Source organism: Micromonospora sp. DT233 (genome assembly GCF_049841815.1).
Classification (GTDB): Bacteria; Actinomycetota; Actinomycetes; order Mycobacteriales; family Micromonosporaceae; genus Micromonospora.
Genome location: NZ_JBNCLB010000005.1, coordinates 395,511 through 442,175, shown reverse-complemented (window position 1 = coordinate 442,175; position 46,665 = coordinate 395,511). Strand labels below are relative to the sequence as shown.

The window sequence follows — 46,665 nt, the reverse complement described above, 5'->3', positions numbered from 1 at the left end:
ACGAAGCCTTCCTCACCCTCGCCTGCGCCATCATCTGCTGGCGCCGACTCCAACACTCAAAGAGTTAGGAGTTGTTAGAGTAGAGCAGCAGGTCAGCGTCACGTTGACGCGTGCTCCAGCGGGCTCTTCCGCCGACTGGGTGGACGGTGCAGGACGCACATATGATGCTGTCGGCAACTTCCCGAGCCAGTTCTTCGAACGGCAGTGGCCTCAACTTCAGTACCAGATCGAGCGTCACCTGGGCAAAGCTGACCTCGTGCCGGTCGACGTCTCCAGGTTCTCGGCGGAGCAGATCGCAAGGGTCGAACAGTTCATCGCGGACCGACGCCTCGGTCCGCGCGTATTCATCGTGGGGAAGTGATGGCCGGCATCATCGTGTTGAGGCCCGGGGTCGACTGGACGGCAACAGGAGGCCTGTTCGACTGGACGCTGGAGTTCCTGATCTCCCGCCTGTCCGACAAGCGGGAGGCAGACCGCCTTCAGGAAATCGTCGACAACAACCTCGGGTCGCTGTGGCTCCACGACCTGCCCGAACCGGTGCAACGGGAAGTCGTCAGCCACTGGCGTGGCGGCCTGGTCGCAGCCGGAGAGCAGCAACTACCCGACACCGACGAGAAGGCGGGTGTCATCCGCCACCTTCAGGAGCTGGTGGATGCCACGTACATGGCGGGCCTTTTCGGTCCCGCCGGGCCGGCACCGTCGACGCCGTAACGGTGGATGGCGCAGGCGACACCACCGTTACCCAAACGCCGATCGGCTCACCTTGAATGTCGGTCGGCGCGAGGTCGGAGCGCGTTGATGGCGACCTTCGATGAGTGGCTGGAGGCGTATGACATTGTCTACCGCACCCTGCCAGCAACATCGGACCTGCAATGCCCGAACTGTGCCCACCGGACGCTGCGCCTCGTCTTCACCGCGCCACCAGGATCTCGATACGGTTACGCCTCGTTCTGGTGTGACAGCTGCCTGGAGGGCATTCATCTATCCAGGGCGCCAATCCCGGAGGGGGTCGCCGCACGCTCCCTCGAAGCGCCGGCCGAAGAACGTGGACGTGGCCTCCCCAACTATCGGTTGATCACGTAGCCCCTATCGACAAGCAGGTTACCGATGAGGACAGTGGGATTCTTCCGGGAACTCGGCCCGGAACCGGTCGAGGTCTACGCCGACAGCATCCGTGCTCACCTGGCTCCGGAGCCACTACCCGACACCGATCGGGTGACCCGGTACCTGCACGACGGGCACGGCCTGATCGACGTGATGGGCGCGGAACCGGATGTCCTGGGCAGCGGTCAACGCCTTGTCGGTGGTGCCTCGATCATGACCGACGGTGAATGGATCTGGCGCGACGACCTGCGGTTCTACGTGGCCACCTACCACGTACGGCTTCCTGATGACTTCCTCGCCTCCATCCGGGCAAAGGGCTATCAAGTGCCTGATCTCCGGGTCGATGACCTTCGTGTGGCGGGCAAGGAAGCGATGCGCATTCTCGGCTACCACCGGCCCTCGGCCCCATCACGCCCCTGACTCTCACGGTTCTCATCGACTGCCGGCACGGCAGACACGGAAGGTGGGGGCGAACCCAGTTGGACGCTAGCGTTGCGACCGTGCGGGTCATGGCGGACTACGAGAGCTTCCCGACCTGGCTGACCGGCACCTCCGGGCCCGGCAACATCGACCCCCGCGAGCTGTCGATCTCGGACGACCTGGCGAGTGCCCTGCTGCGTTGGGCGCAGGCGTACGACGACACCCTGGATCCGGACGATCCGGCGGCGTCGGGGTTCACCAGCGCCAGCCAGGAGGCGGAGTTCTACGCCAGCGGCTACGAGTTGGCCCGGCGGCTCGCCACGGAGCTTTCGGGCCGCTGCCACGTCGAGTACTTCGACGAACGCACCGGCCAACTGACCCGCGTCGACCCGTAGGAGCGACGCCAGTTGCCTGCCCGAGCGGCCGCTGTTGCGTGGCGGGATGCGGAAATTCCGGCACCGTCCGGTGTCCGGCTGAGCGGCCCTGGGCGCGTGTCGCGCCGATAACCTGACCGGAGGCCGCCCGGCTGGCCTGGCTGTGGGCGTCGTACATCATCGGCACTTTGCGCCGCCCCGGCACCGACCGGCTCCGCTCTTTCCCCTGAATTAACCCGCTGTCGGAAACACGACAGCCAGTCGGCTGTGGCCTCAGTCCACTCGACACTACGTTCAGCGTTCCATGTGTAGTCCCCACACGGAGGTCGGTATGAGTGGACGACGTTGGGAAGCAGACATCTCCGCCGAACTCACTCGCCGCTGGGGCAAGTCGTCGCACGAGCTGGGCAACACCTCCGGCGACGGGAGCTGCCCCGACATCTGGGAACTGAGCAACGGTGACGTGGCGATGATCGGGCAGGACGCCACCGAGGAATACCTCAGCCGCCTCCCGCAGGGCGTGTCCATCGACCCCGGCGAACGGCTTGTCATCGTTCCCCGATCAACCATGATCGCTGCAAAGGCGGACATTCCCGATGCATGACCTTCTCGGCGGGGATCCCGGAGAGCGGCTCGACCTGGAGGAATACTGGGCGGACTTCGAGGACCGATTCTGGAAGACGGCAGCCCCGGGCTTCTGGAAGCTGGAACGGCAGCAGACCTTCAAGGAGCCCGGTGACGAGGGCTGGCAAGCCTTCGCCGACGGTCGCTGGGAGGACTCGCTGCGCATCTTGGACGCGCGTCGTGGCGAGTTCGCTGACTACTACCGACGGGTCGCCGAGAACGGCTTCGCCACCCGACGGGTACGCGTCGTCGACGAGCCCCTCACGCCCTACATGCAGTGGGAACTGCACGTGCTGCGGCTGCGCCACGAGTACGGCGGCCTGACCCGTGTGGTGGACTCGGCCAGGGTCGCCAGCGCCGAGGCGACGGGCGTCCTGCCGGAGATCTACACCCTCGGCACCCAGGTCATGTACGAGGCGATCTACGACGCCGACGGTGTGCTGGCTGCGGCCCGCCGCTGGCTCGACCCGGAATTGGTGGCACGCTGCCAGGCGTACATCGAGTCGCTCTACCGCGACGGCGAACCGCTCGACGAGTTCTTCGCCCGCGTGGTGGCACCCCTGGAGCCGCCACGGATCGGATGACGTGAGTGATGCTCTTCCACCGGAGCGAGGCCGACCATGATCCGCCGCCGCGACAGCTCCCCGCCGACGTGCGTGGTTTCGTCAACCGGGTCGAGGAACTCCTCGCCCTCGACCGGTTGACCGGTCACGATGGCCGCCAAGGAGATGGCGGCCGCGTAACCCTCTCGGTGATCAGTGGCACTGCCGGGGTCGGCAAGACCTCCCTCGCCCTGCGCTGGGCGCATCGGATCCGGCATCGGTTCCCCGAAGGGCAGCTCTACGCCAACCTGCGGGGATACGATCCCGGCGAACCGACTCGCCCGGAGGTGGTACTCGATCGGTTCCTGCGGGCCCTCGGGGTGCCACCCGCCAGCATTCCCGCCGACTTTGAGGATCGGGAAGCCCTGTACCGGTCCAGGCTGGCCGAGCGGCAGGTGCTGCTGGTCCTCGACAACGCGGCCACCGCCCGACAGGTGCGTCCACTGCTGCCCGGAACGGACACCTGCCTGACCATCGTCACCAGCCGGAGCATGCTGTCCGGCCTGGTCACCCGCGACGGCGGCCGACGGCTCACTGTCCCCATGCTGACCGAGGACGACGCGGTCGCACTCCTACGCAACGTCACCACCGATTACCGCCGCGACGACGACCCCGCCGAACTGGTCGAGCTGGCAGGGCTCTGCGCCCGGCTGCCGCTTGCCCTGCGGATCGCCGCCGAGCGGGCCGCGAGCCGGCCGTTCATGCCGCTCGGTGAACTCATCCGGGACTTGCGCGACGAATCGGCCCTGTGGGACGCGCTCACCGCCGAGGAGGACGAAGAGTCCGACGCGGTGCGGACGGTCTTTGCCTGGTCCTACCGAGGGTTGGGCGCGACCGAGGCCCGATTGTTCCGGCTGCTCGGGTTGCACCCCGGCCCCGACATCAGCGCGCAGGCCGCCGCCGCGCTGGCCGGGGCGCCAGCCGCTCGGGTGCGCCAACCACTCGATGCGCTCGTCACCGCGCACCTCGTGGAACAGCACGCACCTGGGCGTTACCACCTGCACGACCTGTTGCGCGCATACGCCATCGACCAGGCACGGCAATTCGAGGACGAGCAGGAACGCCGTGACGCGCTGCGTCGCGTACTGGATTGGTATCTGCACACTGCCGACGCCGCGCTGGCGCGGACACTACCGTTCAATCGGACCGTGCCTTTGGACCCGCCGACCGATGTCACACCGCTGACCTTCGTCGGCTCCACCGACGCGGACGCCTGGTTTGACGGCGAACGCGAGAACCTGATCGCCGTCACCCAGGCCGCCGCGGGCATCGAGGCCGACGCGCCACGCACAGCCTGGCAACTCGCCACGATCCTGCGCAGCGTCTTCATGCACCGCAACGCCTTCGATGGTTGGTTCACCACCGCTCGGGTCGGGCTGGCTGCGGCTCGCACGCTGGGCGATCGGCGCGGCGAGGCGGAGGCCCTGGAGAGCCTCGGCAAGGCCCACTTCCAGGCCCGTCAACTCGACGAGGCGGTCAGGTACCACCGGGCTGCGCTGGCGATTCGGCAGAGCATCGGGGACGAGCACGGCACGGCGGTGTCGGTGAACGCCCTCGGGCTGCTGGGGCTGCGCCATCGCCGCCTCACCGACGCGCTCACCCACTTCACCGACAGCCTGACGCGATTCGAGCGGATCGGGAACCAGCGGTGGCAGGCCCTGCTGCTCAGCAACCTCGCGGAGACCCGTTACGAACTCGGTGAGCTGGCCCTCGCCGCCGCGCTGCTGGATCGCGCACTCACCGTGCAACGGAAGATCGACGACCGGGGGCAGGAGGGCAACTCGCTGTTCTTCCTCAGCATGACGCTGCGAGAACTCGGTCGCATCGACGAGGCCGCGGATGCCATCGAGCGAGCGGTCACCGTCGCCGAGGACGCCGGGAGCCCGGTGTGGCTGGCGCACTGGCTGGTCGAGTACGCACGGGTGCTGCGCGCCCGGGGGCGCCCGGCCGAGGCATTGGAGGCGGTGCACCGGGCGGCCACGATCCAGCGCCGACTCGGCGATCGCAGCCGCGAGGCGATGGCGCTCGACGGCGCGGGCGAGGCGTACCGGGAACTGGGTCAACCTGACGAGGCGGTGGCCTTCCACCTGCGCGCGGCCGCCGCCCACCGGCAACTCGGAGACGCCTGGCAGTTGGCGGTGGCCCTGGATCACCTGGCTGCCGCCCTCGTCGACGCGGACCGGGCCGAGGAGGCGGACGTGCCCCGGCGGGAGGCGCTGGCCCTGCTCGCCACATTCGACGACGCCCGGGCCGCCGCCCTGCGTGACCGCCTCGAAGCTGCCGGAAGGGACTGATCCCGCCGAGCGGAACGGCCACGTCTTCCCTGCTCCACACGACACATACCTGCCAACCGGTGGCGAAGCGCAACGAGTACGCCGGTGCCGGCATTCCGCAACACTTGGTCGTCGACCAGGATCGATGGCGGACTCGACGCAGCCCGAGTGGGTGGCAGGCGCGGTGAGGCGGGGGGCAGAAGCCTGCTCCCCCGCCCTTCACTGCCGTGGATCGGGTGCCGGTAACGGGCTCAGGTGCTTGGGCGAGATCGCTGCGGCACGTCGTTGTAGCGGGCGGTCAGCACTTCGAGCATGTGCCCGTCGGGGCCCAGAAAATACAGTCGTCGGCCGGTTCCGTCGCGGTTGACCTCGCCGACCTCAAGAGGCCGCTTACCGGGCGGGTCGGCCGTGTACGGCGTACCTTCGCTGTCGAAGCGCGATTTGATGCGGTCGAAGAGCCCGTCGCTCACCAGGAAGGCGTAGTGCTGGGGCTGCACCTTGACCGGCGGAGCCGCGAAGTTGATGACAACCAGATCATCGAGTTGCACCGACTGGAAGAAGCCGTTCTCCCAGGGCTCGCGCAGGTCGAGCAGCTCCACGAAGTAGCGGGCGGCAGCGTCACGATCAGACACCGGAATGATCATGTGATGCAGTGATGCGGACATTGTCGTTCCTTGACGTTGTGCCACCTCCATCACCACAACGTCGTTGCGGCCAGACGCGATGACACCTCGCGGAGATGGTAAACCGAGGCGGACGGCATCTCAAGCAGCGTGCCGCCAGCCACCAACCGCAACAATCCGCGTCTGAGGCCGGACGCTACCGGTAGCTCCAGACCACCGGCCGGGCCTTGTAGATCGCCGCCCCGGCGAGGTAGCGGTTGCCGACGTAGGAACCGTTGAGCTGGTACAGCCAGACGTTGCCGTGGCCGTAGGTGCCGTCGCCGTTCTTGCCGACGACCCGGGTGGTGAAGACCAGCCCGCCGGAGTGGTTACCGACACTCTTGATCTTGTTCGTGTCGATGCTCCCCGGGGCCCGCCAGAACTGGTTGCGGTTGATGTCGTACTGGTAGACGTGCCTGGTGTTGCTCATCCACAAGCCGGCGGGGCTGCCGTAGATCGGTGACAGGTCGTGCACGTTCCCGGTGACCGACCGGCAGGCGGCGTTGGTGAGCCTGGGCGAGGTGGCCGTGCCGCTCACCTTGTAGCTGCAGAGCCGGGTGCCGCCGGCCGCCCAGAGGCGCTTGATGGTGCTGTCCCAGTAGACGGCGTGCGCCTTGGCGAACGACTTCGTGGCGGCCGGGCTGGTCCGGCCCTTGCCGTAGAGGGTGAGCTTGCCGGGGTCCGAGGAGGCGACCACGGCAGCGCCGGTGGGCAGCAGCTCGATGGCGTGCGGGTTGCCGCCCGGGACGAACTGGCGCCGCAGCTTGCGGGTGGAGTAGTCGACGATCCCGGCCCGGCCGCCGGAGGCGGCCACCAGGACCACGTACCGCGAGCCCTGCTTGCGGAACTTGACCTCGGAGAGGTTCTTCCAGCCGCTGCCGGCGGGCCGCTTCCACGACCACAGGGCCGAACCGGCCGTCCACCGGCTGGCGCCGGCGCTGAAGATCCTGACCCCGTACCGTTGGTCGACCACCGCGACCCGGTCGCTGGCCGCCTGCGCGCCGGTCGGCGCGACCAACACTCCCACCATGCCCACCGTCGCCGCGGCGAGGGTTGCGCCGATCGCGCGCCACCGCCGTCGCATCCTGTCTGCCGATCGCATCATCGCCATGAACCTCCCGTGTGGCGTGCCCCGTCGGGGCGTTGACGGGTGCGACCTGCGGAATGCCGGCCCGCACCGCGCCTGATGGTGCCCGAGCGTAGGCAGCTGGTCACGAGCCGGCAATTATCCTGCTAAATAGGTGACAGCGGGCCGGCCCGCACCCGCACGCCAGCCAGGGCCGGTGCCGGGCACGCACCCCGGCGCGACGGCTGCGTCATCGGCTGCGTCATCGGCTGCGGGCGGCGACCGGATCCTTCGAGCCCAAGGTCGCACCGTGGTCGGCCCAGATCTGCTCGACCGCAGCGCCGAGCCGACCGGTGTATACGGCACGCGCCGATCGGGAACTGGTCCCGATCGGCGCGGTCGGCGAAGTGCGGTCAGCGAACTGCGGTCGGCGGTCGGCGTGTGTCAGCCGAGGTGCCGGGCGAAGAACCGTAGCGCGCTGTCCAGCTCGAATGCCGGCAGTTCCACGTGCTTGCCGGGGTTGGCGTGCAGCGTCTTCTCGGCCGAGCCGAAGGCGTCGAAGAGCGCCAGGCCCTGGGCCCTCGGCACCCGCTCGTCGTCCCACTGCAGCAGGAACTCCACCGGGACCGTGATCCGCGCAGCGGCCTCGGCCGACGCCAGCGCCCCGCCCAGACCCAGCACCGCCGCGCGGACCCGGGGTTCGGCGGCGACGAAGGGAACGCCGAGCCCGCACCCCAACGACACGCCCCAGTACCCCACCGGGCCAGCGCCGACGTGCTCGAGTTGCTGGACCGCGTCCAGGACCGCCTGCCATTCCGGGACGGTCTGGCGGGCCACGAGCGCCTGGAAGGCGGCGAGCAGCGGAGCCAACTTCGCACCGGCGTCCACGCGCGCCTGGTTCTCGGTGACGATGCGGTGGTACTGCTCGACCTTCGGCCGGTCGCCGTGGCCCGGTACGTCGACCGCCGCCACCGCGAAACCGCACTCGGCTACGAAGCGGCGCGCCCGGAAAACGACGCCGGGGGCCGTCTTGTGTTGACCGCCGCCGTGGCCGATGAGGATGAGCGGACGAGCCCCGGCGGCACCTTCCGGCGTCCAGAGCACGCCGGGAATCTCGCCGAGGGTGAAGAGCTGTTCGGTGACGCCGTCGGACGACGTCTCAGCGGTGAAGCGCATAGCGTTCGAGCCTTTCGGGATGCCTTCTTCGGGCACTCCCTAGGCCATCCGAGCGAGGGAGTCCCGACCTGTCACAGCGTTGATCGGTCTCACCTCCTCAGCTCGCAGCAGAACGACGCCGAGCGTATCAGCAAGGGCTTCACCCATGCCCCGGCGCGCTTCGGGCGGTCAATGGTGCCAGGAGCGCCACAGGGCCGCGTACGCCCCGCCGGCGCGGACCAGCTCGTCGTGGCTGCCCAGCTCGGTGATCCGGCCGTCTTCCAGCACCGCCACCCGGTCGGCGTCGTGCGCCGTGTTGAGCCGGTGCGCGATGGCGATGACGGTCCGCCCGGTGAGCACCGCCGCGAGGGCCCGTTCGGTGCGCCGGGCGGTGGTCGGGTCCAGCGCGGCGGTCGCCTCGTCCAGGATCAGCGTGTGCGGGTCGGCGAGCACCAGTCGGGCCAGGGCGAGCTGCTGCGCCTCGGCCGCGCCGAGCTGCCGGGCCCCGTCGCCGATCGCCGTGTCCAGGCCGTCGGGCAGGTCGGCGTACCAGTCGGCGCCCACCGTGGCCAGCGCGGCCCGCATCCGCTCGTCGGAGGCGTCGGGCGCGGCGAAGGCGAGGTTGTCGCGGAGCGAGCCGATGAAGACGTGGTGTTCCTGGGTGATCAGGGCGATCCGGCGACGCCGCTCGGCCGGGTCCAGCTCGGTGATCCGATGGCCGCCGATGCTCACCTCGCCCTCGCGGGGGGCGTCGATGCCGGCGAGGAGCCGGGCCAGCGTGGACTTGCCGGCCCCCGAGGGGCCGACGACGGCCAGTCGCTCGCCGGGGCGTACCTCCAGGTCGATGCCGTGCAGCACGTCGCGGCCGCCGTCGTACGCGAAGCGCGCCCCGCGCACGACGAGCCGCTGCCCCGGCGGCACCCCGGCGGTGCCGGGCGGTTCCGGCGGCACCTGACCGACGCCGAGCACCCGGGCGTACGAGGCGATGCCGCGCTGGGCCTGCTCGGTCCAGAGCAGGACCCGGTCCAGCGGGTCGATGGCCTGTTGCAGGTAGAGCGCGGCGGCGACCACCGCGCCCAGCGACACCGTGCCCCGCGACAGCAGGTAGCCGCCGCCGAGCAGCACGGCGGCCACCGGCAGCGCGTAGCTGGCCTCCACCACGGTGAAGAACACCGTGCGCAGCGCCAGGGTCCGGCGGCGGGACTGCCACACTTCGGCGATGCGCCCGGTGCCGTGCCCGATCCGCTCGTCGGCCAGCCGCAGCGCCTCCACGGTGCGGGCGCCCTCGGCGGTGGTCGTCAGCGTCTCGGTCAGCTCGGCGGTGGTGGCACCCTCGGTCAGGTAGGCGGGGCTGGCGCGGCGCAGGTACCAGCGGGTGACCGCCGCGATCGACGGCAGCCCCGCCAGGGCGACCAGGCCGAGCACCGGGTGTAGCAGGAAGACCGCCCCGAAGAGCAGCAGCAACTGCGCCGACGCGACGACCATCGTCGGCACCACGTCGCGGACGGTGGTGCCGACGGTCGACACGTCGACGGAGCTGCGGGTGGCGAGGTCCCCGGAGCCGGCCCGTTCGACGACGGAGACGGGCAGGGCGAGGGTGCGCCGGACGAACTCCTCCCGCAGGTGGGCCACCGCGCGCTCGCCGAACCGGTGCCCGACGTACCGGGCGTAGCGGGACAGCAGCGCCTGGGCCAGCACGCAGCCGGTGATCGCCAGCGCCAGCCGGTCCACCGTGCTCACGGGAGCGCCCGCGCCGACCTGGTCGACGATGCGGCCGAGCAGCCACGGCGAGGCCAGCCCGGCCACCGTGGCGGCGACGTGCAGCCCCAGGGTCAGGGCGACCGCCCGTCGGTCGCGGCGGAGCAGGTCGACCGTCGCCCGGCGTACGGTGGCCCGGCCCGCGACCGGCAGGGCGCTCACCGCCGCACCCCCTCGGCCCCGGCGGACGGGTCAAGGTCGGCCCGGTCGAGGTCGTCGGGGTCGAGGTCGTCGGCCGCGTCGCGGGCCACCAGCGCCCGGTAGCCCCGGTCGCCGTCGAGCAGCTCGTCGTGGGTGCCGGTGGCGACGATCCGGCCGTCACGCAGGTGGGCGACGGTGTCGGCGTGGCCGAGCAGCAGCGGCGAGGTGCCGAGCAGGATCGTGGTCCGGCCGGCCCGCGCCGCGCGCAGCCGCTGGGCGATGCGGGCCTCGGTGTGCGCGTCCACGGCCGAGGTGGGGTCGAGCAGGATCAGCACCTCCGGTTCGGCCAGCAGCGCCCGGGCGAGCCGGACCCGTTGCCGTTGGCCGCCGGAGAGGGTGCGGGCGCGGGTGCCGAGCGGGGTGTCCAGGCCGGCGGGCAGGGCGTCGGCGACGTCCTCGGCGGAGGCGGCGCGCAGGCCCGCCCTCAGCCGCGCGTCGCCGCCGTCGACATCGGTGCGCCCGTCGCCACCACCGACATCGGTGCGTCCGACGCCGCCCCTGGCACCCGGGCGGGCGGCATCGGTGCGGCCGGCGCGGAGGATGTCGCGCAGGGTGCCGGCGAAGAGGTAGGAGTCGTGGTCGGCGACGAGGATCCGCGCGCGTACCTGCTCGAGCGGGACCGCCGTGAGTGGCACGCCGCCCCACGTGACGCCGCTGGCAACGTACCGGCCGAGCCGGTCGGCGAGCGCGACGGCCTCGGCGGGGTCGGCGGCGGCGACGCCGACCAGCCGCCCGGCCGGCACGGTCAGGCCGGTGGCCGGGTCGTGCAGGTCGGCGGGGCCGGCCGGCGCGGCCCTGGCATCGGGCCGGCGGGCGGCGGGCACCACCGGCGACGAGGCCGGCTGGGGCGCGGCTGCCGGCTCCTGCCGGGCGGCGGTCGGCTCGACCGGGGCGGCGGTCGCGTCGTCGGGGGTCAGCCGGAGCAGGGCGACGATCCGGCCGGCGGCGACCCGCCCCCGGATCAGCTGGTAGCCGCTGCCGAGCAGGAACCAGATCGGCACGGTGAGGATCGCCACGTAGCCGTAGACGGCGACGAGCTGCCCGACGGTGATCTCGCCGCTGGCCGTCATCCGGGCCCCGAGCCACACCACGGCGGCGAGGAACAGCCCGGGAATGCCGATCGTCACGCCGTCGATCCAGCTGTTGACGGCGCCGACCCGGTAGCCCTCGGTCAGCAGCCGCCGGGACCCGGCGGCGTACCGGCTGGCGAAGAGGCCCCGGCCGCCGACCCCGGCGAGGATGCGCAGCCCGGCCACGATGTCGCCGGCCCGGGTGGTGAGGTCGCCCTGCTGCTGCCGGTAGGCCGACTCGGCCCGCTCCAGGCGGCGCAGCAGGGGCCAGACGATGGCGGCGATCACCGGCACGCCCAGCAGCACGCACGCCGCCAGCAGCGGGGACACCGACCAGAGCACGACGGCGATGACCGCGTACGCGAGGATCGCGCCGACCCCGGGCCCGGTCAGGGTCAGCAGCTCCGCCGTGTGGCCGAGGTCGGTGCTGCCCACGGTGGCCACCTGCCCGGTGGCGAGCCGCCTCGGCAGCACCGCCCCGAGCCGGGTCAGGTGGCGCAGCAGCACGGCCGCCGAGCGGGCCTTCGCGTCCTCCCGGATGAAGGTCATGGTGCGGTGCCGCATGATGCCGAGCCACGCCAGGGCGCCGCCGGCGAGGACGATCGCCGCGACCCAGAACACCAGGGCGGCGGTATCGCCGGCGCGCAGTCCGTCGTCGACGGCGCGGGAGACCAGGTACGGGCGGACCGCGAGCCCGATCATCCAGGCCGTGCCGAACGCGCTGCCCCGCAGCACCCGCCAGGGCTGGCAGCGCACCAGCCACCAGATGAACCTCATCGGCCCTCTGGTGTCCGGGACTCCGGGGTCGGGGTGCGGGATCCGTGGCGGCACCGGGTCACGGTACCGGCCGAGGTCTGTGCCCCGCTGACCATTTCTTACCCGTTGCGCCCGATCCCGCGCCATCCGCCGCGTCGCACCCCCGCGCTCGGGCTCACCGCCCCATTTCGGCCTCGTACGCCGTGGCGAAGCGCAGCCGGGCGGCGGGGGCGAGGCAGAGGTGCCAGGCCGGCCCCTCGTCGACCACGTTGAGCTCACCGGCCCGTTGCCGGGCGAGCAGCAGGCCGGCCAGGGCGTCGCGGGCGTCGAACCGCTCGAACCAGGCCAGCTCCACGTCCACGGCGTAGCCGAGGCAGTGGCCGCTGGGCACCAGCGCGGCGTACCCGAGGCGGCGCAGCCGGTGCTGGTGCTCGGCGCTGTGCACCAGGGCGGTCACCTCCAGCGGCGGGGTGCCGGGCGGGGCGCTGCGGGCGAACTCGCGGCCGAGGTCGTTGAGCAGGCCGACCAGTTCCCGGCGGGCCCGGCGGAACCGCAGCCCGGCGGTGCGGGGCCGGGCGTCGGGCAGCAGCCGCCGGCCCAGCGCCCGCGCGCCCCGGCCGAGGAGGCTGGCGGGCTGCTCCTGGTAGCGGAAGCGGAGCAGGTCGCGGCGACGCAGCCACTCCAGGTCGACCAGTTCGGCACTGGCGTCGACCTGCGCGTCGGTCATGAAGGGGGCGACGTCGCGCCACCACATCACGTCGACGCGGGAGAGCAGGTAGCTGCGGACCAGGGCGGTGAGGTCGGGGAGGCCGGTGCGCGGGTTCGGCTGGTGACGGGACAGCTCCAGCAGCAGCGTCTCCCGGGCCCCGATGAAACCCTGCGCGGTGGCGTCGAGCACGGCGGCGATGGCCGGCTCACGCAGCCGCTCGTCGAGCAGCACCTGTCGGGCCCCCGCCGACTCCGGGTCGGCCAACGCCCCGACCTCGACCACCAGGTCCGCCACGGCCGCCCGGTAGGCGTCCAGGTCCGGGGCGGGCCGGCGGGCCACCCCCCGGGGCACCCGCCGCACGGGCGCGGCGGCGACGCCGTCGACGGACCCGGCGGCGACCGCCGGCGCGACCGGCGCGTCCGCGACGTCGGCCGCCGGCGTGACCGACAGCCCGCTGGCGGAGGCCGTCGGCGCGATCGGGATGGCGGGGGCCGCCGGGCCGAACGGCACTGCGGTGGGGGTGGGCGGGCTGCCGGGCGTCACCGACGTGCCGTACGGGGGACCGGAGCTTCGGCCGGGCACTGGCATGGTCGGGGCCCTCTCTTCCGACATGATCGGGTGCGGCTGACCTGAAAGCACCGTAATCCCCGCGAGGCGGGCAAGACCGAACAATCCTCCACTAAACCCCTGATGGGTTGGGGTGCCGAAGTGCCCGAACGGTGGCGTCGTCCCGGTCCTTTGTCGACAGGTAGACCGGTACGGCGGCTTTACATCGTGGTTTATAACGTTGTAGAAACGAGCCGGACGCCGTACCCCGACGCCCCCGCCCCCACCTCCGAGGCAGGTCCGATGCGACACCACCGCCACGCCGGCGCGCTCGCCGCCGTACTCGGTCTCGTCCTGGCCGCGACGGCCGCCGCGCCCGCCGTGGCCGGCCCCGAGGTCGCGCCCGTGACGCAGCGGGCGGCCGACACCGGCGGCGGCTACCGCAACCCCGTCTCGGCGGGCTTCGCCGACACCTTCGCCGACCCGGTGATCGTCCGGGGCGACGACGGCTACTGGTACGCCTACGGCACCACCGACCCGCTGCGCGAGGGCGAGGGGACGTTCCACGGCGTCCCCACGGCCCGCTCGGCCGACCTGGTCCACTGGGCCTTCGTCGGCGACGCCTTCGCCCCCGGCCAGCGCCCGCCGTACGCGGCCGAGGGCGCCGCCTACTGGGCCCCCGACGTGCGCCGGGTCGGCGGCCGGTACGTCATGTACGTGACCGTCACCGACACCACCGTCTCCCCCGAGGGCTCGGACTACGCCGTCGGGGCGGCCACCGCGCCCACCCCGACCGGCCCGTGGACCTTCGCCCCGGAGCCGGTGGTGTCCCCGCGCCCCGGCGCGGGCGGCGGCTGGCTCTGGACCATCGACCCGGCCCAGTTCACCGACGTCGACGGGCGCAAGTACCTCTACTACGGCAGCTACTACGGCGGCATCTCGGTCACCGAGCTCTCCGCCGACGGGCTGCGGGCGGTCGGCGCGCCGACGCCCGTCGCGATCGACAACAAGTTCGAGGGCAGCTACGTGCTGCGCCGCGACGGCTGGTACTACCTCTTCGCCTCCACCGCGAACTGCTGCGCCGGGCCGGCCACCGGCTACTCGGTGCAGGTGGGGCGGGCGCGCAGCCCGCGCGGGCCGTTCGTCGACCGCGACGGGCTGCGGCTGGACGCCTCCCGCGCCGGCGGCACGCCGGTGCTCACCCAGAACGGCAACCGCTGGATCGGCGTCGGCCACAACGGCTTCCTCACCGACCTGGCCGGCCAGGACTGGATCGTCTACCACGGCATCGACCGGGCCGACCCGTACCTGGACGAGCCGTTCGGCATCAACGAGCGGCCGATGCTGCTCGACCGGCTGGACTGGATCGACGGCTGGCCGACCGTGAACGCGGGTGCCGGCCCCTCCGACGGCCGCCGGCCCGCCCCGGTGACCACCGCCCGGCTCGACGACCGCTTCGCCTCGGCCGACCTGGTCGGCTGGCGGCGCACCGCCGGCGACTGGCGGGTCGCGGGCGGGCGGCTCACCGGCACCGGCGCGCTGACCAGTCGTACGCCGATCGGTGGGGACGTGCGGGCGGAGGCCGACCTGCGGCTCGCCGACGCCGACGCGGCCGGGCTGACCCTCGGCGACCGGGTGTCGGTGCGGGTGGATGCCGCCGCCGGGCGGCTGGTCGCCCGCGACGGCGCGCGGAGCGCCAGCGCGCCGCTGCCCGCTGGCCTCGCCGCCGCCGACCGGCACAACCTCGCCGTCGAGGTACGCGGGCGGGAGCTGATCGCGGAGCTGAGCCCGGCCCGGCTCGGCGACCAGGCGGCCGCGCTGTCGCTGCGGCTGGCCCGGCCGGTCGCCGGCCGGCTCACCCTGACCGCCACCGGCGGCGACGCCGAGTTCGACAACGTCAGCGCCGCCCGGCTCGCCGCCCCGGCCCGGCGGGCGGCGCCGGAGCCCCGCGCCGGGGCGCCGCTGCGCCGGTGGTCCGACGAGTTCGACGGCGGCCTCGACGCCGGCTGGCGCTGGGTGCGCCAGGACCCGGCGGCCACCGTCTCCGGCGGCGCGCTGCGCTGGCCGACGCAGGCCGCCGACCTGACCGGCACCGGCAACACCGCCGGGGTGCTGCTGCGCGACGCCCCGAACGGCGACTACCTGGTGGAAACGAAGGTCACCCTCGACCTCGGCGAGGAGACCGTCCGCAACTACCAGCAGGCCGGCCTGGTGGCGTACGTCGACGACGACCGCTTCGCCCGGCTCGCCCAGGTCGCCATCTGGAACACCCGCCAGGTCGAGTACGGCTACGAGCTGCCCTTCGCCGGCCAGCCGGTGTACGGCGGCACCATCGTCGGCGCTCCCGCCACCACCACCTGGCTGCGGTTGGCCCACCGGGTCGACCCGGTCACCGGCGAGCACGAGTTCCGGGCCGGCTCCAGCCACGACGGCCGGCGCTGGACGTGGGGCGGGGTGTGGACCTTCCCGGCCGACACGACGCCCCGGATCGGCCTGGTGGCGCACGGCGGCGCGCAGCCGCCGGTGACCGCCGAATTCGACTACCTGCGCTTCTACCGCTGACGCAGGTGTGAGCCGGACGGCCGGGGTGGGTGCGGCACCCCGGCCGTCCGCCCGGGCCTCGATTCCTGGAGAGGAAGAGTCCCGGCCCCAGTTTGGCCGAACGCGGCCGATCGCGCAGCCCCCCGCACCGACATAGAACTCGTCACGGTTCAAGGGCCTGGCGCACCCTTGGCCATTCCTCGGCGGTGACGCTGTAGAAGATCGAGTGCCGGACGTGGCCGTCGCGCAGGATGCGATGGTTGCGGAAGACACCCTCGCGGGTGGCACCGATTCCCTCGATCGCTCGCTGTGAGCGCAGCCCGGCGCGTGCCAGGGCAGCCGACCGGCGGCGTCGGCGAGGACGTCCCAAACGGCCGCGTGCAGGGCGGTCAGCGCCGGTGCGGGCGGGCTGACCGCCATCCGAGGACGCTGGTACGACGGTGACCGGGGGCCTCCGTCGCGCGGACGAGGCCCCCGGTCACGGGGTGGTGCCGAGGATCAGGCCGGTGGAGCCGGCAGAGTGTGCGCCTCGAAGCGAACATTCGACGGCATCGCCGCCGCCAGCGCCGGCCCGATCTGGCGGTCGTACACCCGGGTGGCGTCGTTGAGGTTGCGATACAGGATCATTCAGCCATTGCCGCTGCTGTTGCTGACCGCCGCGACCGTCGGGTCGGTCGCCGCCGGGTCACTGGTCTCGCCGTTCACCCGCGCCCAGTCGCCCCAGGCGCCCGAGCCGGGGGCGGCCTCGAAGACCCGGTAGACCTCGTTGTCCGTACCCCGGACGACCACCGCGGTCCGGCCGAGGGCGTGGGCCCGGTTGACCTTCTGCCAGGCGGAGAGTTTCGGCCGGTAGCGGTGCCGTTTGAACGGGGTTCGGATGCTGCTGCGGGCCGCCGGAGCATCCATCACGGGCGGCTATCGTGTCATCCGGTTGAGGTCCAGGTCCGCGGTCAGTAGCGGGCCGGCCAGGTCGGCGAGGGCCGGCAGCCGCCCGACGATCCGGGCAGCCAGATGCAGCGCCGCCGCGACCGGGCGGTCCGGACCCCCGTCGTCGGCGTCGGCGTCGGCGTCGAGCGGCAACCCGACCGCCGCCATGCTGGCGGCCAGCCGGTCGGGGTCGTCGCCCCACCGCCGCCACACCGCCTCCGGCGGGAACTCGGTGATCAGAGCGCCGTCGACCGCGTAGGAGAACGAGTGTGACGCCGCATAGTCGTGCCGCATGACGCCCACGGCCCGGCACCCGCGGGAGACGGCTACTACCCGGTCATCCTCGGCGACCTCGTAGGTGCCCACCACCATCGTCCACCCCGCCAGGGCCGTGGCGAACGCGATCGGTCGCGGTTCCAGATGACCGACGATCTCCCCGGCCAGGACGAGGAACTCGTCGAGGCTGCGCTGCTTCACCGTCTCCGGCCGGGCCGCGAACCGGGTCAGCGCGGTGGCCGGGTCGACGCCCTCCACGAACACCATCCCGACCATCTCGCCGAGCAGATCCTCATCGACGACAGCGGCGACGAACTGGGCTTCGGCCGTACCGATTTCATCCATGGCTTCTGACCCCCGCGTCGGTAAAGCGTCAGACTGTAGCGTCTTCACCGGGCCTTCGTGACCCCCACCGCGGCGATCTGGTCCGCCCTTGCGACCGAGCCTGGAACGCTGCGGTCAAGCACCCGACCGGCGCGGCTGTACTCACTGCCGCGATCGACGTCCGGTGATTCGGCATCCGCCGGCCATTGGTCCTTTTTCATTGAGCCATTCTCATCCTGCATAGCGGTTCGTTTCGACGTGGCACAGGACGAGGATGGCTTGGACGATCGCGGTGGCTCGGAGTGGGCAGCAGCGCAGCTTGACCAGGAGCTTCCAGGTCTTGAGGGTGGCGATCGCGCGTTCGCCGCAGGCGCGGATCTTCGCGTGGGTCCGGTTCACGGCCCTCTGCCTGCGTGAGAGCTCCGGCCGGAAGCGGCGCCGCTTGAACGGCGTGCGCACGCTGCCAACCGCGACGGCCACCGAGGCTCTTTCTCGGTGGCCGTCGCGCGTCCGGTCCGTTCGCAACGAGTCGCTAGCCGCAGGTGATCCGCAGCGGCCCGACCGTGCGGGTGTCGCCGTCGTAGCTGCGGGCCGCGACGAACGCGCCGGCCGGCCGGTCGCCGTCGACCACGGCGCGGGCCAGCCGGCGGTCGGCGTCGCGGAAGCGCAGCGCGAGGCTCAGGTGCGGCACCCAACGCCCCGGCGCGTGCCAGGGCAGCCGACCGGCGGCGTCGGCGAGGACGTCCCAGACGGCCTCGTGCAGGGCGGTCAGCGCCGGTTCCGGCCGTAGCAGCCAGACCAGCGGGGCGCTGCCGCCCAGGACGGCGACCCGGTCGAGCCGCGCCGGCACCGGCAGCGCCCGGTCGAACAGCGCGGCCAGCCGGTCGCCCACGCCGGGCGGGAACTCGTCGACCGAGGCGAGGGTGAGGTGCGGGCGGTTGGTGGGGTGGGTGTTGCGGGCGAGGCTCGGCAGCCCCGCGGCGGCGAGCCGGTCCCAGGCGGCCCGGACGGCGGCCTCCAGTGGCGGGGAGCAGACCAGCTCGACGGTGCGCATCGGGCCAGGCTAACCGGGGCGGCGACCGGCGTCCGACCGGCGCAGAGAGTGTTCCAGCGTACGGTTGTGCCGGTCGCCCGAACGCCCTGCGGTCGATGATGAAAAGCTTGTGGCATGAGTTCCGCACCGACACCGATCGACCCCACCCCCGGCAGCGCCGACGAGGCGAGCCCCTTCACGGAGCTCGGGCTGCGCGCCGAACTGCTCGGCGCCCTGTCCGCCCTCGGCTACGAGGAGCCCACCCCGATCCAGCGGGAGGCCATTCCTCCCCTGCTGGCGGGCCGGGACCTGCTGGGTCAGGCGGCCACCGGCACGGGCAAGACCGCCGCGTTCGCCCTGCCGCTGTTGCAGCGGATGCCGGAACGGCGGCCCGGCGGGGACCCGGTGGCGCTGGTGCTGGTGCCCACCCGGGAGCTGGCGGTGCAGGTCTCCGAGGCGTTCCACCGGTACGGCAAGGACCTAGGGGCCCGGGTGCTGCCGATCTACGGCGGTCAGCCGATCGGCCGCCAGCTACGCGCCCTGGACATGGGCGTGGACGTGGTGGTGGCCACCCCGGGGCGTGCGCTGGACCACATCGCCCGGGGCACCCTGCGCCTGGGTGAGCTGGCAACGGTGGTGCTCGACGAGGCCGACGAGATGCTCGACATGGGCTTCGCCGAGGACATCGAGTCGATCCTGGAGCACGCCCCGCAGCAGCGCCAGACGGTGCTCTTCTCGGCGACCATGCCTTCGCGCATCGACGGGATGGCCCGGCAGCACCTGACCGAGCCGGTGCGCATCCAGATCGGCCGGGAGCAGCAGGTGGCCGGCGAGGCGCCCCTGGTGCGGCAGAGCGCGTACATCGTCAGCCGGGCGCACAAGCCGGCGGCGCTGGGCCGGGTGCTGGACGTGGAGTCCCCGACGGCGGCGATCGTGTTCTGCCGCAGCCGCGAGGAGGTCGACCGGCTCACCGAGACGATGAACGGCCGCGGCTACCGGGCCGAGGCGCTGCACGGCGGGATGAGCCAGGAGCAGCGGGACCGGGTGATGGGGCGGCTACGCGGCGGCACCGCCGACCTGCTGGTGGCCACCGACGTGGCGGCCCGAGGCCTCGACGTGGAGCAGCTCACCCACGTGGTCAACTACGACGTGCCGTCGGCGCCGGAGTCGTACGTGCACCGCATCGGCCGGGTGGGCCGGGCCGGCCGGGAGGGGGTGGCGATCACCCTGGCGGAGCCGCGCGAGCACCGGATGCTCAAGACCATCGAGCGGGTCACCGGGCAACGAATCGCCATCGACAAGATCCCCACGGTGGCCGACCTGCGTACCCGGCGGTTGGAGCTGACCCAGGCGGCGCTGCGGGAGTCGCTGCTGGAGGACGACCTCGAGCCGTTCCGGGCGATCGTGGAGTCGCTCTCCGACGAGTTCGACATGGTGGAGCTGGCCCTCGCCGCGGTGAAGCTGGCGCACGAGGCCACGTCGCCGGGTGCCGACGACGACGACGAGGAGATCCCGCAGGTCGCGGTCCGCCCGCAGCGGGAGACCCGCCCCGGGTACGAGGGTCGTGGTGGCGGCGGCGACCGCCGGCCGGCCGGGCGGCCCCGCACGGGGGGCACCACGCAGGTGTTCATCGGCCTGGGCCGGCGCGCCGGGGTGCGCCCGCAGGACCTGGTGGGCGCGATCACCGGGGAGACCGGGATCAACGGCCGCGACATCGGCTCGATCGAGATCGCCGACCGCTTCTCGCTGGTGGAGGTGCCCAACGGGGTGGCCGACGAGGTGATCGCCGGGCTGCGCGGCAGCACCATCAAGGGCCGCAAGACGACGGTACGCCGCGACCGCGACCGCCCCTGAGCGCTCCTCGTCCGTCGCCGGGCGGCCGCGCCGCCGATCACGACGGCGCGGTCCGCCCGGCCGTCCACGCCCGGAGGCGGTCGCCGGCCCGCGTCGGTGGCGACCGCTCCGGGTGAACGACGACTCTGGCGGCCGTGCTGCGGGAGCTCCTCGCGGCCGGGCCTGACGGCGACCGCTCGGGCGGTCAGTGGCCCTGGCGGGCGACGGCTGCTCGGGGCCGCGCGGGTGGCGGCCGGAGCAGGGCCCGCAGCAGGCCGCCCCCGCCGGCCAGGGCGACCGCGACCGGGATCGCCAGGCTGGTCAGCGCGAGGGCGGCCACGGTCTGACCGGGCAGCCCGGTCACGGCGGCCAGGGCGGCCAGCGCCGCGAAGACCGCCAGCTTGATCCGGGTACGCCCCAGCGGGACGGGGCTCGCAGGATGTGCCATGTCTCCTCCTGTGGGTGGGATCAGCCGTGCAGGACCAGCACGGCGGCGCCGACGACCGCCGCGGGGACGGTGGTGATCACCGTGGCCAGCGCGGCGGAGTGCCGGCGCAGGGCGGCGAGCGGAATCAGGGCGTCGCCGTCCTGGCTGATCGCGTTGGCGACCAGGGTGGGCAGCGGCAGCCCCCCGCTGACGTAGAGGCCGGTGAAGACGATCTGCACCGCGCAGCCGGGGACCAGCCCGATCGCGGCGCCGACCAGCACGCCGAGCAGGCCGGTGACGGCGAGTTGCGAGCCGTCGAAACCGGTCGTGACGGTGAGCACCTGCCAGCCGACGTACGCCACCGCGACCCAGACGGTCACGAAGGACGCCTCGTGGGCGCTGTGCCGCAGGGTCTGCCGGATGGACCGGCTCTGCGCGGTCTCCAGGGTGTCGTCGGCCAGCCGCCCCCGCCCGGCGGCGAAGATCAGCCCGGCGGTGAGCGTGCCGAGCACCCCCAGCGCCAGGTACGGGTCGACGCCGCCGAGCGCGCCGGTCAACGCGGCCGGGTCGACCAGTTGGAACACCACCGGCACCGAGACCAGGAACGCGGGCGTGGTCAGCCCCCAGAACGCCGTGGTGCCCGGCACCGGGGGCCGCAGGGCGGCCAGCAGCCGGGCCGGGCGGGCGTACTGCGGCGGGCCGGCGTACTGCGGCGTGCTGGGGGCTGCGTCGGCGGACGCGGCGGCCGGCGGGCTCGCGGACGCGGCGGCGACGCCGGCCGGGACGCGCGCGGGCCCGGCGGCGCTGGGTGCGGCGGCCGCGCCGCCGACGAGGGCGGGGCGGCGACGCCGGGGCGCGCGGGCGGGGTCGATGCCGAGCGCGTCGACGACGTAGCCGGTGACCAGGCCGACCGCGAAGAGCAGGGCGTGCAGCCGGAGCGCGAAGCCGGGGTTCCAGGCGAGCACCACCCACGACGAGTCACCCATGGTCGCGGCCAGCGCCGCGACGACGGTGCCGAAGGAGACCTTCCCCCGGGCGTACAGGGGCATCAGCACGATCGCCCCGCCGCAGCCCGGGCTCACCCCGAGCAGCGCGCCGACCAGCGGGCCGAGCCTCGGCCGGCTGGTCAGGCCGTCGGTGATCCGGTCGCCGTAGCGCCACCGCAACCAGCCGAAGAAGGCCACCATCACGGCGACGTAGACACCTACCTGCATGAACGCGTCCGCGAGCGGGCGGAGCACGAGTTCGGTCACGGCACACCTCCTTCGGAGCGCGGGTGCGCTCGGGCCGCCCACGGGCGCGGGCGGCCCGACGCGGCGCGGTCAGGTGAGCTTGCTCTTGACCTTGTTGACCACACCCCCGGCCAGGCCGGGGTTCGTGCCGTAGAGGCGCGGGTCGCCCGGGGGCAGCACCGGCTCGGGGGCGTGCGCGCGGGGGCTGTGGTCGTAGCGGAACTCGCCCTTGCCGTCCGGGCTCGGCCCGGAGGCCCAGCGCCCCTCGGCCGCGTCGCTGCCGGACGAGAAGTCCAGGTACGTGTAGCTGAACTGTTCGAAGTCCTGGGAGTCGGGGAAGGCGTCCGGCACCGGCATCTCCTCCAGGCCGTCCTCCTTGAGCTGCTCGATCGCGGCCATCCACATGTTCTGGTGCATGGTGTCGCGGGCCAGCAGGAAGCGCAGCATCTGCTTGACGCCCGGGTCGTCGGTCATGCCGAAGAGCCGGGAGACCTGGAGCCGCCCCTGCGCCTCGGCGGTCACGTTGAGCTGGAAGTCGGCCATCAGGTTGCCGCTGGCGGTGATGAAGTTGCCGTTCCACGGCACGCCGGCGCTGTCCACCGGCAGGGCCCCGCCGCCGCCGTGGATGAAGTGCGCCGGGTTCGACCCGGCGTAGATCGCCCCGAGCATCGGGTGCTCGCCGGCCGCCTCCTCCAGCGACAGCGGGGCGTTCTCCAGCAGCCGGGCGATCATGGTGCAGATCATCTCGACGTGGCCCATCTCCTCGGTGCCCACGTCGAGGAAGAGGTCCTTGTACTTGCCGGGCAGCCGGCAGTTCCACCCCTGGAACAGGTACTGGTTGGCGACGGTCATCTCGCCCCACTTGCCGCCCAGGACTTCCTGGAGGCGGCGGGCGAAGGCGGCGTCCGGGCCGTCCGGCTTGGCCTCGAACTGCAGATCCTTGACATGGCTGAACATCTCTGTCCCCCTCGGTGACGGTGGCCGACGGAGGGACAGTTCCCGGCCGGGCGACCCGTCGGGGCCAACCGGCGGCCCTCGGGGGTCAACCTGGCCGCCTCCCGGGGGTCAACCTGGCCCGCGCTCGGGGGTCAACCTGGCCGGGGCGGGGTCGCTCCGGGCCGGCCCACCCGGGGCAGCAGCACCTCCAGCGCCACCCCGCCGCCGAGCAGCCGGTGCGCCCGCAACGTCCCACCGTCGCAGGCGACCAGGTGCCGCACGATCCACAGCCCGAGCCCGTGCGCGCCGACCGCCGGGGCGGGGCGGCGCAGCGCCTCGACCAGCGCGCCGGTCAGCCGCCCCTCGTCGGCGACCCGGATGCTCAACCCGCGCCCGCGCAGCGCGGCGCGGATCTCCACCGCCCCGCCGGCCGGCCCGTGCCGCAGGGCGTTCTCCACCAGGTTCGTCAGCACCTGCCGGGTACGGCGGACCGGCACCGGGCAGCCGGCCGCCCCGAGGGTCACCCGCAGCCGGGCCCGGTGCGCGGGCACGAGGGCGACCACCGGCGGCAGCACGTGTGCCAGCGCCGCCACCGGCTCGGGCCGCCCGGCCAGGGCCAGCGCCCCGCCGCTGGCCGTCGCCGCCCGCAACAGCCCTTGCAGGTGGGCGGCCTGCTCCCGGACGAGTGCGGTGACGGCTCGCCGGTCCTCCCCCGTCAGCGGGCGGGCCTCGTCGGCCAGCGCCCGGGTGAGCGAGGTCAGCGCGCTGACCGGGGTACGGAACTCGTGGCAGAGCACCCGCAGCAGCAGCCCGGCGTCGATCTCCGTCGGCGGCAGGGCCACCTGCCCCGCCCAGGTGCCGGCGGCGGGCCGCGGCCCGCGCCGCCGCGCGTGGAACCCGCCCCGTCCGCGCATCCGCCCGCCCCTCCCCCGCTGCACACCGCATGATCGGTGTCGCCCCGCACCCCGCATGATCGGTCCCCGCCCGACGCACCCCGCATGATCGGTACCCGGCCGGGAAGGGAACAGGCATGCCCGGCCCCACCGCGATCCGGCTTGTCGTCGTCGACGATCACCCCCTGTTCGTGCGTGGCCTGGAACTGCTGCTGCCGAGGATGACCGACGGGCGCCTGGAGGTGGTGGGCACGACGGGGGACGCCTCCGGGGCGGCCGGCCTGGTCAGCCGTTGCCAGCCGGATCTGGTCCTGGTCGACCTGCACATGCCCCCGCCCGGCGGGATCCGGGCGGTGGCCGCGATCCGGCGTACCGTCCCCCGGGTGCGGGTGGTCGCCATGTCCGGCGCGGACGACCCCGGGCCGGCCCTGGAGGCGCTGCGGGCCGGCGCCGAGGGGTTCCTGCCCAAGAGCAGCGAACCGGAGGAGCAGCTGCCGCCCCTGTTGGCGGTCCTGGAGGGCTGGGCCGTGCTGCCGGCACCGTTGCTGCGCGCGCTGCTGGGGTCCGCGCGGCCCGCGCCGAACGGGCTCGACCAGGGGGAACGGCGGTTGCTGCAACTGATCGCGGCGGGGCGCAGCACCGTGGAGATGGCCGAGGAGCTGCACGTGTCCGAGCGGACCGTGAAGCGGATGACGGCGGCGCTGCTGCGTCGACTGCGAGTGTCGAACCGGACCGAGGCGGCCGCACTGGCCGGGCACGCCGGCCTGCTAGCACAGTGAGCGCCGAACCAGCAAATTCCACCGATCCAGCGGGATTCCATCGGTCGTAACCCGACGCGCCGAATGGAATCGGGGCATATTCTTGCGGATTTGCCGGCCGATAGGTCAAACTCTAAACACACCCGCCCCACACGAGGAGTAAATGGCGATGGCCCGGAAAGTAATCACTGTTCTGACTGATGACCTCGACGGCGGGAAGGCCGATCGGACCGTCGAGTTCAGCCTGGACGGTGTGGCGTACACCATCGATGTCTCCGACGAGAACGCCGGCACCCTCCGCAAGGCGCTCGACCCCTACATCAGCGCCGGCCGGCGCATCGGCCGTGGTCCGGCCGAGGCCACCCGCACGGCGCGTCGTCCCGGCCGGCCCCCGGTCTCCGGAATGGACCGCGAGCAGAACCGCGCCATCCGGGAATGGGCCACCCAGAACGGCTACGAGATTTCCGACCGTGGGCGCATCCCGGTGTCGGTCGTCGAGGCCTACAAGAACCGCTGAGCTGGCAGTTCGCCCGCTCGCCCCCGCCTTACGTCCGCCGCCGTCCCGCGCCGGGCGGTTCCTCGGTCCCGGTTCACCGGTGCCAGGCGGCGGGGGCGGCGGTGCGGGGCCTGCGCGTTTTACCGCCCCGCGCCGTCGCGGTCTGCCCGTGCTGGGGTACGGGCCGCCGAATTGCGCTGCCTGGCGATCCGCTGGCCGACTGGCACGGCGGGGTCGGGCGGATGAATTCGGGTCCGGAGGGGGCAGCGAGGGGCACGACGACCGGCCCGCCGCGCGTCGATTGCCGACGATGCCCTTTCCATACCCCCGGGCGGGCGGTCGGCCGGGTGGGAGGGTGCCACCCATTCCCGCCGAGCAGACGTAAGCACGCCGGCAAAGGTTCACGGATACGCAAATTTTGCGCCGGGTAGGGTGTCGCGCCGGGCTCGACCGTCGCCCGGGTGCGGCCGCGTCCGGAGCACCTCCGGCGAATGCTTCAGTCCGCGCAGAGGTGGTCGAAGCCGAAGCCGTCGCGCATCTCGCCGCGACGCTGGCGCAGTTGGCGGACGTCCCGATCGAGTTGCTCACGGGAAATGAGCTCCGGCTCGCCGCCGTCGAGGCCACGCAGCCGTTCGCCCACCGCCACGGCGGCGAGATCCTCGGCGAACCGACCGGGCGGCATTCCGCAGGAGAAACGCTGCTCCCACAGCCACACCCGTTCCACCAGGCATTGGTCCGGGCGCACCTGCACCCAGCTCCAGCCCTCGACCGAGCCGTCCGCCCACCGCACGTGCAGACCCCGCACGATCGGGTCGACCAGCCGCCGGGAGACGTACGCCTCGACGGCGGCCACCCGGGCCAGGGCGCCGAGGTCGTTGACCTGACCGGTGCGCCCGTCCGGCAGCCGGCCGACGATGTCCCGGAAGGCGACCGGCTCGCCCTCCCCCGGGTCGCCGTACCCCGGCTCGGCCCGCAGCAGGTCGGCGTAGCCGCGCGCGTCGATGACGTACTCGACGATCCGGCGGCCGTGGTCGGCGGCCCGCAGGGTCGGCGAGGCGATCCGCAGCACCGGCAGGCCGACGGCCGCGCAGACCGCGTTCTTCATCCGCTCGACGCGCTGCCGCGCGGAGCCGGGCGACGTCGGCGGGCCGACCTCGACGACGAAGACCGGGCGACCCGTGGCGGCGGCACAGACCACGTGGTCGAAGCCCTCCCGGCTGGCCGCACTCCACTGGTGGCCGGTGACGCCGGGAGGCCGGCCGTGCAGCAGCTCGCCGAGGCGTCGCGCGGGGTAGACCAGCTGGCCGCCGCGGGCCACGAGCGGGCCTCGATTGGCCGACGCCGCGACGGGACGCCACAGGCCCTCGTCACTCTCCGTGCTCGTCATCCGCCTGTCCATCCGTCCGGCCGTCGACCGGCCGAGTCTAGGTCGTCGGTCGCAAGCCCGACCGGCCGGTACGACTCGCGCCGGCCCACCCGCCGACCGGCCCGCCGCAGCCCGGACGGCCCCCGGCGGGAGGACCGGCGGATGCGGTCGCCAGGGCGATTCTCTAGGCTCAGCGGGTGCCGCACAGTGGACGGATTCCGGAACTCCTCACCAAACGCAGCCTCGTCTCCGTCTCCCACGCCATCGAGCGCGCCGCCCTGGCCACCGCCGAGGACGGGCCGCTGGTGGTGGTCGCGCTCTTCCAACGGATGCCGTACTTCGACCGGGAACGGGCCGTCTACGAGCGGATCGCCGCCGTGGCGGCCGTGACGGTGGTCGGGGTGGTCGGGCAGCGTCCCGGCGGGCTGCCCGACGGGGCGTACGGGGTGTGCCTCGACGAGGACGAGGACCTGGCACGCCAGTGGTGCGTCGTCGCCCTGACCCCCCGCTTCGGCGCGGCGCTGGTCGCGCACGACCGGGCGGAGGTGCAGCCCGCCGTCACGCTGGAGTCCGGCCGCCTCTTCGACGGCCGGTGGGGGTTCCGCCGCGACGAGGCGCTGCACGAGGTCGTACGGCTGCGCGGGCGCCTCGCCGACCGGCTCCCCGAGACGGTCCGGGCCGTCCTGGACGACGCGCTCGCCCGGGTCTGCGACCTGCCCGCGACGCCCGGCGAGACGCGCACCGAGGCCGCGCTGCGGTTGATGTTCTCCCGCGCCGAACACGCCGCGCAGGCCCGCTGGGCCGGCGGGAACGGGCCGGGCGACCGGGGCCGGGAGGCAGGGCCGGTCGAGGGCGGCACCCCGCTGCTGGACGAGCCGGGGATGCGCCGGTGGACGGGCGTCGACGGGATCACCGCGTCGGGCACCCTGCCGGTGGCGTTGGTCGGCGTCCGGGTCGACGAGCCCGCCGGGGCGCCGGAGCGCTTCGGCCGGCGCAGCGTGGCCCGGGAGGCGCAGGCGGTGATCGGGGCGGTGACCGCCCCGCTGCGACCGGTGGACCGGGCCGTGCGCCTGTCGGACCAGGAGTACCTGCTGATCCTGCCGGCGCTGACCGAGGAGCAGGCGGTGACGGTGGCCGGTCAGGTGCACGAGGCGGTCGCCGGCCTGGCCCGGTCGTACCCGTTCGTCGCGTTCGCCGTGCACGCGGCCGTCACCGTGACGACCCGCCGGCCGCTGCCCGTGGGCGACGTCCGGCACGCCGTCGGGTGGGCCGTGCAGGAGGGCGTCCCCGTGGCCCGGCTGGCCCCGGAGACGGCCGAGGTGCCCGCCGGCCAGCCGTAACGCCGCCCGCACCGCTGCCCCCGCCCCTACCCGGCCGCCGCTCCACGCTCGTCCGGGCCCGCTCCACGCTCGTCCGGGCCCGCTCCACGCTCGTCCGGGCCCCCGGCCGCCCCCGGCCGCGCCCGCCCGCACCCGCCCGCGCGCCGGTCTGCGACCGGCGTCTCACTGTGCGGACCGTCACCGTCCGAGGGGCCGCACCGCTGCTGACCTGGCGCGGAGCGTCGGCGTTTGAGGCGTCCGCGCCGCCGGCCGCTCAGCCGTACCGGCCCGTTCTTCACGTGCGGTCACCGACCGCTGCGGGTAGGTTCTGCCGGAACGTGCGCCCGTACCGGGCCGGCCAGGTGCCGCCCGCCCCCGTGAGCGGGGACGGACAGGGGCCGTCTGCGGGGGCGGACAGGGGCCGAAGGTCCCGGCCGAAAGCGGACCCAACGGCCCTGACCGGCACGACGGCGCTGAGATCCAATAGACCTTGCCACCGGGAAGCGCGGTGCGAGGCAAGGAAGGACGTGGACAGCATGACCGCGACGATTGAGCACACCGCCGCCCCCACCGCTCCGGCGGGCGGGACCACCCGGGAGGTCGGGAGCACCCGGGGACGGGCGACCCGATACGTTCTCGCCGGACTCCGGCTCGCCCTGGGGTGGATCTTCCTCTGGGCCTTCCTGGACAAGACGTTCGGCCTCGGCATCTCGACCCCCGCGAAGAACGCCTGGATCGACGGGGGCAGCCCCACCAAGGGCTTCCTGGCCAACGGCACGGCCGGCCCGTTCAAGGGGTTCTACACCGGCATCGCCGGCGCGGCCTGGGCCGACTGGCTGTTCATGATCGGTCTTGCCGCGATCGGTACGGCCCTCATCCTGGGCATCGGCCTGCGGATCGCCGCCATCGCCGGTGGCCTGCTGATGGTCATGATGTGGACCGCCGTCCTCCCGCCGTCGACCAACCCCTTCATGGACGACCACCTGATCAACGCCGGGCTGCTGGCCCTGCTCGCCCTGACCGCCGCCGGTGACACCCTCGGCCTCGGCCAGGTCTGGAAGCGGCTGCCCATCGTTCAGCGGCTCCCCTGGCTGCAGTAGCCGACCGGCGCCACCTGCGCCACTCGCGGCGGGCGTCACCTTCTGGTGACGCCCGCCGCGGCCGTGTGCGCCCACCGGCCGTTCGCGCCGCTGGCCGGCGGGCCCGGCGGGGCAGCGCGGGACCGCCGGACATCGGCGGATCACGATCCGGCAGGATCGACGGCTACGGCAGGATCCGCACAGCGAGCAGGAGGCGTCGCCATGGACAGACCCGAGATTGGCCCGATCGAGGGCGCACCGCCCGCCGATCTCGTCATCGAGGACCTCACCGTCGGCGCGGGCGAGGAGGCCCGGACCGGCCAGCGGGCCACGGTGCACTACGTGGGCGTGGCCCACTCCACCGGCCGCGAGTTCGACGCATCGTGGAACCACGGCGAGCCGTTCGAGTTCCCGCTGGGTGCCGGTCGGGTCATCTCCGGCTGGGACCAGGGCGTGGTCGGAATGCGCGTCGGCGGCCGACGCAAGCTCACCATCCCGCCGCACCTCGGATACGGCAACCAGGGCGCCGGCGGCCTCATCAAGCCGGGCGAGACCCTGATCTTCGTCGTCGACCTGCTCGGCGTCCGCTGACTCGGCGGGGTCGTCGGCTGCGGCCGGCGACCCCGAATCCGGGGCGCGCCCAGCCGGCCGATGCGCCATCCCACGGTGTCGCCGGTCCACCCGCACCCGGCCGTCGGGGCGCACCCCGGGATCCGGCTGGCATGAGTCAGCGTCAGGCGCAGGCCAGCAACGGGGCGGATGTTGCCTCCGCCACCGGCACCAGCGAACCCAGGGCATGCGCCAGCGGCCGGGGCGCGGGCAACTCCGGCGAGGTGGCCTTGGGCTCCACCGACGTGAGCCTCGACTCGGGCACGACCGCAAGCTCGCTGCCACCGATCGCTTCCACCGCTGCGGCGGCCGGGACGGCCTTCGGGTGGATACCGGCCGGCAGGACGCCGGACGCGTCGCGCCCCACGGGCGACGCCAGCCCCGCCGTGACGGACGCGACCCGGGGCACGATGCGGGCTGCCGGGACGGAAACGAGCGGAACCGGAACGTGGGGCGCGGAGACGAGCGGGGCCGGGACGGGCAAGTCGGCGTCGGCGCTCCGCCGCACCGGGATGACCCGGTCCAGACCGGTGACGCGCAACACCCTGGCGATCATCGGCGTCGGGTCGACGAGCACCAGCTCGCCGCCGCAGGCGCGGATCCGGCGGTGCGCGGCGACCAGCGCCCGCACCCCTGCCGCGGAGAGCAGCCGCACGCCGGAGAGGTCGAGCCGCAGCAACGGCCGGGTCGGCGCCGCCCAGAGCGCCGCACGCAGCACCCCGACGGTGGCGATGTCGACCTCACCGGTCGCCCGCATCTCCACCACGTCGTCACCCACGTCGACCTGCACGTGGAATCGATCGTTCGCCTGCTGCCGCATAGCCCTGAATCTAGCCCCGCCCACCGACAATTCCGCCCCGCCCGGGAGTGAGTCCGGGTACATCCGGGGTCTGCCCCTCGGGGTGCCCCCGGCTCCACCCTGAGCCGGGGCACGGGGGCGCCGCCCCGCGACGGGAGCGCCACCGGACGCGGGAGCCGACCGGACGCGGGAGCCGACCGGACGCGGGAGCCGACCGGACGCGGGAGCCGACCGGACGCGGGAGCCGACCGGACGACGAGGCGGTCCGTCGCGCTGCCGCGACGAACCGTCCCGCCGGCCGTTCCTCCCCAGAGGCTCCGGTCAGCCGCCGCTGGCCGACGGGGCCGGCGCGGGTGAGCTGCCGCCCGCCACGACACCCGGCTGCGCAGGCACGTGCGGGCTGGGCCGCAGCCCGGCCGGGACGGGCAGCGCGCTGCCCTTGGCGAACGCGTCCCAGCTGACGTTCCAGGCCGTCCAGCCGTTGCCGGCCGCCAGCGGCACCTCCGTGCCCTTGACCGTCACCAGGTCTCCGACGCGGGTCAAACCCATCAGCCAGTCGGCCGCCGTGGCCGAGACGTTGGCGCAGCCGTGCGAGACGTTGGTGGACCCCTGGTCGCCCTCGGACCACGGGGCCGAGTGGATGAACTCGCCGCCCCAGGTGAGCCGCTGCGCGTCGTCGACGTCGACCACGTACCCGCCGTCGGGCTCACCCCGGGTGTCGAACGTCGTCCGCTCGTGCTTCTCCATGATCACCATTTTGCCGCTGGAGCTGGGTGTGCTCGGCTTGCCGAGGCTGACCGGGATGCGGCGGACCAGCTTGCCGTCCCGGAACACCGACATCTGCTTCGTGCCGTTGTCGATGTCCAGGGCGAGCTGTCGCCCGATCTTCGAGGTCGCCCTGCGGTCGGCGTCGCCCATCAACTCCTTGCCGATCGGCAGGCCCTCGATGGCCGACCGGACGTCGATCGTGGTCCCCGGCCGCCAGAAGTCGGGGGCCCGGTAGTACGCCTGGCTGCCGTCGTCCAGCCACGACCAGGTGCCGGGCTGCGGCGGATCGGTGCGGACGAAGAGCCGTTTCTGCACCGCCGCCCGCGCCTCCTTCGGCACGCCCGGTTCGAAGGCCACCGTCACCGGCATCGCCGTACCGTACGTCTGGTTGCCCGCGAAGTAGAGGGTGCTGGTGATCGCCGGCTTCGTCGGTTTCGACGCCGTGGTGAAGGTGGTCGTGCGGGTCGTGGTCCGCCCCTGGTCGCCGGCCACCGTCACCTCTGCGGTGTACGTGCGCCCGTTGGCCAGGGTCTCGGCGGGCACCCAGCTCGACCCGTCCTGCCGGGGCTCGCCGCCGACCTGCCGGCCCTTGTCGTCGGTGAGTCGCACGGCGCTGACCTTGCCGTTCGTCACGCTGGTGCCGATCTCGGCACTGACCGGCACGTCCCGGGCCCGGTCACCGGGGGTCAGCTCGACCGTGGGCGCAGCCGCCACCTGTTCGGCCGCCCCGGCGGCCGGTTTCCGCTCGGCGGTGCACCCGCCCAGGGCCAGCGGTGTGGCTGCGATGGTTACCGCCAACAAGGCCAGTCGCCGACTCACGTTCATATTCCGCACCCCATTCCCTTGTCCCTTGGTCACATTCTGTACGGGGCGACGACACGCGCGGCGCAGATTCCCGGGAATTGCCGCAAAACATGGTCCGGCAGTTTCGGCGACACTGCGGCGAAACCGTTCCCGGCACCCCGGCAGAACCCGATGTCACCGTTGCGCCGGCGCACCCCGGACGACCTGTACGCCCCGCCCTGCGCCCGCTCAGGAGTTCCATTCCTGGTCACCGTGATTGCGGTCCCATCGGCCGCCCACGGGCGGGGTGTCCAGCCGGGTGGCGGCCAGCGCGTTGCCGGCCAGGTCGTTCTCCTCCACCCGGCAGTCGACGCAGCTACCCCGCTCGGTGATCCACAGTCCGTGGGTCTGCGTCCGTTGCTCGTGGTTGTCCCAGATCCGGTTGCCCCGGATTGTGGCGGAGTCGAACGCCGCGTTGATCGTGATTCCGGCCCGGCAGCCGCGCGTCGCCGGCAGCTCGTACGCCGTCCCCGGCAGGGGGGTGTCACCGCTCCAGCCGGTGAAGGCGTCGGGACGCAGCGGAGCGAGGGTGATCTCCTTCTCGTCGTTGCCGGCGACCACCGCCACCCGGTCACCCGCCCGGAGCACCTTGCCCCGGTGCCCATCGTGCGGCCACTGCGCCGTCCGGTCGACCACCGACCGGTTGGTGTAACGGACGGCCTCCCCGCCCCCCTGGTGCTCGACGGCGCACTGCTGGCCGTTGTTGCGGATCCGGTTGTTGAGCAGCACCGCGTCGGTCATCGGACGGTCGATGCGGATGCCGTCCAGGCCGTTGCCCCAGACGTCGTTGCTCTCGATCACCACGTCCCTGGCCGTCCCCCGGTAACCGCTGCCCAGGTCGTGCTCGTGGTAGCCGTGCGCGCCGTTGCCGCTGATCCGGTTGCCCCGGATCGTGTACGGCCCGGGGGTGTTGCCCATGCTGATGCCGTCGCGGATGTTGCCGTCGATGACGCTGTCGGTGAGCAGACCGCCCCGACCTGCGACACCGGACGTCCCCTTGGCGGAGACGTCGAAACCGGCCTCCAGGTTGTCGATCATGGTGCAGGCCGAGACGATCAGCCCGTCGGCGCCCCAGTCGGAGATGCCGAACCGGTTGCCCTGGCTGTGGCAGCCGGTGATCCGGTAGCCGCGCGGCGGCGTCCAGTACGGCTTCTGCAGCTCGAGGAAGATGCCGTTGGTGCCGTTGGCGAGGGTGGTGCAGTTGGCGATGGTGAGCCGTTCCACCGGGCCCCAGCCCCCGATGCCGACGCCGATCCCGGCACCGCCCATCTCCTCACCGTTGTCCTGCCGGCCGCAGCCGACCACCACCACCCCCTCGATCAGGCTGTCCTGGAGGAAGTCGCAGCCCAGGCCCGTCGCGGCGGTGTGGTGGATGTAGAGGTTGCGGAAGGTCCCGCGCACCACGTACTGCAGGCCCAGCCCCTTGGCCAGGTAGTTGTACTCGACCGTGGCCACGGCGGAGCCGTCGATCTCGAAGTCGGCGAAGGAACAGTCGGCGATGTGCCGGTCCCGGTCGGCGCCGTGCTGCAACGTGGTCCAGAAGGCCAGCGGCGTCGGATCGGCGCGGTTACCCTCGTTGCTCAGCAGAAATCGGGTAGCGCCCGGCCCGGCCCCGATCAGCGACACCCCGCTGCGCCACACGGTGCCCGCGTCCCGGATGGAGTAGATGCCGGGCGGGCAGTAGATCACCCGGGCCCGGCCGTCGGCGGCGTACCCGTCGCCCAGGCGGTCCACCAGCGCGGCCAGCGCGGGCTGGTCGTTGGTCACCCCGTCGCCACGCAGCCCGTACTCGGTGGCGTCACAGTGCAGTGGCGCTCCGGCGACGGCGGGACGGCGGTCCCGTACGGCGACGGGCAGTCCCTGGAACGGCATCGCGCTCTCCTTTCAGACGAACGGCGGACGGCGGACGGCGGGCCACCGGAGCGGCAGCGCGGCAGGGCCGGCGGACGGCGGGGGCGGCTACCCCGAAGACGATCGCGGCGGGCGGCCGTGTGCGGCACATGGTGTCTTTTCCAGCGAAGACATGCGCGATATGCGGCATACTGAGCCGCCCCCCGACCCCCCGACCCCCCGACCCCCCGACCCCTCGGCGCCGCGTCCGGCGATCGGGTGACCTACGGGTCGAACGACCCGACCGGACACCACCGGTACGCCGGCGGCTGTGGTTCCCTTTCTCCCGTCGGCCTGACTTCCCTACCGACGCGTCGGAAAACGGAATGCGACACCGCTGTTCCCGAATCCTTCGGCCCCAATCGCACCGGGCCGTCAACGCTTCCCCGGCACGGCTGTGACACCGCGGAGCAGTTCAACCACAGCGAGCCCGATAATTCCCCGAGCGACGATTGGCGGAATTGTCGGGCTGTCCTACCTCGGCAGGGCCCGATACCCATTCCGCCGAGTCACACGTAGTCGGGCCCGGCGCCGCCGATCCTTGGCTTCGGGTGCGCTTCTTGTCGCCCTGACGACAAGAAGCGCACCCGAAGAGGGCGCGGACCGGTCAGACGTGCGCCACCAGCAGGGCGGGCTGCTCCACGCAGTCCGCCACGTGCCGCAGGAACCCACCGGCCACCCCGCCGTCGCAGACCCGGTGGTCGAAGGTGAGGCTGAGCTGGGTGACCTTACGCACGGCCAGTTGCCCGTCGACCACCCACGGCTTGTCCACGATCCGCCCCACCCCGAGCAGCGCCGCCTCCGGGTGGTTGATGATCGGCGTGGAGCCGTCGACGCCGAACACCCCGTAGTTGTTCAGGGTGAAGGTGCCGCCCGTGAGGCGGGCCGGGGGCAGGGTGCCGGCCCGCGCCGCGGCGGTGGTCTCGGTGAGCGCCTCGGCCAGTTCCCGGGTGGTCAGGTGTTGAGCGTCGCGCAGCACCGGGACGACCAGGCCCCGGTCGGTCTGCGCGGCGATGCCCAGGTGCACCCCGCGAGACTGGACGATCCGCTGACCTTCGCTGTCGACACGCGCGTTGAGCTGCGGAAACCGGCGCAGTCCGCTGAGGCAGATCCGGGCCAGCAGGGCCAGGACGCTCACGGGCCGGTCCGGCGTCGCGGCGTTGATCGCCCGCCGGGTCTCCAGCAGGGCGGTGGCGTCCGCGTCGACCCAGATGGTCACCTCGGGGATCTCCCGCCGGCTGCGGGAGAGCTTGTCGGCGATCACCTTCCGGATGCCGGTGAGCGGAATGATCACGTCGTCGTCGCCGGTCGGCCCGGCGGTCGGGGCGGGCTCGGGCCGACCGGGCACCGGGACGAGTCGGCGGGCCGGGGCAGCGACGGCCGGGGTGGCGACGGCCGGGGTGGCGACGGCCGCCTCGACGTCGGCGCGGCGGACCACGCCGCCCGGACCGGTGCCGCGCAGGGTGGCCGGGTCGATGCCGTGCTCGCGGGCCAGCCGCCGGACGATCGGCGAGATCACCAGCGCCGGCCCGGGGCGCGACTCGGCCGGGGTCACGGCCGCAGTGGAGGGCTCGGCCGGTGTCGGCGCGCCCGTCGGCGGCTCGGGGGCGACCGCCAGGCGGGACCGGCGACGCCGCCGGCCCGGTGCGCCGTGCCCGGTGCCGTACCCGATGAGGACGTTGCCGCTGCCGGCGCGCTCCTCCTCCCGGTAGGTGGCGTGCCCGGCGGGCTCGTCGCCGCCCGCCCCCTCGGCCGGCGCGATGGTGATCAGCGGCTGGCCGACCGGGCGCGTCTCACCGGCCGCGCCGTGCAGGGCGACGACCCGACCGGCGTACGGGCAGGGCACGTCCACGACCGCCTTGGCGGTCTCGACCTCCACGACGGTCTGGTCCACGGTGACGGTGTCGCCGACGGCGACCCGCCACTCGACGATCTCCGCCTCGCTCAACCCTTCGCCCAGATCCGGCAGGAGGAAGACCTGGGTACGCTCCACGCTCATGCTGGCCCGCCCGCTCATGCCGCGCTGCCCTGGGGCAGCCAGCGCGGGTCGGGACGGTCGTCCCACTGGAGCCGGGCGACCGTGTCGAGCACCCGGTCCACCCCGGGCAGGTGGGTGTGCTCCAGCATCGGCGCCGGGTACGGGATGTCCAGCCCGCTGACCCGCAGCACCGGGGCGTGCAGGGCGTGGAAGCAGCGCTCCTGCACCCGGGCGGCGATCTCCGCGCCGACCCCGGCGAAGCCCTGCGCCTCGGAGATGACCACGCAGCGGCCGGTCCTGCGCACGGAGGCGGCGATGGTGGCGTCGTCGAGCGGAACGATGGTGCGCACGTCGACCACCTCCAGGTCCCAGCCCTCCTCGCGGGCGGCCTCGGCGGCCTCCAGGGCGACCGGCACCGCCGGCCCGTACGCGATGAGGGTGGCGTCGCGGCCGGGGCGGCGCACGACCGCCCGGCCGAACGGCTCGGTGCGGGTGGGCAGCGCGGCCTCGGCGCTGGAGAAGTAGAGCTTCTTCGGCTCCATGAAGACCACCGGGTCGGGGTCGGCGATGGCCTCGCGCAGCAGCGAGTACGCGTCGTCGACCGTCGCCGGGGTGACCACCTTCAGCCCGGGGGTGTGGGCGTAGTACGCCTCGGAGGAGTCGCAGTGGTGCTCCACCCCGCCGATGCCGCCCGCGTACGGGATCCGGATGACCATGGGCACGCTCAGCGCCCCCCGGGTGCGGTTGCGCAGCTTCGCCACGTGCGAGGCGATCTGCTCGAACGCCGGGTACGCGAACGCGTCGAACTGCATCTCCACGACCGGGCGCAGCCCGGACATGGCCAGCCCGACGGCGAAGCCGACGATGCCGGCCTCGGCCAGCGGGGTGTCGAAGCAGCGCTTGTCGCCGAAGCGGGCCTGCAACCCGTCGGTGATCCGGAAGACGCCCCCGAGCTTGCCGACGTCCTCCCCGAAGACCAGCACCCGCTCGTCGTCGGCGAGCGCGGCGGCGAGCGCGGCGTTGAGCGCCTTGGCCATGGTGGTGGTCGCCATCAGCGCCCGTCCTCCTCGTCGGCGGCGGCCAGCTCGGCGCGGACCATGTCGCGCTGCTCGACCAACTGCGGGGTCGGCTCGGCGTAGACGTGGTCGAAGAGGCCGAGCGGGTCGAGTGCCGGGTCGACGTTCATCCGCCCGCGCAGGTCGGCCGCGTACGCCTCGGCCTGCTCGGCCACGGCGGCCACGGCGGCGTCGTCGAGGGCGCCCTGGGCGCGCAGGTACGTCTCCAGCCGGGCGATCGGGTCCCGGTCGCGCCAGCTGTCGACCTCGGCGCCGTCGCGGTAGCGGGTGGCGTCGTCGGCGTTGGTGTGCGCCTCCATCCGGTAGGTGTGCGCCTCGACCAGGAACGGGCCGTGACCGGCGCGGGCGTGCGCGACCGCGCGGGTCAGCACGGCCAGCACGGCGACGGGGTCGTTGCCGTCGACCTGCTCGCTGGGCACCCCGTAACCGATCCCCTTGTACGCCAGCGACGGCGCGGCGGTCTGCCGCGACAGCGGGACGCTGATGGCGTACTTGTTGTTCTGCACGAAGAAGACGACGGGAGCCTTGAAGACGGCGGCGAAGTTGACCCCCTCGTGGAAGTCGCCCTCGCTGGTGGCGCCGTCGCCGATGAAGGCCAGCGCCACGGTGTCGCGCCCCTGGTGGGCCTCGCCGTAGGCGAGGCCGGCGGCGTGCACGCACTGGGTGGCCAGCGGGGTGCACTGCGGGGCGGTGTGCCGCGCCACCGGGTCGTACCCGCAGTGCTGGTTGCCGCGCAGCAGGGTGAGCACCTCGATCGCGTCGATGCCCCGGCTGACCAGCGCCATCGACTCGCGGTAGGTGGGGAAGACCCAGTCGGTGTCGCGCACGGCGAGCACCGCGCCGACCTGGCAGGCCTCCTGACCCCGCGACGACGGGTAGACGGCGAGGCGACCCTGCTTGGTCAGGGCGGTCGCCTGGGCGTCGAAGCGGCGACCGATCACCATCCGGCGGTGCAGCTCGCGCAGCGCCTCGACGGGCGGCACGGCGTAGTCGGGGTGCGCCGGGCGCAGGGTGCCGTCGGGGTCGAGCAGCCGCACCGGCTCGGCCTGCGGCAGCAGGGCGGCGGACGGGTCGGGCGCGGCCTGGTCGCGGGCCGTGGCGGGCTTCTTGGCCGTCGGGCGGGTACGCGGGGATGCCCTGCGGACCGCCTGGGGTGTGGTCGTCACGGCGGGACCTCCTGGACGTGTGGTGGCCCTATGCTCCTGCTGTTGGATGATTGACTCAACATTCGCCGTGAACGCGGGACGAACGGCAGCGGGAAGGGGCGGGCGTGAGCCAGGAGGCCAATCCGGAGCCGGGCGGGGCGGGCGGTTCGGGACGTTCGGCCGGGCCACTGGACGAGGTCGACCGGCGCATCCTCGACGCGCTGACCCACGACGGCCGGCTCTCGATGCGTACCCTCGCCGAACGGGTGCACGTCTCCCGGACGAACGCGTACGCGCGGGTGCAGCGGCTGCTGCGCGACGGCGTGATCACCGGCTTCCGGGCCCAGGTGGCCCCGGAGCCGGCGGGGCTGGGCACCTCGGCGTACGTCGCGCTGACCATCGAGCAGAACACCTGGCGGGAGGTGTCGGCGGAGCTGGCGCGGGTGCGCTACATCGAGCACGCGGCGCTGCTCGGCGGCGAGCACGACGTCCTCGCCCTGGTCCGGGCCCCGGACAACGCCACCCTGCGCGAGGTGGTGCTGGCGCGGGTGCAGAGCATCGCCGGGGTGCTCTCCACCCGGACCTGGCTGGTCTTCGAGGAGTTCGACGGCGCGCAGAGCCCCTGGCAGTGAGGCTATGGGCCGGGTCAGCGCTCCGGCGGGGCCGCCAGGCCCTCGCGGTCGGCCAGCTCCAGCAGCGGCGCCAGGGAGAACCGGCGGTCGTCGAGGCCGGCGTGCGGGTCGCCGCGCTCGGCGAAACGGGCCGGCATGCCGACCACGTCGAAGTCCTCCGGCCGGGCGTCGTCCAGCTCCGACCAGTCCAGCGGCGCGGAGACCAGGGCGGCGGGGGTGGGCCGGATCGAGTACGCCGAGGCCATCGTGTGGTCGCGCGACATCTGGTTGTAGTCGACGAAGACCGGGCGGTCGCGCTGCTCGCGCCACCAGGTGGTGGTGACCAGCTCCGGCAGCCGGCGTTGCAGCTCGCACCCCAGCGCCAGCACCGCCCGCCGGCAGTCGGCGAAGCTCCACCTCGGCTCGATCGAGACGTAGACGTGCAGGCCGCGCCCGCCGGTGGTCTTCGGGTAACCCGTCAGGCCCAGCTCGGTGAGGAACGCCCGCACCTCGTGGGCGACCGGCACCACCTGGTCGAAGCCGACCCCGGGCAGCGGGTCGAGGTCGATGCGCAGCTGGTCGGGGTGCTCCACGTCGGCGGCGGTGACCGGCCACGGGTGGAACCGCAGGGTGCCCAGGTTGGCCGCCCAGGCCACCACGGCCAGCTCCGTCGGCGCGATCTCGTCGGCCGTGCGCCCGCTGGGGAAGGTCAGGTGCGCGGTGCGGACCCAGTCGGGCGCGCCGGCCGGCAGCCGCTTCTGGTAGAACGCGTCGCCCCGATTGTCCTGCCGGGTGCCGACGCGCGCCCCCTCGAAGACGCCCTTCGGCCAGCGCTCCAGCATCGTGGGGCGGTCGCGCAGCGCCCGCAGGACGCCGTCGCCCACGGCCAGGAAGTAGCGCACCACGTCCAGCTTGGTCAGGCCGCGCTGGGGGAAGTAGGGCTTGTCGGGGTGGGAGACGCGCACGACCCGCTCCCCGACCGTGATCTCCTCCGCCGCCGTCGCCATGCCTGCCACCGTACGACGCGGCACCGACATCCGAGGCCGTACGCATCTAGGCCGTGCCGCCACGCAGGGCGTCAGGGCTTGCGGGCCACGCAGCCGTACTGCGGGACGCTCACCGGCTCCTGCTCGTCGGTCGCCCGCCACCGGGAGCACGAGACCAGCCCGGGGTCGATCAGCTCCAGGCCGTCGACGAAGCGGGCGATCTCCGCCCCGGTGCGGGCGCGCAGCGGCGGGCTGGCGTTCTCGTTCCAGAACTTCATGGCCGGCACGTTCGCCTCGCCGCCCAGCTCGACGGTGGGGTGGGTGAGCGCCAGGAAGCTGCCCGGCGCCATCGCGTCCATCAGCCGGCGCACTATCGCCACGGCCTCGTCGGTGTCCTGCACGAAATTGAGGATCCCCAGCATCATCACGGCCACCGGCCGGTCGAAATCCAGGGTCCGGGCGGCGGCGGCCAGGATCGGCGCCGGGTCGTGGATGTCGGCCTCGATGTAGTCGGTGGCCCCCTGCACGGAGCTGGTCAGCAGGGCGCGGGCGTGCACGAGCACCATCGGGTCGTTGTCGACGTAGACGATCCGGGCCTCGGGGGCGACGCCCTGCGCGACCTGGTGGGTGTTGTCGGCGCTCGGCAGGCCCGTGCCGATGTCGAGGAACTGGCGTACGCCCTGCTCGGCGACCAGGTGCCGCACCGCGCGGACGAGGAAGCGTCGGTCGGCGCGGGCGACGGCCTCGATGACCGGGAACATCGTGCGGATGTGGTCGCCGACGCGGCGGTCCGGCTCGAAGTTGTCCTTGCCACCGAGCCAGTAGTTCCAGACCCGGGCGTTGTGCGCCACCGAGGTGTCCAGGCGCCCACCCCGTCCACCGCCCTGGAACCCGACGTCGCCGGTTTCTGACACGAAAAGCTCCTCGACTGTCACTAATTTCCGGTCAGCGTAGCCGAGGCGTCCGGGGTTTCCGCGACACGGCCGACCGATGCGTGGACCGTCGACGCCGTCCTCATCGGAGGATTCCGTCCACTGCGGAAAGTCGATCGACCGCTGTCGGTGTCTTGCCCGGGGGCGCAACGGGCTCCGGCCCGCCCGGTCGAATGACCGGGCGGGCCGGAGCTGTGCCGTCAGGCTGCGATCAACAGCGGATCGGCGAGAGGGCGAAGTCCTCCACCGTGGGCGTGCTCGCGTTGACCTTCGTCTGGCGGGTCTGCGGCTTCCAGCCGTCCTTGGCGACGATCAGCGACAGCGGGTTGTTCCGCCGGTCCAGCCAGTAGGCGTACTGGCCCTTCGCGTCGGTGGCGAACGTCAGCGACGACGCCCACGAGTCCACCTGGACCACCGCGCCGGCGATCGGCGCCTTGGCCCCCTGGCAGCTCGTCCCGGTGACGGTGCCCATCAGCTTGCCCCAGGTCGTGGGGGGCTGAGCGATCATCGTCACCGGCACCGGCGGCACCGTGTACGGGGTGTTCTCCTTGATCACGACCGCGCCGGAGTAGGTGCCCGGCTGGTCGACGGAGGCGGAGACCGCCACGTTGACCGTGACCTGCTCGCCCGGCGCCAGGGTGGCCGACGTCTTGTCGATCGTCATCCAGCTGACGTCCGCGGCGGATGCGGAGCACTCCTCGAAGCCCGGCAGGGCCTCGCTGTCGGCGGTGGCGGTGAAGCCACCCGACGAGCCGCCGACCTTGTAGAAGCCGCACGCCGCGCCACCACGGTACCGGGGGGCGTTGGCGTTGGGCAGGCTCGACCACGCGTCGGCGGCCGGGTCGTAGGCGAAGCCGGCGTTGGTGATGGCACCGCCCTGCGACCCGCCGACGACCAGCAGCTTGCCGTTGGCCACGGCGAACGAGCTGGCCCAGTTGTCGGTGGGCGCGTCGGCGATGGCGGTCCAGGCGTTGTCCTCCGGGTCGAAGGCGTAGCTGGACTTCTGGGCCACCGAACCGTCGTTGCCGCCGGTGCAGTAGACCACGCCGTCGATCCCGCCGCAGGAGACGAACGCCACCGACTTGGGGTAGTCGGGCAGCGTCTGCCAGGCGTCGGCCGCCGGGTCGTAGCGCACCACGTCGTTCGACATCGGCGTGCAGCTGGCCGTCGTGCAGCCGCCCACGGCGTACAGCTTGCCGTCGACGACCGCCTGGCCGGCCGCGGCGCGCGGCGCCGGGTTGTCCGCCAGCGCCGTCCAGGTGTTGGCCTCCGGGTCGTACGACCAGGTGGCCTTGTCGGGCCCGGCCGCACCCCAGCCGCCGGACACGATGATCTTCCCGCCGACGACGCCCGCCGTCACGGCGTTGCGCGCACCGGGAAGGTCCTTGGCCGCCGTCCAGGTCTGGGCGATCGGGTCGTAGACGTTGACCTTCGCCGTCGACGCGGTGCCGTTGCCGCCGGCGATCGAGTACACCTTGCCGTTGAGGTTCACGACCCGGTTGTCCATGACGACCGTGGGGTGCGCGGCGATGGTCGTCCAGGGCTCGGCCTGCGGGCCGATCGGGGCGGTGGCGCCCGTGGTCGCCTTGCCGGTCGCCCGAGCGGCGAACGACGTCGCGACGGTGAGCCGCTGCGCCGGCGCGCCCGGGGCGGCCAGGAGCTGCGCCTCGGTCAGCCGCGAGCCGTTGGCCCGCTGCAGCACGAAGCCGTTGTCCTGCTCACTGAATTCGACCTCGACGGGGGCGCCGCCGGTGTTGGTCACCGTGAAGGACTTGGTCGCCTTGCCGCTGGGCATCCGGACCGTGGCGTTGACCGCGGCCGGCTTCACCGACAGCTTGCCGGCCGCGAGCTGGAAGGTCACGGCGGTGGCCCAGTCGGTCTGGACGTCGACCTGCTTGGTCTGGTTGACGTAACCGGCTGCCCGCGCGGTGAACTTGTGCTTGCCGGTCTGCTGGGAGAAGAGCCAGAAGAAGCCGTCGGGCAGCTCGGTGTCGTCCGGGGTCGCCACGGTGGTCGCGGTCGTCCCCGGCTTGTCGTTGCTGGTGACGGTGGCCCCGTTGACGTAGCCGTTGTCGTTCTTGTCCTTGACGTGGCCGACGACCAGGCCGCCGTTGATCGGCTCGCAGGTGACCTCGCTGCCGATCAGCACGTTGTCGACCTGCCACCACCACTCCCACGAGGCCTCGTAGTAGTGGAACCGCACCTGGACCTCCGACTTGCCCGCGGCCTGCGGGATCGGGACCTCGGTCGCCCGGGGCCCGCGCACGTCGGCAGCCTGCCGCAGCACGTTGGCCCAGGTGGTGCCGCCGTCGACGCTGAGGTCGACGTCCGCGCGGTCGGAGTTCAGCCAGTTGTAGTCCTGGTTGAACCGGATCACCGGGGTCGCGACGTCGGAGAGGTCGACGACGGGGCTGACCAGCGAGGTGTCCTGCCGCCCGCCGCTGCCGTAGTCGTCGCTGTCGATGATCGCGAAGTTGCCGGTGCCGCCGGTGAGGTTGCCCCGCTCGCCCGCGTCGGTGAACTTCCACACCTGGCCGCTGTTGGCGTTGTCCACGACCGACCAGCCGGCCGGCACGCCGTCACCGTCGAAGGTCTCGTAGACCCCGTCGGAGCCGTTGGTGTAGCCCGGCGCCGTGGCGCACTTGGTGGCGTCCACCGGCACGGCGATGTTCTGCGTGGTGTTGCCCGAGCCGACCACGACGTCCTTGGTGACGGTCTGGTAGCCGGGGTACTGCGACTCGACCTTCACCTGGTAGGTCGAGGAGGCCGGCAGCGAGAAGCTGAAGCGGCCGTTGACCGGGTTGGTGTAGTCGGAGATCGGCAGGCCGTCGACGCTGACCTTGGCGTAGAGGGGCCAGCCGTGGCCGGAGCCGTCGGTCACCGAACCGCTGACCGTCACCGACGGCACCGCGGCCAGGGCGACGTCGAGCGTCGTGGTGGCGTTCTTGGTGACCGTCGCCGGCACCGTCTTGCCCTTGAAGCCGAACGCGGTCACCGCGACCTGGTAGTCGCCGGCCGGCAGCAGCGTCGAGTACGTGCCGTCGGCGGCGGTGGTCACCTCGCGGTCGGCCGGGCCGGTGACGGCGACGGTGGCGTTGGGGATCGGGTCCCCGGTGGCCGCGTCGGTGACCTTGCCGGCCAGGGTGCCGCTCTCGCCGATGGGGGCGGCGTTGACCAGCGCGAGCGCGTCGAGCCGGCCCTCGCCGTAGACGTTGTTGTCGTCGGTGGTGCCGCCGCACTGGGCGTCGGCCTTGTCGATGGCCGTGCCGTCGAGCAGGGCGCGCGTGGCGGGGATGTCACCCACCAGCGAGGGGGCGGCCGACCAGAGCAGCGCGATGGTGCCCGCGACGTGCGGGGCGGCCATCGAGGTGCCGCTGTAGCTGCCGTACGCGCCGCCGGGAAGGCTGGAGCGGACGTTCACGCCGGGCGCCGAGATGTTGGGCTTGATCTCGCCGTCCTGGCCGGCGCCCCGGGAGGAGAAGGAGGCGATGGTGTTGGTGGAGTCGTACGCGCCGGTCGAGTAGTTGCTCGTCCGGCTGCCGGGCGAGCCGCTGGTCGCGCAGGCGGAGCCCTTGTTGCCGTTGGACCAGGTCCCGAAGATGCCCGACGCGGCCCAGGCCAGCGTCACGTCCTCCATGAACGGGTCGTTCGACGGCAGGGTGGTGCCCCACGAGTTGTTGATGATGTTGGGCCGCTTGCTGGCGTCCGGGTTCGCACCGTTGAGGTCGGTGGGCTCGAGCATCCATTCACCGGAGGTGACCAGCGCCTCGTCGCTGGGGCAGCAGCCGTTCGCCGCGATCCACTTGACGCCGGGTGCGACGCCGATCTGGTTCGCGCCGACACCGCCGGCCATCGTGCCCATCGTGTGGGTGCCGTGGCCGTCGTTGTCGCAGGGGGCGGTGGCGCACTCCCCCGCGGCGTCGAACCAGTTGTAGTTGTGGTCGAAGGTGCCGTCACCGTTGTTGCCCCGGTACGACCCGACCAGCGCCGGGTGGTCGAACTGGACACCGGTGTCGATGTTCGCCACGGTGATGCCCTGGCCGGTGACGTTGTACTCGGACCAGACGTCGTCGGCGTTGATGTTCGCGATGCCCCACTCCAAGGCGTTCGCCGTCTTCGCGGCGTCCTCCTTGGTGACCTTCGGCGGCTCGTAGGCGGTCGGGGCGTAGATGCCCTGCACCTCGGAGTGCGCGGCGAAGTTCTGCGCCATCGCCAGGGAGCCGCTGCTGACCTTGATGGCGTTGGTCGCCCAGAAGGTCTGGTACTTCGCGCCGGTGCCGTCGAGCTCGGCCCGGATCTTGGCCTGGCTGTCGGCGGCGGTCTTGCGCAGGGCTTCCGCCACCGCCGTGCCCCGCTTGTTCCAGTCCTTGATCGCGCTGGCCTTGCCCAGGTCCGCCTTTGCGGTGAAGCGGATCCAGAAGTCGCTCTCGCTCTTGGCCTGGAGCTGGTTCATCAGCTCCGGGCGGATCTTGTCCGCGGCCCCGGTCGCACCGCCCGGCGCGGCCAGCGCGCCGGAACCGGTGGTCGCGAGGCCCGTCGCGACGAGTGCGATCGCCGCACCGACGCTCACCAGCCGCCTTGCCAGGCGACTGGATTGTGGACGTCTCAGCATCTGTGATGCCTCCAAAAGAACGACCCGCGAATGGTCGAGCCGTGGAGAAGGTGCAGCCGACCCAGCCCCCGTCTGGATCCCACACCGGATGGAACGAACCCCCCAGGCCCCCAGGCGCCGCGCGGGTCACGCCGACGCCTGTGTGGACACTATGATCGACAAAGATGACCGAGCAAGCACCGGACGTGAGCAAACTGTCACCAAGAGCTGACCGTTTGCCGACAGGGCTGACAAATACTGTCAGGGCCATGACAGAGTCTGGCAGAAATTGCCGATCGCTTCGGGGCGGGTGCGGTGAACGAGGACGACCAGAGCGTGGTGCCGGACGAGGTCGACGACGTCGCGACCCCGTTCCCACTGGTGATCGCGGTGACACCGTCACCGGCCGAACGGATCCGGCTGGCCGAACGCCTCGACGGCGTCGCGCCGCTGCTGCTGGTGGCCGACTTCGACGAGCTACGCAGGCTGATCGGGGTCTCCCCGCCCCCGCGCGGTGAGCCGCCGGCCGCGCTGCCGCCCGCGCCCCCGCCCACGCCCGTGACGACGGGACAGGACGTCCTGCACATCGACTCGGTCCGGTGCACGGCCCGCTGCTCCGACCGGGAGGTCCCGCTCACCCGGCTCGAACAGGACCTGCTGGTCTGCCTGACCACCGAGCCGGTCCGGGTCTGGAGCTACGCCGAGCTGCACCGGTCGGTGTGGCGCGACGAGAAACGCCAGGCCACGTCCGACGTGCAGTCGCTGGTGAAGCGGCTGCGGCGCAAGCTCGACCGGCTCGACAGCGGCGTCACCGTCGTCGCGGTCCGTGGCGTCGGGTTCCGGCTGACCGGCCACCACCGGCCACGCACCGCCGGCAACTGACGCCCACCGGGCTCGCCGGCCGCGCGCCGGGCTCAGCCGACCGGGCCACCCACCGGGCTCGCCGGCCGCGCCCGCCGGGCTCAGCCGACCGGACCACCCACCGGCGACCCGGCACGGCGGCGGGTGAGGCGGCGGTCGACCAGCGCCACGGCCACCGCCACGGCGGTGACCGCCGCCCCGACCAGCATCGCGAACCGGGGGCCGACCCCGACCAGGGTGCCCGCCAACGCGGTGCCCACGGACGCGGCGACCATCTTGACTCCCGCCATGCAGACGAAGACCTGCGCGCGGGCACCCGGTGGCGAGTAGCGCGACCGGACGGCGAGGGTGGCCGTGAAGAGGATCGCGCTGCTGACGCCGGCAAGCCCGAAGGCCGCGAGGGCCAACGGGTAGTTCGGTGCTGCGGCACACGACCCGACCGCCATGGCGTTGGCGGCGACGAGCCCGATGGCGAGGCGCTCCGGCTCGCCGCGCAGCGGCAGCAGCGCCACGGCGACCGACCCGCAGAGGCTGCCCACGCCGTACGCCACGGCGAGCGCCGGGCCGGAGCTGCGGTGGCCGGTCAGCTCGGTGCCGAACACCACGGCGACGACCATGATGCCGCCCGCGCTCACCGAGGTCAGCGCGGTGGCCACCAGCACCCGGCGCAACGGGTCGACGGTGACCAGCAGCCGCAGCGCCGCGGCGACGCCGAACGCGGCGGCCGGTTCCCCGGTGCTCATCGCTCGCGCCGGCATCGACAGCACCAGCGCCGCGCCCAGCAGGGCCGTGCCGGCCAGCGCCAGCACGGGATAC

General features: G+C 73.1%; 38 protein-coding genes and 4 pseudogenes (1 of these 42 cut by a window edge). 16 read left to right on the top strand and 26 right to left on the bottom strand.

The window, feature by feature from the left end; translation table 11 throughout:
- From ACLQ2V_RS15730 to ACLQ2V_RS15700, 7 genes and pseudogenes are all read left to right on the top strand, one after another.
- Nucleotides 1–361, top strand: a pseudogene (locus ACLQ2V_RS15730) (hypothetical protein); the annotation flags it as partial.
- Nucleotides 361–711 (top strand): hypothetical protein, encoded by a 351-nt coding sequence (locus ACLQ2V_RS15725; RefSeq protein WP_425719204.1) that lies wholly within the window; start codon nucleotides 361–363, stop codon nucleotides 709–711. The pseudogene ACLQ2V_RS15730 and the gene ACLQ2V_RS15725, both read left to right, overlap by 1 nt.
- Before the next feature lie 396 nt (nucleotides 712–1,107).
- Entirely contained in the window at nucleotides 1,108–1,524 is a 417-nt protein-coding gene (locus tag ACLQ2V_RS15720) for a hypothetical protein (RefSeq protein ID WP_425719203.1), read from the top strand.
- A gap of 89 nt (nucleotides 1,525–1,613) precedes the next feature.
- The gene (locus tag ACLQ2V_RS15715; RefSeq protein WP_425719202.1) at nucleotides 1,614–1,919 is read left to right on the top strand and encodes a hypothetical protein; all 306 of its coding nucleotides are present in this window, start codon (nucleotides 1,614–1,616) and stop codon (nucleotides 1,917–1,919) included.
- 310 nt (nucleotides 1,920–2,229) lie between these two features.
- Nucleotides 2,230–2,502 (top strand): hypothetical protein, encoded by a 273-nt coding sequence (locus tag ACLQ2V_RS15710; protein ID WP_425719201.1) that lies wholly within the window; start codon nucleotides 2,230–2,232, stop codon nucleotides 2,500–2,502.
- Nucleotides 2,495–3,106 (top strand): DUF6879 family protein, encoded by a 612-nt coding sequence (locus ACLQ2V_RS15705; RefSeq protein ID WP_425719200.1) that lies wholly within the window; start codon nucleotides 2,495–2,497, stop codon nucleotides 3,104–3,106. Before ACLQ2V_RS15710 ends, ACLQ2V_RS15705 begins: the two co-directional genes overlap by 8 nt.
- Before the next feature lie 8 nt (nucleotides 3,107–3,114).
- On the top strand, nucleotides 3,115–5,418 hold the full coding sequence (locus tag ACLQ2V_RS15700; RefSeq protein WP_425719221.1) for an ATP-binding protein: 2,304 nt from the start codon (nucleotides 3,115–3,117) through the stop codon (nucleotides 5,416–5,418).
- 230 nt (nucleotides 5,419–5,648) lie between these two features.
- On the opposite strand, the gene ACLQ2V_RS15695 is transcribed toward ACLQ2V_RS15700, so the two are convergent.
- From ACLQ2V_RS15695 to ACLQ2V_RS15670, 6 genes are all read right to left on the bottom strand, one after another.
- Nucleotides 5,649–6,062, bottom strand: a complete 414-nt coding sequence (locus ACLQ2V_RS15695; RefSeq protein WP_425719199.1) for a VOC family protein — start codon at nucleotides 6,060–6,062, stop codon at nucleotides 5,649–5,651.
- 154 nt (nucleotides 6,063–6,216) lie between these two features.
- Nucleotides 6,217–7,143, bottom strand: a complete 927-nt coding sequence (locus tag ACLQ2V_RS15690; RefSeq protein WP_425719198.1) for a DUF6528 family protein — start codon at nucleotides 7,141–7,143, stop codon at nucleotides 6,217–6,219.
- A gap of 426 nt (nucleotides 7,144–7,569) precedes the next feature.
- The gene (locus tag ACLQ2V_RS15685; protein WP_425719197.1) at nucleotides 7,570–8,301 is read right to left on the bottom strand and encodes a dienelactone hydrolase family protein; all 732 of its coding nucleotides are present in this window, start codon (nucleotides 8,299–8,301) and stop codon (nucleotides 7,570–7,572) included.
- 168 nt (nucleotides 8,302–8,469) lie between these two features.
- On the bottom strand, nucleotides 8,470–10,200 hold the full coding sequence (locus ACLQ2V_RS15680) for an ABC transporter ATP-binding protein (protein ID WP_425719196.1): 1,731 nt from the start codon (nucleotides 10,198–10,200) through the stop codon (nucleotides 8,470–8,472).
- Nucleotides 10,197–12,086 (bottom strand): ABC transporter ATP-binding protein, encoded by a 1,890-nt coding sequence (locus ACLQ2V_RS15675; RefSeq protein ID WP_425719195.1) that lies wholly within the window; start codon nucleotides 12,084–12,086, stop codon nucleotides 10,197–10,199. Before ACLQ2V_RS15675 ends, ACLQ2V_RS15680 begins: the two co-directional genes overlap by 4 nt.
- 154 nt (nucleotides 12,087–12,240) lie before the next feature.
- Nucleotides 12,241–13,134, bottom strand: coding sequence for a hypothetical protein (locus tag ACLQ2V_RS15670; protein ID WP_425719220.1), 894 nt, complete (start codon nucleotides 13,132–13,134; stop codon nucleotides 12,241–12,243).
- Between the two features lie 489 nt (nucleotides 13,135–13,623).
- Between ACLQ2V_RS15670 and ACLQ2V_RS15665 the strand changes: the two genes are divergently transcribed.
- Nucleotides 13,624–15,882 carry a family 43 glycosylhydrolase gene (locus ACLQ2V_RS15665; protein WP_425719194.1) on the top strand — a complete coding sequence of 753 codons (2,259 nt, stop codon included), beginning with the start codon at nucleotides 13,624–13,626 and terminating at the stop codon, nucleotides 15,880–15,882.
- Between the two features lie 477 nt (nucleotides 15,883–16,359).
- Here the strand turns inward: ACLQ2V_RS15665 and ACLQ2V_RS15660 are convergent, their stop codons facing one another.
- From ACLQ2V_RS15660 to ACLQ2V_RS15640, 5 genes and pseudogenes are all read right to left on the bottom strand, one after another.
- Nucleotides 16,360–16,488 (bottom strand): hypothetical protein, encoded by a 129-nt coding sequence (locus tag ACLQ2V_RS15660; protein ID WP_425719193.1) that lies wholly within the window; start codon nucleotides 16,486–16,488, stop codon nucleotides 16,360–16,362.
- Between the two features lie 177 nt (nucleotides 16,489–16,665).
- Nucleotides 16,666–16,752 (bottom strand): annotated as a pseudogene (locus ACLQ2V_RS15655) (IS5/IS1182 family transposase); the annotation flags it as partial.
- 24 nt (nucleotides 16,753–16,776) lie between these two features.
- The gene (locus ACLQ2V_RS15650; protein ID WP_425719192.1) at nucleotides 16,777–17,409 is read right to left on the bottom strand and encodes a DUF6461 domain-containing protein; all 633 of its coding nucleotides are present in this window, start codon (nucleotides 17,407–17,409) and stop codon (nucleotides 16,777–16,779) included.
- Nucleotides 17,410–17,619: 210 nt separating this feature from the next.
- A pseudogene (locus ACLQ2V_RS15645) lies at nucleotides 17,620–17,859 on the bottom strand (transposase family protein); the annotation flags it as partial.
- A gap of 61 nt (nucleotides 17,860–17,920) precedes the next feature.
- Nucleotides 17,921–18,442, bottom strand: a complete 522-nt coding sequence (locus ACLQ2V_RS15640) for a 2'-5' RNA ligase family protein (RefSeq protein ID WP_425719191.1) — start codon at nucleotides 18,440–18,442, stop codon at nucleotides 17,921–17,923.
- 114 nt (nucleotides 18,443–18,556) lie between these two features.
- Between ACLQ2V_RS15640 and ACLQ2V_RS15635 the strand changes: the two genes are divergently transcribed.
- A complete protein-coding gene (locus ACLQ2V_RS15635) occupies nucleotides 18,557–20,275 on the top strand; it encodes a DEAD/DEAH box helicase (RefSeq protein ID WP_425719190.1) in 1,719 nt (572 codons plus the stop codon).
- Nucleotides 20,276–20,459: 184 nt separating this feature from the next.
- Here ACLQ2V_RS15635 and ACLQ2V_RS15630 read toward each other — a convergent pair whose 3' ends face one another.
- From ACLQ2V_RS15630 to ACLQ2V_RS15615, 4 genes are all read right to left on the bottom strand, one after another.
- Nucleotides 20,460–20,702 carry a hypothetical protein gene (locus tag ACLQ2V_RS15630; protein ID WP_425719189.1) on the bottom strand — a complete coding sequence of 81 codons (243 nt, stop codon included), beginning with the start codon at nucleotides 20,700–20,702 and terminating at the stop codon, nucleotides 20,460–20,462.
- Nucleotides 20,703–20,722: 20 nt separating this feature from the next.
- Nucleotides 20,723–21,934 (bottom strand): putative manganese transporter, encoded by a 1,212-nt coding sequence (locus ACLQ2V_RS15625; RefSeq protein WP_425719188.1) that lies wholly within the window; start codon nucleotides 21,932–21,934, stop codon nucleotides 20,723–20,725.
- Between the two features lie 69 nt (nucleotides 21,935–22,003).
- Entirely contained in the window at nucleotides 22,004–22,870 is an 867-nt protein-coding gene (locus ACLQ2V_RS15620; protein ID WP_425719187.1) for a manganese catalase family protein, read from the bottom strand.
- 131 nt (nucleotides 22,871–23,001) lie between these two features.
- Nucleotides 23,002–23,763, bottom strand: a complete 762-nt coding sequence (locus ACLQ2V_RS15615) for a sensor histidine kinase (protein ID WP_425719186.1) — start codon at nucleotides 23,761–23,763, stop codon at nucleotides 23,002–23,004.
- A 116-nt stretch (nucleotides 23,764–23,879) separates the two neighbouring features.
- On the opposite strand from ACLQ2V_RS15615, the gene ACLQ2V_RS15610 reads away from it, so the two are divergent.
- Both ACLQ2V_RS15610 and ACLQ2V_RS15605 read left to right on the top strand, forming a co-directional pair.
- The gene (locus tag ACLQ2V_RS15610) at nucleotides 23,880–24,521 is read left to right on the top strand and encodes a response regulator (RefSeq protein WP_425719185.1); all 642 of its coding nucleotides are present in this window, start codon (nucleotides 23,880–23,882) and stop codon (nucleotides 24,519–24,521) included.
- A 148-nt stretch (nucleotides 24,522–24,669) separates the two neighbouring features.
- Nucleotides 24,670–25,017: a histone-like nucleoid-structuring protein Lsr2 gene (locus ACLQ2V_RS15605; protein WP_425719219.1), complete on the top strand. Its 348-nt coding sequence runs from the start codon at nucleotides 24,670–24,672 to the stop codon at nucleotides 25,015–25,017.
- A 475-nt stretch (nucleotides 25,018–25,492) separates the two neighbouring features.
- Here the strand turns inward: ACLQ2V_RS15605 and ACLQ2V_RS15600 are convergent, their stop codons facing one another.
- Complete coding sequence (locus tag ACLQ2V_RS15600; protein WP_425719184.1) at nucleotides 25,493–26,383, bottom strand: DUF2726 domain-containing protein; 891 nt, start codon at nucleotides 26,381–26,383, stop codon at nucleotides 25,493–25,495.
- 176 nt (nucleotides 26,384–26,559) lie between these two features.
- On the opposite strand from ACLQ2V_RS15600, the gene ACLQ2V_RS15595 reads away from it, so the two are divergent.
- From ACLQ2V_RS15595 to ACLQ2V_RS15585, 3 genes are all read left to right on the top strand, one after another.
- Nucleotides 26,560–27,702, top strand: a complete 1,143-nt coding sequence (locus tag ACLQ2V_RS15595; RefSeq protein ID WP_425719183.1) for a DICT sensory domain-containing protein — start codon at nucleotides 26,560–26,562, stop codon at nucleotides 27,700–27,702.
- 506 nt (nucleotides 27,703–28,208) lie between these two features.
- Complete coding sequence (locus ACLQ2V_RS15590) at nucleotides 28,209–28,781, top strand: hypothetical protein (protein WP_425719182.1); 573 nt, start codon at nucleotides 28,209–28,211, stop codon at nucleotides 28,779–28,781.
- Between the two features lie 201 nt (nucleotides 28,782–28,982).
- Nucleotides 28,983–29,351 carry an FKBP-type peptidyl-prolyl cis-trans isomerase gene (locus ACLQ2V_RS15585; protein WP_425719181.1) on the top strand — a complete coding sequence of 123 codons (369 nt, stop codon included), beginning with the start codon at nucleotides 28,983–28,985 and terminating at the stop codon, nucleotides 29,349–29,351.
- 493 nt (nucleotides 29,352–29,844) lie between these two features.
- Here the strand turns inward: ACLQ2V_RS15585 and ACLQ2V_RS15580 are convergent.
- The 6 genes and pseudogenes from ACLQ2V_RS15580 to pdhA form a co-directional block, all read right to left on the bottom strand.
- Nucleotides 29,845–30,189, bottom strand: a pseudogene (locus ACLQ2V_RS15580) (STAS domain-containing protein); the annotation flags it as partial.
- Nucleotides 30,190–30,489: 300 nt separating this feature from the next.
- Complete coding sequence (locus ACLQ2V_RS15575; RefSeq protein ID WP_425719180.1) at nucleotides 30,490–31,761, bottom strand: Ig-like domain-containing protein; 1,272 nt, start codon at nucleotides 31,759–31,761, stop codon at nucleotides 30,490–30,492.
- A 207-nt stretch (nucleotides 31,762–31,968) separates the two neighbouring features.
- Entirely contained in the window at nucleotides 31,969–33,651 is a 1,683-nt protein-coding gene (locus ACLQ2V_RS15570) for a right-handed parallel beta-helix repeat-containing protein (RefSeq protein WP_425719179.1), read from the bottom strand.
- 625 nt (nucleotides 33,652–34,276) lie between these two features.
- Nucleotides 34,277–35,668: a dihydrolipoamide acetyltransferase family protein gene (locus tag ACLQ2V_RS15565; RefSeq protein ID WP_425719178.1), complete on the bottom strand. Its 1,392-nt coding sequence runs from the start codon at nucleotides 35,666–35,668 to the stop codon at nucleotides 34,277–34,279.
- 14 nt (nucleotides 35,669–35,682) lie between these two features.
- Nucleotides 35,683–36,699, bottom strand: coding sequence for an alpha-ketoacid dehydrogenase subunit beta (locus tag ACLQ2V_RS15560; RefSeq protein ID WP_425719177.1), 1,017 nt, complete (start codon nucleotides 36,697–36,699; stop codon nucleotides 35,683–35,685).
- Entirely contained in the window at nucleotides 36,699–37,889 is a 1,191-nt protein-coding gene (pdhA, locus tag ACLQ2V_RS15555; protein WP_425719176.1) for a pyruvate dehydrogenase (acetyl-transferring) E1 component subunit alpha, read from the bottom strand. The genes ACLQ2V_RS15560 and pdhA overlap by 1 nt, the downstream gene beginning before the upstream one ends.
- 104 nt (nucleotides 37,890–37,993) lie before the next feature.
- Between pdhA and ACLQ2V_RS15550 the strand changes: the two genes are divergently transcribed.
- Complete coding sequence (locus ACLQ2V_RS15550; protein ID WP_425719175.1) at nucleotides 37,994–38,500, top strand: Lrp/AsnC family transcriptional regulator; 507 nt, start codon at nucleotides 37,994–37,996, stop codon at nucleotides 38,498–38,500.
- 14 nt (nucleotides 38,501–38,514) lie between these two features.
- On the opposite strand, the gene ACLQ2V_RS15545 is transcribed toward ACLQ2V_RS15550, so the two are convergent.
- From ACLQ2V_RS15545 to ACLQ2V_RS15535, 3 genes are all read right to left on the bottom strand, one after another.
- Complete coding sequence (locus ACLQ2V_RS15545; RefSeq protein WP_425719174.1) at nucleotides 38,515–39,486, bottom strand: DNA polymerase domain-containing protein; 972 nt, start codon at nucleotides 39,484–39,486, stop codon at nucleotides 38,515–38,517.
- Nucleotides 39,487–39,557: 71 nt separating this feature from the next.
- The gene (locus ACLQ2V_RS15540) at nucleotides 39,558–40,379 is read right to left on the bottom strand and encodes an SAM-dependent methyltransferase (protein ID WP_425719173.1); all 822 of its coding nucleotides are present in this window, start codon (nucleotides 40,377–40,379) and stop codon (nucleotides 39,558–39,560) included.
- 229 nt (nucleotides 40,380–40,608) lie between these two features.
- Nucleotides 40,609–44,967: a S8 family serine peptidase gene (locus tag ACLQ2V_RS15535; protein ID WP_425719172.1), complete on the bottom strand. Its 4,359-nt coding sequence runs from the start codon at nucleotides 44,965–44,967 to the stop codon at nucleotides 40,609–40,611.
- Between the two features lie 336 nt (nucleotides 44,968–45,303).
- On the opposite strand from ACLQ2V_RS15535, the gene ACLQ2V_RS15530 reads away from it, so the two are divergent.
- Entirely contained in the window at nucleotides 45,304–45,870 is a 567-nt protein-coding gene (locus ACLQ2V_RS15530; RefSeq protein ID WP_425719171.1) for a helix-turn-helix domain-containing protein, read from the top strand.
- 80 nt (nucleotides 45,871–45,950) lie between these two features.
- Here the strand turns inward: ACLQ2V_RS15530 and ACLQ2V_RS15525 are convergent, their stop codons facing one another.
- Nucleotides 45,951–46,665 carry the 3' portion of an MFS transporter gene (locus tag ACLQ2V_RS15525; RefSeq protein WP_425719170.1) on the bottom strand. The gene runs 590 nt beyond the window's last position, so 715 of the gene's 1,305 nt are visible here — the last part of the coding sequence; the start codon falls outside the window, past its right edge — the gene reads right to left on this strand; its stop codon occupies nucleotides 45,951–45,953.

Excerpts from the sequence above, each read along its gene's own strand:
- ACLQ2V_RS15560 (WP_425719177.1), bottom strand. The coding sequence starts at position 36,699 with ATGGCGACCACCACCATGGCCAAGGCGCTCAACGCCGCGCTCGCCGCC.
- ACLQ2V_RS15630 (WP_425719189.1), bottom strand. The coding sequence starts at position 20,702 with ATGGCACATCCTGCGAGCCCCGTCCCGCTGGGGCGTACCCGGATCAAG.
- ACLQ2V_RS15695 (WP_425719199.1), bottom strand. The coding sequence starts at position 6,062 with ATGTCCGCATCACTGCATCACATGATCATTCCGGTGTCTGATCGTGAC.
- ACLQ2V_RS15605 (WP_425719219.1), top strand. The coding sequence starts at position 24,670 with ATGGCCCGGAAAGTAATCACTGTTCTGACTGATGACCTCGACGGCGGG.
- ACLQ2V_RS15660 (WP_425719193.1), bottom strand. The coding sequence starts at position 16,488 with ATGATCCTGTATCGCAACCTCAACGACGCCACCCGGGTGTACGACCGC.
- ACLQ2V_RS15650 (WP_425719192.1), bottom strand. The coding sequence starts at position 17,409 with ATGGATGAAATCGGTACGGCCGAAGCCCAGTTCGTCGCCGCTGTCGTC.
- ACLQ2V_RS15725 (WP_425719204.1), top strand. The coding sequence starts at position 361 with ATGGCCGGCATCATCGTGTTGAGGCCCGGGGTCGACTGGACGGCAACA.
- ACLQ2V_RS15675 (WP_425719195.1), bottom strand. The coding sequence starts at position 12,086 with ATGAGGTTCATCTGGTGGCTGGTGCGCTGCCAGCCCTGGCGGGTGCTG.
- ACLQ2V_RS15615 (WP_425719186.1), bottom strand. The coding sequence starts at position 23,763 with ATGCGCGGACGGGGCGGGTTCCACGCGCGGCGGCGCGGGCCGCGGCCC.
- ACLQ2V_RS15665 (WP_425719194.1), top strand. The coding sequence starts at position 13,624 with ATGCGACACCACCGCCACGCCGGCGCGCTCGCCGCCGTACTCGGTCTC.
- ACLQ2V_RS15545 (WP_425719174.1), bottom strand. The coding sequence starts at position 39,486 with ATGGCGACGGCGGCGGAGGAGATCACGGTCGGGGAGCGGGTCGTGCGC.
- ACLQ2V_RS15635 (WP_425719190.1), top strand. The coding sequence starts at position 18,557 with ATGAGTTCCGCACCGACACCGATCGACCCCACCCCCGGCAGCGCCGAC.
- ACLQ2V_RS15685 (WP_425719197.1), bottom strand. The coding sequence starts at position 8,301 with ATGCGCTTCACCGCTGAGACGTCGTCCGACGGCGTCACCGAACAGCTC.
- ACLQ2V_RS15610 (WP_425719185.1), top strand. The coding sequence starts at position 23,880 with ATGCCCGGCCCCACCGCGATCCGGCTTGTCGTCGTCGACGATCACCCC.
- ACLQ2V_RS15700 (WP_425719221.1), top strand. The coding sequence starts at position 3,115 with ATGCTCTTCCACCGGAGCGAGGCCGACCATGATCCGCCGCCGCGACAG.
- ACLQ2V_RS15690 (WP_425719198.1), bottom strand. The coding sequence starts at position 7,143 with ATGCGACGGCGGTGGCGCGCGATCGGCGCAACCCTCGCCGCGGCGACG.
- ACLQ2V_RS15565 (WP_425719178.1), bottom strand. The coding sequence starts at position 35,668 with ATGAGCGTGGAGCGTACCCAGGTCTTCCTCCTGCCGGATCTGGGCGAA.
- ACLQ2V_RS15705 (WP_425719200.1), top strand. The coding sequence starts at position 2,495 with ATGCATGACCTTCTCGGCGGGGATCCCGGAGAGCGGCTCGACCTGGAG.
- ACLQ2V_RS15710 (WP_425719201.1), top strand. The coding sequence starts at position 2,230 with ATGAGTGGACGACGTTGGGAAGCAGACATCTCCGCCGAACTCACTCGC.
- ACLQ2V_RS15575 (WP_425719180.1), bottom strand. The coding sequence starts at position 31,761 with ATGAACGTGAGTCGGCGACTGGCCTTGTTGGCGGTAACCATCGCAGCC.
- ACLQ2V_RS15585 (WP_425719181.1), top strand. The coding sequence starts at position 28,983 with ATGGACAGACCCGAGATTGGCCCGATCGAGGGCGCACCGCCCGCCGAT.
- ACLQ2V_RS15715 (WP_425719202.1), top strand. The coding sequence starts at position 1,614 with ATGGCGGACTACGAGAGCTTCCCGACCTGGCTGACCGGCACCTCCGGG.
- ACLQ2V_RS15620 (WP_425719187.1), bottom strand. The coding sequence starts at position 22,870 with ATGTTCAGCCATGTCAAGGATCTGCAGTTCGAGGCCAAGCCGGACGGC.
- ACLQ2V_RS15720 (WP_425719203.1), top strand. The coding sequence starts at position 1,108 with ATGAGGACAGTGGGATTCTTCCGGGAACTCGGCCCGGAACCGGTCGAG.
- ACLQ2V_RS15640 (WP_425719191.1), bottom strand. The coding sequence starts at position 18,442 with ATGCGCACCGTCGAGCTGGTCTGCTCCCCGCCACTGGAGGCCGCCGTC.
- ACLQ2V_RS15570 (WP_425719179.1), bottom strand. The coding sequence starts at position 33,651 with ATGCCGTTCCAGGGACTGCCCGTCGCCGTACGGGACCGCCGTCCCGCC.
- ACLQ2V_RS15600 (WP_425719184.1), bottom strand. The coding sequence starts at position 26,383 with ATGACGAGCACGGAGAGTGACGAGGGCCTGTGGCGTCCCGTCGCGGCG.